This is a genomic window from Pedobacter sp. KH_004, assembly GCF_057840755.1.
Genome location: NZ_CM174519.1, coordinates 173014 through 230684, shown reverse-complemented (window position 1 = coordinate 230684; position 57671 = coordinate 173014). Strand labels below are relative to the sequence as shown.

General features: G+C 38.9%; 48 protein-coding genes and 1 tRNA gene (2 of these 49 only partly in view). 28 read left to right on the top strand and 21 right to left on the bottom strand.

Annotation, left to right across the window (positions count from 1 at the left end):
- Both AC3ITD_RS01005 and AC3ITD_RS01000 read left to right on the top strand, forming a co-directional pair.
- A protein-coding gene (locus AC3ITD_RS01005) for an AraC family transcriptional regulator (RefSeq protein WP_489363289.1) crosses the window boundary here: on the top strand, positions 1-371 show its 3' end. 493 nt of this gene lie to the left of the window's left edge; only the last 371 of its 864 coding nucleotides appear in the window; the start codon falls outside the window, past its left edge; its stop codon occupies positions 369-371.
- Positions 372-460: 89 nt separating this feature from the next.
- Positions 461-1003 (top strand): lipocalin family protein, encoded by a 543-nt coding sequence (locus tag AC3ITD_RS01000; RefSeq protein ID WP_489363287.1) that lies wholly within the window; start codon positions 461-463, stop codon positions 1001-1003.
- 23 nt (positions 1004-1026) lie between these two features.
- On the opposite strand, the gene surE is transcribed toward AC3ITD_RS01000, so the two are convergent.
- Positions 1027-1767, bottom strand: a complete 741-nt coding sequence (gene surE, locus AC3ITD_RS00995) for a 5'/3'-nucleotidase SurE (RefSeq protein ID WP_265798162.1) — start codon at positions 1765-1767, stop codon at positions 1027-1029.
- Between the two features lie 66 nt (positions 1768-1833).
- On the opposite strand from surE, the gene AC3ITD_RS00990 reads away from it, so the two are divergent.
- Genes AC3ITD_RS00990 through AC3ITD_RS00980 form a run of 3 tightly spaced genes read left to right on the top strand, consistent with a single transcriptional unit; the run spans position 1834 to position 4300 of the window.
- Entirely contained in the window at positions 1834-2754 is a 921-nt protein-coding gene (locus AC3ITD_RS00990) for a diacylglycerol/lipid kinase family protein (RefSeq protein ID WP_489363284.1), read from the top strand.
- A gap of 42 nt (positions 2755-2796) precedes the next feature.
- Positions 2797-2979, top strand: coding sequence for a hypothetical protein (locus AC3ITD_RS00985; protein WP_489363282.1), 183 nt, complete (start codon positions 2797-2799; stop codon positions 2977-2979).
- Positions 2980-3010: 31 nt separating this feature from the next.
- Positions 3011-4300, top strand: a complete 1290-nt coding sequence (locus AC3ITD_RS00980) for a GntT/GntP/DsdX family permease (protein ID WP_489363280.1) — start codon at positions 3011-3013, stop codon at positions 4298-4300.
- Here the strand turns inward: AC3ITD_RS00980 and AC3ITD_RS00975 are convergent.
- From AC3ITD_RS00975 to AC3ITD_RS00960, 4 genes are all read right to left on the bottom strand, one after another.
- A complete protein-coding gene (locus AC3ITD_RS00975; RefSeq protein WP_489363278.1) occupies positions 4297-5139 on the bottom strand; it encodes an alpha/beta hydrolase in 843 nt (280 codons plus the stop codon). The two genes, AC3ITD_RS00980 and AC3ITD_RS00975, sit on opposite strands and share 4 nt — an antisense overlap.
- Positions 5140-5216: 77 nt before the next feature.
- Positions 5217-7058: a M56 family metallopeptidase gene (locus AC3ITD_RS00970; protein WP_489363277.1), complete on the bottom strand. Its 1842-nt coding sequence runs from the start codon at positions 7056-7058 to the stop codon at positions 5217-5219.
- A 28-nt stretch (positions 7059-7086) separates the two neighbouring features.
- Entirely contained in the window at positions 7087-7476 is a 390-nt protein-coding gene (locus tag AC3ITD_RS00965) for a BlaI/MecI/CopY family transcriptional regulator (RefSeq protein WP_489363275.1), read from the bottom strand.
- A gap of 452 nt (positions 7477-7928) precedes the next feature.
- Positions 7929-8771, bottom strand: a complete 843-nt coding sequence (locus AC3ITD_RS00960) for an NAD(P)-dependent oxidoreductase (protein WP_489363274.1) — start codon at positions 8769-8771, stop codon at positions 7929-7931.
- A gap of 160 nt (positions 8772-8931) precedes the next feature.
- Between AC3ITD_RS00960 and AC3ITD_RS00955 the strand changes: the two genes are divergently transcribed.
- Positions 8932-10029 carry a DNA alkylation repair protein gene (locus AC3ITD_RS00955; RefSeq protein ID WP_489363272.1) on the top strand — a complete coding sequence of 366 codons (1098 nt, stop codon included), beginning with the start codon at positions 8932-8934 and terminating at the stop codon, positions 10027-10029.
- Here the strand turns inward: AC3ITD_RS00955 and AC3ITD_RS00950 are convergent.
- Positions 10018-10482, bottom strand: a complete 465-nt coding sequence (locus tag AC3ITD_RS00950) for an NUDIX hydrolase (RefSeq protein ID WP_489363270.1) — start codon at positions 10480-10482, stop codon at positions 10018-10020. The two genes, AC3ITD_RS00955 and AC3ITD_RS00950, sit on opposite strands and share 12 nt — an antisense overlap.
- 813 nt (positions 10483-11295) lie before the next feature.
- On the opposite strand from AC3ITD_RS00950, the gene AC3ITD_RS00945 reads away from it, so the two are divergent.
- Together AC3ITD_RS00945 and AC3ITD_RS00940 are read left to right on the top strand one after the other, a co-directional pair.
- A complete protein-coding gene (locus AC3ITD_RS00945; RefSeq protein ID WP_489363268.1) occupies positions 11296-11874 on the top strand; it encodes a hypothetical protein in 579 nt (192 codons plus the stop codon).
- Positions 11838-12089 (top strand): response regulator, encoded by a 252-nt coding sequence (locus AC3ITD_RS00940; RefSeq protein WP_489366613.1) that lies wholly within the window; start codon positions 11838-11840, stop codon positions 12087-12089. Before AC3ITD_RS00945 ends, AC3ITD_RS00940 begins: the two co-directional genes overlap by 37 nt.
- Positions 12090-12120: 31 nt before the next feature.
- On the opposite strand, the gene AC3ITD_RS00935 is transcribed toward AC3ITD_RS00940, so the two are convergent.
- Complete coding sequence (locus AC3ITD_RS00935) at positions 12121-14094, bottom strand: PAS domain-containing sensor histidine kinase (RefSeq protein ID WP_489363266.1); 1974 nt, start codon at positions 14092-14094, stop codon at positions 12121-12123.
- Between the two features lie 301 nt (positions 14095-14395).
- On the opposite strand from AC3ITD_RS00935, the gene AC3ITD_RS00930 reads away from it, so the two are divergent.
- Positions 14396-17524, top strand: a complete 3129-nt coding sequence (locus tag AC3ITD_RS00930) for a PAS domain-containing protein (RefSeq protein ID WP_489363264.1) — start codon at positions 14396-14398, stop codon at positions 17522-17524.
- Positions 17525-18072: 548 nt separating this feature from the next.
- Here AC3ITD_RS00930 and AC3ITD_RS00925 read toward each other — a convergent pair.
- The gene (locus AC3ITD_RS00925; RefSeq protein WP_265798149.1) at positions 18073-18264 is read right to left on the bottom strand and encodes a hypothetical protein; all 192 of its coding nucleotides are present in this window, start codon (positions 18262-18264) and stop codon (positions 18073-18075) included.
- Between the two features lie 83 nt (positions 18265-18347).
- Positions 18348-20429: a glycoside hydrolase domain-containing protein gene (locus AC3ITD_RS00920; RefSeq protein WP_489363261.1), complete on the bottom strand. Its 2082-nt coding sequence runs from the start codon at positions 20427-20429 to the stop codon at positions 18348-18350.
- Between the two features lie 939 nt (positions 20430-21368).
- On the opposite strand from AC3ITD_RS00920, the gene AC3ITD_RS00915 reads away from it, so the two are divergent.
- Positions 21369-22409 carry an IS110 family RNA-guided transposase gene (locus AC3ITD_RS00915; protein ID WP_489363259.1) on the top strand — a complete coding sequence of 347 codons (1041 nt, stop codon included), beginning with the start codon at positions 21369-21371 and terminating at the stop codon, positions 22407-22409.
- Positions 22410-22697: 288 nt separating this feature from the next.
- Here AC3ITD_RS00915 and AC3ITD_RS00910 read toward each other — a convergent pair whose 3' ends face one another.
- The 3 genes from AC3ITD_RS00910 to AC3ITD_RS00900 all read right to left on the bottom strand — a co-directional run bounded on the left by AC3ITD_RS00910 (position 22698) and on the right by AC3ITD_RS00900 (position 27517).
- Positions 22698-23219, bottom strand: coding sequence for a DUF2911 domain-containing protein (locus AC3ITD_RS00910; RefSeq protein WP_265798147.1), 522 nt, complete (start codon positions 23217-23219; stop codon positions 22698-22700).
- A gap of 35 nt (positions 23220-23254) precedes the next feature.
- Positions 23255-24946, bottom strand: a complete 1692-nt coding sequence (locus AC3ITD_RS00905; protein ID WP_489363256.1) for a sodium:solute symporter family protein — start codon at positions 24944-24946, stop codon at positions 23255-23257.
- Positions 24947-25048: 102 nt separating this feature from the next.
- Positions 25049-27517, bottom strand: a complete 2469-nt coding sequence (locus AC3ITD_RS00900; RefSeq protein ID WP_489363254.1) for a PIG-L family deacetylase — start codon at positions 27515-27517, stop codon at positions 25049-25051.
- 118 nt (positions 27518-27635) lie between these two features.
- On the opposite strand from AC3ITD_RS00900, the gene AC3ITD_RS00895 reads away from it, so the two are divergent.
- The 8 genes from AC3ITD_RS00895 (at position 27636) to AC3ITD_RS00860 (ending at position 38691) form a co-directional block, all read left to right on the top strand.
- Complete coding sequence (locus tag AC3ITD_RS00895; protein ID WP_489363252.1) at positions 27636-28973, top strand: sigma-54-dependent transcriptional regulator; 1338 nt, start codon at positions 27636-27638, stop codon at positions 28971-28973.
- A 334-nt stretch (positions 28974-29307) separates the two neighbouring features.
- The gene (locus AC3ITD_RS00890; protein WP_082468366.1) at positions 29308-29385 is read left to right on the top strand and encodes a potassium-transporting ATPase subunit F; all 78 of its coding nucleotides are present in this window, start codon (positions 29308-29310) and stop codon (positions 29383-29385) included.
- A 225-nt stretch (positions 29386-29610) separates the two neighbouring features.
- Positions 29611-31329, top strand: a complete 1719-nt coding sequence (gene kdpA, locus AC3ITD_RS00885; RefSeq protein WP_489363250.1) for a potassium-transporting ATPase subunit KdpA — start codon at positions 29611-29613, stop codon at positions 31327-31329.
- A gap of 124 nt (positions 31330-31453) precedes the next feature.
- Positions 31454-33481: a potassium-transporting ATPase subunit KdpB gene (gene kdpB / locus AC3ITD_RS00880; RefSeq protein WP_489363248.1), complete on the top strand. Its 2028-nt coding sequence runs from the start codon at positions 31454-31456 to the stop codon at positions 33479-33481.
- Positions 33482-33666: 185 nt separating this feature from the next.
- Positions 33667-34227, top strand: a complete 561-nt coding sequence (kdpC, locus tag AC3ITD_RS00875) for a potassium-transporting ATPase subunit KdpC (protein ID WP_489363247.1) — start codon at positions 33667-33669, stop codon at positions 34225-34227.
- 170 nt (positions 34228-34397) lie between these two features.
- Positions 34398-35468, top strand: a complete 1071-nt coding sequence (locus AC3ITD_RS00870) for a porin (RefSeq protein WP_489363245.1) — start codon at positions 34398-34400, stop codon at positions 35466-35468.
- 198 nt (positions 35469-35666) lie between these two features.
- Positions 35667-36791: a sensor protein KdpD gene (locus tag AC3ITD_RS00865; RefSeq protein WP_489363243.1), complete on the top strand. Its 1125-nt coding sequence runs from the start codon at positions 35667-35669 to the stop codon at positions 36789-36791.
- 118 nt (positions 36792-36909) lie between these two features.
- Positions 36910-38691, top strand: a complete 1782-nt coding sequence (locus AC3ITD_RS00860) for a HAMP domain-containing sensor histidine kinase (protein WP_489363241.1) — start codon at positions 36910-36912, stop codon at positions 38689-38691.
- A gap of 54 nt (positions 38692-38745) precedes the next feature.
- On the opposite strand, the gene AC3ITD_RS00855 is transcribed toward AC3ITD_RS00860, so the two are convergent.
- From AC3ITD_RS00855 to AC3ITD_RS00840, 4 genes are all read right to left on the bottom strand, one after another.
- On the bottom strand, positions 38746-39222 hold the full coding sequence (locus AC3ITD_RS00855) for an acyl-CoA thioesterase (protein ID WP_265798137.1): 477 nt from the start codon (positions 39220-39222) through the stop codon (positions 38746-38748).
- Positions 39223-39619: 397 nt separating this feature from the next.
- A complete protein-coding gene (locus tag AC3ITD_RS00850; protein ID WP_489363239.1) occupies positions 39620-41755 on the bottom strand; it encodes a glycoside hydrolase family 97 protein in 2136 nt (711 codons plus the stop codon).
- A 327-nt stretch (positions 41756-42082) separates the two neighbouring features.
- On the bottom strand, positions 42083-43333 hold the full coding sequence (locus AC3ITD_RS00845; RefSeq protein WP_265798135.1) for a DUF2130 domain-containing protein: 1251 nt from the start codon (positions 43331-43333) through the stop codon (positions 42083-42085).
- Positions 43334-43424: 91 nt separating this feature from the next.
- Positions 43425-43805 (bottom strand): OsmC family protein, encoded by a 381-nt coding sequence (locus tag AC3ITD_RS00840; protein ID WP_489363237.1) that lies wholly within the window; start codon positions 43803-43805, stop codon positions 43425-43427.
- Between the two features lie 438 nt (positions 43806-44243).
- Here AC3ITD_RS00840 and AC3ITD_RS00835 point away from each other — a divergent pair, with 438 nt between their 5' ends.
- Positions 44244-44609, top strand: a complete 366-nt coding sequence (locus AC3ITD_RS00835; protein WP_463483754.1) for a YtxH domain-containing protein — start codon at positions 44244-44246, stop codon at positions 44607-44609.
- 47 nt (positions 44610-44656) lie between these two features.
- Positions 44657-45400: a YdcF family protein gene (locus AC3ITD_RS00830; protein ID WP_489363235.1), complete on the top strand. Its 744-nt coding sequence runs from the start codon at positions 44657-44659 to the stop codon at positions 45398-45400.
- Positions 45401-45592: 192 nt separating this feature from the next.
- On the opposite strand, the gene obgE is transcribed toward AC3ITD_RS00830, so the two are convergent.
- The 5 genes from obgE to AC3ITD_RS00805 all read right to left on the bottom strand — a co-directional run bounded on the left by obgE (position 45593) and on the right by AC3ITD_RS00805 (position 49327).
- Positions 45593-46588, bottom strand: coding sequence for a GTPase ObgE (obgE, locus tag AC3ITD_RS00825; protein WP_489363233.1), 996 nt, complete (start codon positions 46586-46588; stop codon positions 45593-45595).
- Positions 46589-46756: 168 nt separating this feature from the next.
- Positions 46757-47326: an adenylate kinase gene (locus tag AC3ITD_RS00820; RefSeq protein WP_489363231.1), complete on the bottom strand. Its 570-nt coding sequence runs from the start codon at positions 47324-47326 to the stop codon at positions 46757-46759.
- Positions 47327-47641: 315 nt separating this feature from the next.
- Positions 47642-47715, bottom strand: a tRNA-Arg gene (locus AC3ITD_RS00815).
- Positions 47716-47812: 97 nt separating this feature from the next.
- Complete coding sequence (locus AC3ITD_RS00810; protein ID WP_265798129.1) at positions 47813-48277, bottom strand: redoxin domain-containing protein; 465 nt, start codon at positions 48275-48277, stop codon at positions 47813-47815.
- A 141-nt stretch (positions 48278-48418) separates the two neighbouring features.
- Positions 48419-49327 (bottom strand): SDR family oxidoreductase, encoded by a 909-nt coding sequence (locus AC3ITD_RS00805; RefSeq protein WP_489363229.1) that lies wholly within the window; start codon positions 49325-49327, stop codon positions 48419-48421.
- Between the two features lie 161 nt (positions 49328-49488).
- On the opposite strand from AC3ITD_RS00805, the gene atpD reads away from it, so the two are divergent.
- The 8 genes from atpD to ilvN all read left to right on the top strand — a co-directional run.
- Positions 49489-50991, top strand: coding sequence for a F0F1 ATP synthase subunit beta (gene atpD, locus AC3ITD_RS00800; RefSeq protein WP_489363227.1), 1503 nt, complete (start codon positions 49489-49491; stop codon positions 50989-50991).
- Between the two features lie 115 nt (positions 50992-51106).
- Positions 51107-51352 (top strand): ATP synthase F1 subunit epsilon, encoded by a 246-nt coding sequence (gene atpC / locus AC3ITD_RS00795; RefSeq protein WP_231425138.1) that lies wholly within the window; start codon positions 51107-51109, stop codon positions 51350-51352.
- Positions 51353-51916: 564 nt separating this feature from the next.
- Positions 51917-52807, top strand: coding sequence for an aminotransferase class IV (locus AC3ITD_RS00790; RefSeq protein WP_489363224.1), 891 nt, complete (start codon positions 51917-51919; stop codon positions 52805-52807).
- An 87-nt stretch (positions 52808-52894) separates the two neighbouring features.
- Positions 52895-54577: a dihydroxy-acid dehydratase gene (gene ilvD / locus AC3ITD_RS00785; protein ID WP_489363222.1), complete on the top strand. Its 1683-nt coding sequence runs from the start codon at positions 52895-52897 to the stop codon at positions 54575-54577.
- 45 nt (positions 54578-54622) lie between these two features.
- The gene (locus tag AC3ITD_RS00780; protein WP_489363220.1) at positions 54623-54862 is read left to right on the top strand and encodes an ORF6N domain-containing protein; all 240 of its coding nucleotides are present in this window, start codon (positions 54623-54625) and stop codon (positions 54860-54862) included.
- Positions 54834-55202 carry a hypothetical protein gene (locus tag AC3ITD_RS00775; RefSeq protein WP_265798124.1) on the top strand — a complete coding sequence of 123 codons (369 nt, stop codon included), beginning with the start codon at positions 54834-54836 and terminating at the stop codon, positions 55200-55202. The genes AC3ITD_RS00780 and AC3ITD_RS00775 overlap by 29 nt, the downstream gene beginning before the upstream one ends.
- Before the next feature lie 21 nt (positions 55203-55223).
- A complete protein-coding gene (gene ilvB / locus AC3ITD_RS00770; protein ID WP_265798123.1) occupies positions 55224-56975 on the top strand; it encodes a biosynthetic-type acetolactate synthase large subunit in 1752 nt (583 codons plus the stop codon).
- A gap of 108 nt (positions 56976-57083) precedes the next feature.
- Positions 57084-57671 carry the 5' portion of an acetolactate synthase small subunit gene (gene ilvN, locus AC3ITD_RS00765; RefSeq protein ID WP_056851585.1) on the top strand. 51 nt of this gene lie beyond the right edge of the window, so only the first 588 of its 639 coding nucleotides appear in the window; the start codon lies at positions 57084-57086; its stop codon lies beyond the right edge, outside the window.

The window sequence follows — 57671 nt, the reverse complement described above, 5'->3', positions numbered from 1 at the left end:
TTACCAGCCAGGATATCAACCAGAAAAGAGTTTATGAATTTTTGATGTTGCTGGAGAGCAATTATCAACAAATTAGGAACACAGATTTTTACGCTGGTAAAATTGGAATTAGTTCGAAGCGCTTAAATCAAATTTTGAAAGATAAGCTGAACAAAACAGGCATGCAAATTATTCATGACCGTATTATTTTGGAAGCGAAAAGGAAAATCATCCATAGCGAACTTACCATTAAAGAAATATCTTATGATCTTGGCTTTTCCGATCGGCCTTATTTTAGCAGATTTTTCAAAAAACAAACCAACCAAACCCCCGAAGAATTTCAAAAACAAGCTAAAAACCATATCGAATCGAAATTTAACACTTTGATTTAGTTCAGCGTTAGGTTATCATTATGTTAAATATCGGTCTATCAAAAAACCTTTTTGCTAAACAGCTGTTCAATTAATCTAAAAAGATACACATGAACACTAAGCTAAGAAATGCAATATTACTAGCCACTTTAGGCGTGATCATTATTAGTTATGCAAGTTGCAGTGTTTCTATTCCGCCAGGCGCTAAGGCCGTTAAACCTTTTCAAAAAGATAAATATTTAGGTAGGTGGTACGAAATTGCCAGAATGGATTTTAAGTTTGAAAAAGATTTAAATAATGTAACGGCAACCTATTCGCTTAATGATGATGGCACGATTAAAGTTGATAATAAAGGCTACAACTACATTAAAAAAGAGTGGAAGGAAAGTATAGGGAAAGCTAAATTTGTAAACGAAAATGATGAAGCAAGATTAAAAGTTTCCTTCTTCGGCCCATTTTATGCAGGCTACAATGTAATTGAAATCGATAAAGATTACCAATATGCTTTAGTTGTAGGAAATAACTTGGATTACCTTTGGCTTTTATCGCGAACTAAAACGATTCCCGAAAACATCAAACAAGCTTATTTGAAAAAAGCACAGGGTTTAGGTTATCAAACTGCAGATTTAGTTTGGACAAAGCATGATCAATAGTCGACTATCAATCATGCCCGTTTTTAGTGGTTTACCTCAATAACATCTAATTTACCAGATAGTTCGCCTTCGTTGGTTAAATCCAACCGTAAAGGCGTGATGGATACAAAATCATGCTCTACAGCCCAGCGATCTGTGTTTTCATCAGCTGGCTCAAGAGGCGTTACCGTAATCCAGAAATGCTTTCTACCCATCGGATCTTCACCTGGAACCACTTGTCCATCATAAAGTCTGACAGATTGCCTGGTCCATTTAATATCTACCGGTTTTGGCGGGAAATTTACATTGTAAAGCCTCAAATCATCGTTTTGCAACAGAATTTGAAGTGTTTGCTCTACAAAAGGATCAATTTCAATAAAATCAGGTTCAGTTTTACCAACTGGCGTACTTAACGCAATTCCTTTAATACCTAAAAGCACTGCTTGCTTAGCGGCGGCTAAAGTACCCGAATGCCACATGGAGTTACCCAAATTTGGGCCCATATTAATCCCCGATAGCACCACATTTGTATCAGGAAACATGTGCAGGCCCAAAGCAACACAATCGGCAGGAGTTCCATTTACACGAAAGGCATCAACGTTTTCGAATGTTATTGGTGATGATTTGATGGATAAGGGCCGCGAGTGTGTAATGGCATGCCCCATTGATGATTGTTCTACATCGGGAGCTACAATCCTTACTGTGCCGAAGCGCTGCGCAATTTTTGCTAAAGCTGCAATCCCCGGACTATAGATACCGTCGTCGTTTGTGATGAGAATATTCATGATCAATAGTTAAAATTATGTGCTATACTTTAAAACCTAATTGACAGCGATATTGTTCCAATCATTATGAAAAAGGCAGATAAATTGGTTCGTTTGGTTCATAATCCAACCGCTGGAGATGGGAAACATTCTAAAACAGAGATTGTAAAGATCATGAAATCGTATGGCTATGAGTGCTCTTATGTGGCCTCTAACAGTAAATCCTTAAAAGATATAGTACCAGAAACCGAGTTTATTGCGATAGCCGGCGGCGATGGTACGATTCGCAAAACGATTATGAATCTGTTAAGTAAAAAGTTAAAATCTAAAAGGCCCATTGCCTTGCTTCCTTTCGGTACAGCCAACAATATTGCTACATCATTGGGAATCACTGAAGATGTAAGAAAAAATATTTCTACCTGGGATTCGTATAAACTTCTGAATTTTGATGTTGGCCAGGTATTAGGTTTAGAAAAAGCAGCTTACTTTATAGAAGCTGTTGGCTTCGGACTTTTCCCTAAACTCATTGAAACTTTAGAGAAGACCAATACCGATCATATTAAATCGGCCGAGGATGAATTTGAACTTGCGCTGGATACCTTACTGAAAATATCGCAATCATACCCGGCAATTACTTGCAGGATAGAAATTGATGATCAAGTAATTGAAAAAGATTGTTTGATGGTAGAAGTGATGAATATTTCCAGATTAGGGCCAAACTTAAAACTTAGTGAAAACGCTGATCCTGGTGATGGTTTCTTTGATGTTATTATTGTTTCAGTAGAAAAGCGAAAGGTAATGGAGAAATACATTCAGGACATTATTGATGGCAAAAAAACTACCTTCCCAATCAAGCCCATTCAAACCAAAAAACTAAACATTACTTGGAAAGGATCAGACATTCATATTGATGATGAAACTAAAAATGAGGGCAAGGAAATCAACTTAAAAATTTCATTATTGCACAGTCTTTTAGAAGTAATTGTGAATAAAGAGGAGTTAAAGTAAATTTTCTATCCGTATTTATTGTTTAAATAATACATTTACTACATGATCAGATTAAACAGTGAAACGCCTGATGATGTTCTCCGGGATGTTAAAATTGGCGATATTGTAACCGATACCTTTAGTAAAACCGGCCTGGTGGAAAGCATCGGGATAGACGACGACGGTTTATATAAAATTTACGAATTTTATCTCGTCACGGGAAGAACAATCGTTGTAAAAAAGTAAGTTTCCAAGATATTCCCTTAAACCAACAACCATGTCAATACTCATTCTGCTACTCGGAATTCTGGTTCTCTTTGTATTGATCTTGAAAAAGATTAACCCGATGATTGCCTTATTGGCAGTTGCTATTTTGACTGGTTTGTTCCTGGGTATGCCTGCTGCAAAAGTAATGAGTTCGATTACCAGCGGTGTCGGCAGTACGCTGGGCAGCATGGTAATGGTACTTGCCCTTGGTGCTATGATGGGAAAATTAATTGAGGATAGCGGTTCCGCACAAAGGATTGTGTTTATTCTGATTAAGGCTTTTGGCAAAAACAATATTCAATGGGCGGTATTAGTTACCGGACTCATGGTCGGCATCCCATTGTTTTACAATGCCGGTTTTGTAGTACTTATCCCTTTGGTTTTCGCTATATCCGCTGCTACAGGTCTTTCCAAGTTATACATCGGCTTACCAATGGCTACCGCTCTTTCGGTAACACATGGCTTTCTACCACCACATCCTGGTCCGGTTGCATTAGCAGGAATTTTCCATGCCGATATAGGCAAAACCCTTATTTACGGCTTAATTTTAACCTTGCCAATTGCCGCAGTTGCGGGTGTTCTCTTTCCGCGATTAATCATCAAAAAAGATCAGCCAATCCTATCCACTTTAGTCATCGAAGAAGGGAAAAATTTACCTTCGGCTGCCAGAAGTTTTATTACTGCACTGCTCCCGGTTTTTTTAATCGTTGCCGGAACCGTTGGAAGCAGTATAAACTTTCCTTACGTTGGGAAAACCTTCTTTGTTTTCCTTGCAGATCCAACGGCGGCTTTATTAATTTCTGTATTGATTACCTTATTTCTCCAACAGAACAGTATTGAGAAAGCAATGGAATCTTGCGCCGAGGGTGTTAAAAGCATCGCGATGATCATTTTAATTATTGCTGCTGGTGGTGCCTTTAAACAAATCTTAATTGATAGTGGCATGGGCGAAACCGTTAAAAATCTAACTGCGAACCTGAGTCTTTCGCCATTAATTTTAGCCTGGCTAATTACCGCAGCACTTCGGGTTACACTGGGTTCGGCAACTGTAGCCGCACTTACCGCTTCCGGAATGGTTTTGCCGTTAATTGGCCCAAATGCGCCTCCAGAGTTAATGGTACTTTCAGTTGGCGCAGGGAGTTTAATGTTCTCTCACGTAAACGATACGGGTTTTTGGATGTTTAAGGAATATTTTAACCTCACCTTGAAAGAAACTTTCAGCACCTGGACCATGATGGAAAGTATCGTATCTATTTTAGGCCTGATTGGGGTTTTAGCTTTAAACCAGTTAAACTTTTAGTTATTTTCTTTATTAAAAAACTTACTGAAATACATCATTTGGTAAGCAACTGCATTCTCCCAATACTCAAAATTGTGAGCTCCGGGCCTTACTGTAAAATCGTGAGGAATGTTGCGGGCCGTTAGTTTATCATGCAGCGCCACATTAACATCATAGAAAAAATCGTTCCGGCCCACATCAAATATAATCGCTAGTTTATTTGGACTTAAAAGATGTGTTAAGTTAATTACGGTATTGGCTTCCCAGCGATCGGGAAACTGGTTGTAAGGGCCGAGCCTTTTTGCAATATTCCAGTTTTCAGGAAAAGCTCTAATGTCGACTCCTCCGCTCATACTTCCACAGGCAGCATAAACATCCTGGTGCCTAAAAGCAAGGTATAAACCGCCATGACCGCCCATACTTAAACCTGTTATTGCCCGCCCATTTCTATCTGCAATAGAACGATATTTCCGATCAACAAATTCGACCAATTCTTTTGAAACATAAGTTTCGTATTGATAGGAAGGGTCGACCGGACTATCGAAATACCAGCTGGTTACTCCTCCATCCGGACAAACAACCATCATTCCAAAGTTGTCTGCAAGTTTTTTAACAGCTTCTTTGTCTTTGGTGTTCAATAGCCAATCAGAATACTTACCCCCAGCACCGTGTAATAAATATAAAACCGGAAATCGTTTTGATGAAGCTTCATAATTCTGAGGTTTCACAACGATCGCCTTGATGTCCTTATTCATCACGTTACTGTGGGTAAGCACCGTATCAACAGTTGCTGCAAAACTTAACTGCGATGATAGTAAAACTATAATTGTTGCAAGGCAAGTGAATATTCCTTTTCTCATATCTGAAAGATGATTTTCGACTGAAAGTAGAACATTTTCATCATAAAGCAAAATCACTTATGCGGCAGCTAACAGATTTATTTTTTCGTAGTCTTTGTTACGTTTACCACATAACTTAACGAATGGCTATCACTTTCCAAAAATTTTGATTTGTATTGAGTGTGAAGACTTTTACTTTGTTTTACGCCGTTCACAATCAGGTTATTTTTATCCAGCGAAAATGAAAGTTTTGTGGTATTGGAAATTAATCCATCGTTCAATAACTGAGTGGTGATTCTATTGGAATTGTCTTTTCCATTCTCAACATGCACACTCACAGTATTCCCTTCATTAACTGTTAAGCTGCCACTCACTTTTGTTGGAGTTGGCGGTGTAGGGGGGGCTGGAGGAGCAGCATTTAATCGAGGCAAAGGCGGTGCTGGTGGCGCTGATGGAACAGGTGCATTATTTATTCTCGGTGTTTTAGGCGGCTTCGGAGCTCTCTGCACACTACCCATCTTTGCTGGTTTTTGAAAGTTTCTAGAATCTTTTGCTACTTGTCTGGCATCAATGATGGCTTGTTTAGAATCTTCGTCAGCAACCCTGGCATCGATTACCGCTTGAGCTGCATCTTTCTTTGCTACCTCAGCATCAATTACCGCCTGTTTGGCATCGCGATTTGCTTGTCTAGCAATCTCTTCATAATCAGCCTGATCCTGTTTACCAGATGATTTTTTTGCCGGCTTATTTTTTTCTGTTGCCTTCTTTTCTGCAGCTTTTATTTTCTGCTCAATTTCCTTTTCCAACCGCTCGGCAGACTTATTTTTCTTCGCAGTATCCTGCACCGCTAGAATTGAGTTATAAATAGTTGTGCTACTTATTGATGCTGCTTTGCCTACATTTTTAAAGGCTGCAGTAAAAATCACAGTGGAAACCAATGCGATGGTTAATATTGTCTTTTCCATTTTGTTTAAAGTTGAATTGGTGTTAAATAACATCCTGCTTGCCCTATGCAGCAGGCTACCGTTTTTACCATTTATGCCCATTGCATAAGCAGGTGCACGCTGCTTAAACTCCTGACAAAAAATTAAGGCCTTAACATAGTTTTTCCTGTCGTTTACACATGCAATGGCCAAATCATCGCAACAATGTTCGCGTTCGGTTTTAATCAGTTGCGATACCCACAATACCGCTGGATTGAAGAAGAATACAATTTCGATAGCACTCTGTAACAAGTTCACCAGATAATCCCTACGCTTTACGTGTGCCAGTTCATGTGCCAAAATGGCCTCAACCTCCACAGTGCTCAACCCATTTAATAACCCTAAGGGAATTAAAATGAGTGGTTTCAAATGACCGACTACCAAGGGCACTTTCACAATTCCCGATTGCAACATTTTTACCTCTTGATTTAAACCAAGTTTACGGGATAGCAAGTTCAAATGTTCTTCCCAGGTTTTGCCAGCCGCATAAGTTTGGTTGTTTCTTAAGCGATAAATGCTGCTTAAACCCACAACTAACTGCACGCTTTTACCACAAATAATTAAGAACCAAAGCAATACAATTTGATAAGCATACGAATTCCAGATGCTCAAAACCTTATTTAGGTTGGCAAATAAATCAAACTGAATAGCAGCTATAAACTGGCTTTGGCTCGACTGGACTAAATGAATGGCCAATCCAGTGGTTTGTTTAGCATTCGGATTAGCCGGTTGATGGCTTAGTTCCAGAGAAAAAGTAACGCAAATGGCGAGAACAAATAGTAATAAGCAGCCAATAAGCAAATTGTAACGAAGCTTTGCACTTGCCTTTCGGGCGACAAACATAATTCCCCCTGCAATTATGGCCAGCATTACGCCCATCCATAAAGAGTGGAATAACATGGTGCCCAATGCGTTTAACCAATTTTCGGGCAAAAAATCAAAATGTTTAAAATTCATAATTGTGGTTCTTTAGAATTTTTAATATTTATTCCATACCCTCCAATAGCCGCTTAATCTCTTCAATTTCTTCTTTTGAAGTTTTTTCATTGCCTAAAAGCTGCATCATTAATTGCGATGCAGAGCCTTTGTACAAAGTGTTTACAAAACGATCGAGCAGTTGAACTTTAGTTTTTTCTTCGGCCTCCACAGGAATATAAATGTGCTTCATTTGGCTTTCATCACGTTTTAAAATTCCCTTTTCGGTTAAAATTTGCATCTGTTTCAACGTTGACGTATAGTTTACCTCCCTATTCTCGTTCAGTTTTTCGTTTACAACGCGAACGGTAGAGGGACCGAACTCCCAAAGCACCTGCAGAATTTCTAGTTCAGCTTTGGTTGGTTCTGGCAAATTATGATCAGCTTGATTATTCTTCATGAATCAAAGGTACGATATTTTTCGTACGATTCAAATATTACCTTATTTTTTAATTCTTTTGTTAAACGAGGGTTAATTAATTCATAAAAATCAATATTAATGACGTTAAGAACGGTTATTATTGAGAGGTACTAAGCGATCTCATTAATAAAACAATACCACAAATGAGATTGCTTCAATCGATGGAAAAATCTATTTCTCAAAAACAAAAAGTTAAAAACGTCAATGGTAGGCCAACGAACTTTCATATTTGGTGTAAATGTAAAAGCACATTAAACGCCGCTACTAGTCTTAATACTCTTGCCGTCATTCCCGCGAAGGCAGGAATCCTAAAGCGATAACAAGTGTAAAATCCCCATTCAGGCGCAATATTGTTCTTCAGATTAAGCGAACAATGTATCATGAAATGCATGATTAAGGAATAACTTGCTGATGATTCTGAAGCGGAATTTCTATTTTAAAGCTTTGATTACGGCAATTAAATCCTCCTGTCCATATTCAGCCTCTGCGCTCTCAAAAGTTTTTAAGGCAGCTTGCGCCAACGGCGAAGAGATACCTTCGGCTTTTGCCAATCTTAAATCCTTAACAATGTGTTTCAAAGCAAATGCTGGTTTATAATTTTCAGCAAGAATGGCATCGCCCTTTATTTTAGTAAAAATATTACCGATGGCGGCGTTGTTAATGAGATGTAAAAGATCATCGGTTTTAATTCCATTTTGATTGGCAAATAAAACGGTTTCGGCTAAACCTTGTGTATATAACGCAAGCAAAGAATTAATTGCCAGTTTAGCCTGATTTCCCGCTCCTACTTCTCCAACACGCAAGGTCAATTTACCTAATTTTTCAAATACAGGCTTGGCCTTTTCGAAAACCTCTTCTTCGCCGCCCGCCATAATAACCAGCTGCCCGGTTTCTGCCTGCTTAACGCTACCCGAAACTGGAGCATCGAGATAATCACTACCTTTTAATTTGCATTTATAACTCATCTGTTTAGAAATACCAGGAGAAACAGTACTCATATTGATGATGATTTTACCTTTTGCATCTGATGAAAGTAAACCATTTTCACCTTCAAAAATTTGTTCAATCGCCTGATCATCAGAAACCATTACGATTAAAACATCTGCTTTTTCTAAAAGTGCTTGTGGCGTATCAGCAATAGTTGCACCCATTTTTTGCAATTCACTTTCTTTTCCCTTACTCCGATTATAAACTGCAACCTGATAAGCTGCATCAATGAGTTGTGTTGCCATCGGAATTCCCATATTACCCAAACCTATCCATCCTATCTTCATATTATTTTATTTTTAAGTGATTATCAAATTTGCCAAATAAATGGCTCAATAATTAATTTTATAAAAATGATTTGATTTATGGATGAAATAGAAGCCGATTGTTTAAAACATTTCAATAATCCGTATTACCCAAAGCTTAAATTTGCTTAACCAAAATGATATGTTACTCAAAGATTTATACTCTCCAGCCTTTTACGATAGATTAGGCAACGCTTTAACCGTTTCCATTCCTAATTTCGACAAAGCTCAATTTATCAAAAACATTTACGTTTCAGATTTTGAATCTAAAGAACTGAAAGAGCGAATGAAACATACTACAAGGGTATTAAAACAGTTCATGCCTGATGATTATCTCGCAACTATTTTGCTATTAAAAAAAACAATTGAGCAATTGCGAATTGCCGGAATTGGGGAAGATGGATTGGCTTTTATGTTTTTGCCCGATTATTTAGAAACCTATGGAATTGATTATTTTGAAGAATCGATGGAGGCACTTGAATTTGTTACTCAATTTGTAAGTTGCGAATTTGCTGTTCGCCCATTTATTTTAAGGTACGAACAACGAATGATAGAAAAGATGCTGAAATGGTCATCACACTCAAGCTTTAAAGTACGTCGATTGGCCAGCGAGGGTAGCCGACCAAGACTCCCTTGGGCAATGGCGATTCCTTTTCTAAAAAAAGATCCAACTTCAATTTTACCAATTTTGAATAACCTAAAACAGGATTCATCAGAGTATGTAAGGAGAAGCGTGGCAAATAGCTTAAATGATATTGCCAAAGATCATCCTGATGTGGTCATAAAGGTTGCGCAAAGCTGGGCAGGGTTAAGCCCAGAAACAGACGCCATTATTAAACACGGTAGCCGAACCCTCTTAAAACAAGGACATGCAGAAATTTTGCAACATTATGGCTTAGACGATAAGGGGATTATTATACAAGATTTTCGACTCATCAGTCCTGAAGTTAAAATTGGCGAAAGCCTCTCTTTCGCTTTTACCATTAAAAATGTGAATAAAATGGAAAAGAAAGTGAGGTTGGAATATGCCATTTACTATAAAAAACAAAATGGACAGAACACAAAAAAAGTATTCAAAATTTCGGAACGCATGTATTCTGCCGGCGCTAAAATAAGCGTTCATCGCAACCAAAAGTTTATGTTAATTACCACTAGAAAATTTCATTTAGGAGAGCATCAAATTGCAATGATCATCAATGGCGCTGAAAAGGAAATACTCCCTTTCGAGTTACTCGCTTAATTTTAATAGGTCTCGCAATTCGTCAAGTAACGGAATCTGCCGATCTTTAATGGCTACGCAGGCCTTTTGATAGTTAAACCAATCGCCACGATCTACTTCAACAAAATCCTGCATTTTGCCAGATTTTGGCGGCCATTTCATCTCGAAGGTATTACTCACTAGCGTGGAGGGATCAAAATCACCTTCTACTGCCCAGCAAAGCACCTTTTTCCCTCCTTTTTGGATAATAGGGTTTAGAGGGATAAAGTTACCGGTTACGCTCTTTCCAGTCTCCTCTTGAAATTCTCTTACAGCAGCTTTTAATGGCTCTTCATCACCATCCAGTTCTCCTTTTGGCACAGACCAAACACCTTCATTCTTTTTGGTATAAAATGGGCCACCTGGGTGAACTAGAAAAAATTCCAATTCGTTATTATTTTTTCTAAAAAGTAGTAATCCAGCGCTAATTCTCATCCTAAACTTGGTTTTAATCACATTCAAAGTAACTATAAATATTGTTCACAATAAGCAACAAAATTGCTGAAATTCTACAATTTCAAACTTGATGAATTGGATGACCCGCAATTTCTTATTGCAATAGGCTATAGAAGCAATTTGATTTCGTACCATAGCACAAATAAAGGATGCCTAGGAATTACTATTGAAAAAGCCAAAGTTAAGTTATGCTTTATCGTACTTGCTTAATGCTACAGATTATCTAAAACGAGGAAAAAGAAGTTAATGAAATTAGAAAACACCTACTCAATAAATTTGGTTGGAGCTATTTCTATATCTAATGCGTTAAAAAAAGAAAAGAATTGCTATTTGCCCACACCCGACAAAAAAGGGGACATTTCATTTGCTCAAAAAAAAGCCATACTAAAGCCTTCCAACTCCAAGTGATTTTCCTATATGGAAGTTACTTATTTAATTCGGTCTGACTTAATGATCTAACAACAATTTGTGGCTTAATTTCGTACCGGATAACCTTGCCGCTAACACAAATCTTTTTTCCACCGAACATTTTTTCGGGCTTAATTTTTAAGAGATACAAATCTTTCTTATAAAATACAAGCGAGAGTTTTTGATCAGGGTAGTCTCACCAACATTCACGAAGGTTAGGTGTGGCAATACCTTAGTGCTATACCCGCTATCCCAAGTGGTAATCTTTTGACCAATATAATGTAAAGCACTATCAATTTCTCCCTGAATACCGAGTAACTATTTGTGGAGAAGTCGATTTAATTTTAATAACCATTTTATTGCGTGATTATTTTGTTAATTTTAATGAAAATTAATCCGAATGCGCTCCCTCTATTACTCGCATATTGTGCTAGCTTTACTTTTTTGTTTTTTAACAGGTGCAAAAAAAATCCGATTCCCGACCCAATCATAAGCGTATCTATCAATGATACCAATAAAGGCTTCCAATTTAATGCATCTATTTCAGATCTTGCAAACAGTGACTTATTAGAAACCGGTTTTGTATGGGGTGACACTGAAAATCCTGTTAAAATATCTGCCTTTAGCTATGTTACGGCTAAACCGCAAACTGCCTTATCCTATACCGTAATAGCTGGCTTTTCTAAGGGAAAGCGTTACTTTCTGAGAGCGTACTATGTAGACCAACAAGATCAAATACATTATAGTGATGTAGTAGCATTTGATGGAAAGAATACTATAGGAGTGGACATTACTATTGCGCAAAAGAACTACACATGGGGAGATGAAAGTGAAATAAAGATATTAGATACAAATTTACCAGATTTAAATGCCTCAAATATTATCCTTGATGGGTCGATCCGCATTAAACCCTCCCGCATCAATCAATTGATAAGCTTAATGAGGAGTTTCGCCCTGATTTAATTATTCTGGATATCGCCCTTGGAGATGGCGACGGAAGAACCATTTGCGATGAGCTTAAAAACAACGATGCAACTGCCCACATCCCTATACTGTTATTAACAGGGTTGAGTTACCAGGATATTTCCGAAATCGAATGTCTGGCAGATGGTATTATTGGAAAGCCATTTGAAAGCAGCCACCTTTTGCTCAATATCAAGGAACTCATTTTAAATTAAAAAGAGCTAAGTCCTATCTTGATACCAAAAACTAGGCTGGAAGCTCAACTATAAATGTCGCTCCTGCTCCTTCCCTACTTTCGAGTTTTATCTCTCCTTTATGAAGCTCGATAATTTCCTTGCAGAGATAAAGGCCGATTCCAAAACCTGCAATTGATCCCATGTTTGGACTTTTTATCCGGTAATAGCGTTCAAAAATTTGTTGCTGGTCTTGCTCATCAATCCCCATCCCATCGTCCTTCACCACAATCGCGACATTTCCGTTCTCAGGTTTAGAGTAGGAAATATTGATTTCGCTACCAATTGGTGAATATTTCACGGCATTGCCGATGAGGTTATGAATAACCTGTGAAATCTTGTCTCTGTCGGCATAAAGGTCAACGCTTTCGTTCTTTTCAAAAACAATTCTGTGGGTATGTACAGTGGAATGAACTTCGTCTTCGAGTTCATAAAACAATGCTTTAAGATCAAAATAAGATTGTGCCAACAGCATTTTGCCAGAATCCAGTCGAGAAATATTGAGAAAGCCATTGATCATGGACGTCATGTTGCGAACCTGGCGGAGTGACTTTTCGAGTATGCCTTCCAGCTTCTGATCTCCGGAAAGCATGGCATTACGCTGCATGAGCTGCTGATAAGCATTAAGAGAGGTAAGCGGCGTTTTCAGTTCATGACTGACCATGGCCATGAAGTCATCTTTCCTTTGCTCATCCTTTTTTTGTTCGGTAATATCACGCAAGGTTCCGTTTAAACTAATCACATTTCCATTATTATCGTAAAACACTTTACCACGGGCCTGTACAAGTCTTCCGTTTGGATCCTCGAGATTATAGATGCGGTATTCAATAAAATAATTCCCGTTTGAGGTAGCGCTCAACGATTCCATGATGGCCTCTTCAACCCTGGCCCTATCTTCATCCAAAATACTGGAAAATGCGACGCTCAGATCGATGGTTTGGGCTTCAGGAAGTCCAAACCACGACTTTAATAAGGCATTGCCAGAAAAAAGATTTGTTTTCGGCTCATAAAAAAATGTGGCAAGATCTCCTGCCTCTACGGCCAGCAAAAGCATCTGTTGATCTTTCTCACTGGCACGGCGATCAAGCACCAGTTGTGTAATTTCTTCCAGAATCACCAATACGCCACTCACTAATCCATCAGAGGAGAATACGGGTTGATAAATTGAATTAACGATAGCTTCACGCAAGCCGTCATGGTCTCTTAATCTGACGGTAAATTCATTGTTTATTCGTCGCTGCCCTGTCGTAAATACCTCGTTAAGCCACCTGTTAACCGGCTGGCCGATAAGTTCTGGTCGGGCCTTTTCATGCGGAAGCCCCTCAACTTCTGGAAGTGAACGTCCCCAGATTTTTAAAATGGCTGGGTTGGCAATCTCTATGATATGTTCCGGCCCCTGCAGCATCGCGATTCCTACTGGTGCCTGTTCAATGATTGTTCTGATATGTTCACGACTCTCTCCAAGCAGCTTCAGCGAGGTGTTCAGGTCTTCGTTGGTGGAACTCAGCTCTTCCATGGTAGCCGCCATCTCCTCCATTAGTGATTGTTCTTTTTCTTCCTTTCTCTGAATCCGCTCCAGATATTCCCGTCTCGAACTCACTTTCCGGGCAGTATTTAGGATACACCAGGTTCTGCCCTCCTTGTTTAAAAGTGCTTTATACTCATAATCATAATAATCAGTCGTAGAAATTCCGTTTTTGATCACATTAACTGGTGCATCGCTTACGGAATAAGTTTGACCAGAGCGCCACACCTGTTGAAGCAGACCGAGGAAAGGTTGACCTTCCAGCTCAGGAAGCGCTTTCATCAGCGGCTTTCCGATTACTGAAGCATTCTTTCCCCAAACCTCCAGCATTCCTTCATTTGCAAAACGGATGATCATATCCTCATCGGTATATATGGCTGTTGCCTCTGGCGAGCATCCAAGTGCCTGGATGATTAGCTCTCCACTAAAATCCTCCCGGGATGATTGTTCTTCGATATTCATGGAATACCAAAGATAGAAAAATTGCCCTATGTAAAGGATATGCAGAGCTAACAGCTTTGTAGTTTTTTTTTGCACAGCCCTGTTTCACAATCAATCTCATAATGGATAAAAAAATGATGTACCTATCTGTCTGAATCGTTCATCTACCGAAATGATTGACAATAAGGCTATTCATTTTTTGATGAACCCAAAACCGATCAGCATATCACCTGAAAAAACTCAAATTTTACCAAACCAAATTCAAGCTATTCCGTTAATAATAGGCTATAGAACCTTTAATCCGACATAAATAGAAACTTAGATGAATCCTTCGCCGACCCGGTTTACCGATACAAAGTTATTAGAGATCCTATCGAAAGTGCCTAATGCTACGGCCATTTATTCAACTGAAGATATTTATATTCATTTTGCTAACGATGCAATGATATCCCTATGGGGAAAAGATCGCTCTGTTATCGGAAAAACAATTGCAGAAGCATTGCCTGAAATTGTTGGGCAACCGTTTATTAGCATCCTGAAAGAAGTTTGGAAAAGCGGCCAGACCTACCAAAGCAAAAATACCCCTGCAGAACTTTTAGTAAATGGACAGCTACAGCTATTCTACTTCGATTTCAGCTATCAGGCAGTTAAAAATCAAGTTGGTGAAACAGAATATATCCTACATACCACAACCGATGTGACGGAAATAAACAGGGTTAGAAATATTGCGGCTGAGAGCGAAGCAAAAGAGAAAGCCCTGGCTCACGAACAAGAATTGAACATTGAGCTGGCTTCGACAAATGAGGCGCTCGCCGCTTCCATGGAAGAGTTAAGTACAACTAATGAAGAACTTCAGCAGAGCAAGGAAAATTTCAGGTTATTGAGTGAGGCACTGGAGCGCAAAGTAACCGAGAGGATTACTACAATTGCCTATCTAAACCAGGAACTTGAGGCTTCAAACGAAGAAATCCGGGCATCAAATGAGGAGTTAGCGGCAACAAATGAAGAGCTTATTCAAAGCAATCAACTGTTATTCGATAGTTCATCAAAACTCGAACAAACCCTGGCCAATTTAGCAGAAAGTGAGTTTCGTACCAGAAGCATTATAGAAAATGCTCCTTTCCCTATCGGTGTTTACACTGGTAAAGAAATGACAATCACTTTTGCCAATGCATCCATTATTGGGGTTTGGGGAAAAGGCAGCAATGTAATTGGAAAACGTTATGCCGATATTTTACCTGAACTAGATAATCAGGCGGTTTTCGGACAGCTGGACCAAGTATTTACGACAGGGAAATTTTTCGAAGCGAGAAACCAACGTTTGGTGTTAATTGTAAATGGGGTAGCTCAGGTTTTTTACTTCAATTATATTTTTACAGCACTACGTAATGAGGCGGGGGAAATTTATGGCGTAATGAATACGGCGGCTGATGTTACCGATGTGGTTTTGGCCAAGCAAGCACTGGAAGCTGCGGCTCAGGAAAAACAAGAACTCAATGAAGAACTGGCGGCTATAAACGAAGAGATGGTGGCCATTAATGAGGAGCTCACCGCATCAAATGAAGAACAGGCACGATTTAATGATCAACTCTCATCCATTTATGAAAAACTTAAAGTTAGTCAGGATGAGTTGGAACTCGCTATTGATGCAGCTGGTTTAGGAACATTTGATTTAAATCCTTCAACCGGTGGTTTTACGGGTAATGCACTTACAAAAACATGGTTTGGCTTACAGCCGGAAGATGAAATCGAATTGAATAAAGCTACTGACGTTATTCACATAACCGACAGACAAAGGGTTATTGACGCCATCCAAACTGCATTAAAATTTGATTCAGGAGGCTACTATGACACTACTTACACCATTCAAACTACCGAGCAAGCACGGGGGCGAATTGTGAGGGCAAAAGGTAAGGTACTTTTTAATGAACAGCAAGAAGCCATCAGGCTGAGCGGTGTTTTACTTGATGTTACAGAGCAAGTAAATTCTACCGAGAAGATGGCCGCCCTACTCGATAATCTTGCCAGAAGTGAACAGAAATTCCGCTCCCTTATCCAGCAGGCTCCGGTAGCTATCAATCTGTTTAAAACCAACGAATTTATAATCGATAGCGCAAATGAGAAGATGCTGGAAATTTGGGGGAAAACAGAATCTGTTGATGGAAAGCGCTTGGTGGAAATATTGCCGGAACGAGCTAACGAACCGCTAATCAGAATTTTAAATGATGTTTTAGTAACCAACAAACCGTATTTCGGCGTGGAGAATAAGATGTATATTCTAAAAAATGGGGTGCCTGAAGAAAGGTATTTCAATAGTATTTATCAGCCCATTAAAGGAGACGAGGATAAAATTGACGGGATTTTACAAATTGTAACCGAAGTAACTGAGCAGGTTAATGCTAAGAAGGAAGTGATTGAGGTTAACAACCGTTTAAATATTGCCATCGAGGCTGGTGCACTGGGTTCTACTGAGATAGATTTAGCAACAGGTGATATGGTTTGTAATGATCGGTTTAAGATATGTTATGGCTGGCCTTTAGACCAGAAATTTACTTATTCTGATTTACTTCAAGCCATGCTTCCAGCTTATCGGGACCGCATTCCTCAGCTCATTAATGAGGCAGTTAAACATCAACAGGTTTATCAGGCCGAATATGAAGTAGGTTGGCCGGATGGATCTGTACATTGGGTTAGTGCACACGGAAAGGGAAGATACGATAACGACGGTAAAGCCACCAAATTGGTTGGTATTGTATCTGATATCACAGAAGTGAAGGCTGATGAGCAACGAAAAAACGATTTCATCGGCATGGTTAGTCACGAATTAAAAACGCCGCTTACTTCACTTACGGCATACATTCAATTGTTGCAAAGTAAGGCTGATCAAAGTGGCGATGCCTTTGCGCTTAATGTATTGGAAAAAGCGAACAATCAGTCGAAAAAAATGGTCAATATGATCAATAGCTTTTTAAATGTTTCTAGACTGGAATCAGGAAAAATCCATATTGAAGCAGAATATTTTGATCTTTCCATTTTACTGCAAGAAATTGAAGAAGAATTTAATGTGGTGATCAACAGCCATCAGTTTACTTTTACAACCGAACAGATATGGATTACGGCAGATCGCGAAAAAATCGGGCAAGTCATCAATAATTTCATCTCCAATGCTTTAAAATACTCGCCAACGGCAAGCAATATTACTGTATCGTGTGAGGTTAAAAATGGCTCAGCTGTGGTTGCTGTGAGCGATGAAGGGATTGGAATTTTGCCTGAAGATCAGGGCAATCTTTTTGAAAGATATTACCGGGTTACCAACCAGCCACAAACGGTATCTGGTTTTGGAATCGGACTTTACCTTTGTGCCGAAATTATTAAACGGCATCATGGTAAAATTTGGCTGGAGAGTGAAGTAGGCAAAGGATCTATATTCTATTTTAGTTTACCATTATAGTACGATTCTGTTAAGATTTTAAACTAGGAAGCGGTCGATTATCTCAACAGCATTAAGCGCACCCATTCCCTAAATTATTTTATTTCGTATTGTAATTGGCATGAAAACCTATTGAAGCATCGATCACATTTATATCGTTTCACAAGGATAAATTTTAAAATATTTTAAACAGATAGGTTCAAGGGGTGCGGTAGGTTTCATGATTCCTACGCCTTGGTTAGGTTGGACAGTTGCAACCTTAATCGCACGCATATTTTCAATCATAATAGGGATAGTCTCTTAGGAGATAATAGAACTAACAAATATCGACTAGTATTCTGGAGATGGTATGAATTTTATCTACCAAATGGGATGAATTTCTCAATTGTTTTGACGCTCTTAACAATTTTAATTACCTCTACCACACAGATTTGTATTAATGATTGAAATACCATCATTGATGGAGACAGAAAGTAACTTTATATATTTAACTCTAGGTACTATTTTAAATATCTTCCAAAACAAATGCCCTTATCTTGTGAATAAGGGCATTTAAATTTTTGCATTTGTTATAACAACCCATAAAGGCCGTTTGCGTATGTCCTAAGTGAAGCTGATACCGTACTCATTTTTTCAGGAGATGGCCCCTTCACTTTGTATGCCTCTGGATGAAGTTCTAATGGTTGATCGCTTGTATTTTCTGTTAGGGCTTTGTTGCCTAAAGTAGCATTTTGTTCTTCGCTTAATTTTAAAGGTGCCATGTCGTATCTAGTTATACTATTAAAACAGGCCTGAGAATGATTTGTTTTTCGAATTCATTTAAAATTGAAAATTTTCGATCATTTTATTCCATGCTTGAAATCCAGTTTTCAGTGCTCGAAACTTTAACAGGATCAGCAGAAGAAACAATCCTTAATACGCCACCTTGTTTAATATCTTCCTGCGTAATATAATTTCTATTAAAGGGCTTGCCATTAAGAAACACCTGTCTAATATATTTATTGTTCGGGCTGAAATTCGCTACCTCTACCCTAAATGTTTTTGCCTTCGGCAAGTGGAAGGTAACTGATGGAAATAGCGGTACGTTGAGATAGTAAACCGGCCAGCCTACGCAAGCAGGAGAGAATCCGCTTGCTGTAAAAATATACCATGCGCTCATCGCCCCTGCATCATCATCCATAGTCCGTAAATAAGCTTCAGGTTGATTCTTATAGATTTTACCAATATAACTTCCAATCCCCCTACTATTATCATTGAAATAATTTTGAATGACGGTATCGGCGGCAAGTCGGTGCATCCAATATTGCGATTTATATCCTTGCCTGGTTACGTTATACATCAGCGGTACCTGTAAATCGGGCTCATTAGCGTGGTTATACAAATCTCTAGCAAAAAATTCATCCAGCTTGGCAATGTAGGCTTCCTCTCCCCCATCAAGTGACATCAACCCTTTAAAATCGTAAGGAACAAACCATCTGTATTGCCAAATGGTACCTTGATACAAACCTCTTGCCTGCATTTGGTCAACATCCCGTTTACTCATATCTTTAAAATCCTTGTTCCAATAGGTTCTATATTCGAGTGCTTTATTTTTATAAATCGCTGCCTTTTGGGGCTGCTTTAAAATCGTAAAAATTTCTGCCAAAGCCCAATTGTCATAGCTCGATTCCAGTGCCTTATCAGGCGATTTGTAATCTAATCCCTTAACCTCTTTCTCCAGCGAATCAGCAATACCGGCGAAATCCACAAGATAGCCTTTGCGATAGGCATCAAGTAAAACCACAATTGCATGTTCACTGCGAACAGTATTTGATGGTTCGGTTTGACCTGCGTAATCTTTCTTTCCTGAGTCGTACAGATCAGCGATTGAAGTAACCATTCCGGCATAGCGATCCGGAGTAATGATGGAAAGCAGCGGCAATTGTGTGCGGTAATTATCCCAAATAGCCCAGCCGTTGTATCTTATCTCTTTGTCTTTTCGAAGTTCAGCCTTGGTATTTCGGTATCGTCCATCCTGATCAGAAATAACATAGGGAGATTGCATAGTACGGTAAAGAAGCGAATAAAAAAGCTTCGCATTTTCCAGATCGCCACTCACCTCAATTTTAGCCAGATTTTTGTTCCATTCCGCAGTACTTTTATTTTTAATGGCTTCCAGAGTTTGATCTAAAATGGCCGATTTTGCCGATTCGACACTAACAGAAGAAAGTGCCACATTAATTTCTGCTGAAGTAGCTGCAACATCTAGTCTGGCAACTAATTTATGTTCTGATAGTTTTTCCCAGTTCACCTTGCTCGTAATTTCCAGATAATAGTAAATCCGGTATTTACCTACGCCACATGTCGTTTTTGATTCTATCCAGCCCGAAACAGCATTCCCATCTACAACATGTTCTTCCGTTACAAAAGCACCATTAAAAGCATAGCCCAAATCGAGATAAATTCCTTTTTCTCCTTTCGGATAATGATAAACATGCTTGCCTGCATTACCTGCAACAGCGAAGCTGGCATCGATTTTATTTTCAAAACCTACCCGATAATATCCCGGACTAGCGTTTTCAGTTGATTTGATAAGCGTAGATTGCATCGGCTCTTTTCCTAAAAATGGCTTGATAAAAATATTTCCACCCGAGCCCTGGCAGCCTACTCCTTCAAAACGATTGTGTGTAAATCCTTCAAACTTTTTAGCCAGGTACTCGTAACCGGTATGGGTTTTCGGATAGGTTTGAGGGCCAATGCTCAACATGCTAAACGGATAAGATGCCGCTGGCGACATTTGCCCATGATCTCCTGAAGAGCCCAAAAAAACGTTCACTAAATCAACCGGCCGTTGCGTTTTGATGGAAAAAGGAACGGCTTTCTTTTGTGCCAGAACATTCAAATGGAAAAGAAAAACAGTAGCGATAATATTAAGTGCAAGTTTCATATGGGGGATGTAAAATCGGCCTAAAATAGCATTTTAGCATGAAGTACAGGTTATGTTATACTTTCTTTACAAAGGCTATTTCTTGAATCGAGCGGGAAGATAGGGATTAGTTCCCTATCTGTCCTCTCACACCTGTACGTACCGTTCGGTATACATCGGTTTGTTGAAACAGTATCTCTTGACAAGCGATGATATTCACCTATTGCCAGGCATTGTGCCCATTGGTTGCACGGCTCGGCTCAGCTCCTCTTATATTTTACTCTCGGATTCCGTCCTACCCTCATATAAGCAGTTCGCTAATGTGGTTCTGCTGTGAACGCTCTACCATAAACTTCCTGTTTCCTTTGCCATTTCAACATTTGGTCCTTCCTGCACCCTAAAACGCAGTACTATTACCGCTGCTAACTTCTGAGTGAGTCATTGAACGTTCCCGCTAAATGTTTCCTCTCCTGTAATCGCGCTTACACTCAACAGAACTCATTCAGATCTCCCTGGGTAAGACAATCTACTTCCTATGGATGTGGCCTCTGTATTTACGTAATAGTCCCCGTGGAGTATTGGGCTTCTGTTTGTTGGGCAACATCACCCGGACTAAATCCGCCTCGTATACAGTTTCTGTTCGTAAGCCCCCATATTTGCCGCGGACTTCCTTCAGATTCGCAGTCACCCACGACACCCTTGTCTCTAGCTAACACTCATATCTTTGAACAATAATATATTTGAAGAACAAAACAGAACCAAAGCAGCAACTCGAGCTAACACCAGACACGAATATATTTCGATGTTGATAGGAAGATAGGTCTGCTTTGATTTCTTTCCGATTTAGCCGGAATAGTACTTAGGGATATCCGCTGAAGTTGGATAATCCTGTATAAAATCATGAGAGATGGCTATACGGAGAATTCTGTTTTTGGATTCAATAACGATTAAAGGAAAATTATGTTAAAGTATTCATTAGGTATGGACATATCAGCAAAGGATATCCACTGCTGTATTTCAATTATAGATGCCATTCAAAAAGTAACAGTTAAGTGTATCCGTAAAGTAAGTAATAGCCAAAAGGGATTCCAGGACTTAGAGGGTTGGATAGAACGCCAATGGAAACATAGAGATATTCCGTTGGTTGTATGCATGGAGGCCACCGGAGTATATTACGAGAACTGTGCCCTATACCTTTACAAGGCTGGTTATACCATATCCATTATCCTTCCTAACAAGGCCAAAAAATATCTACAGGCTTCAGGGGCAAAGTCTAAGAATGACAGGATTGATTCAAAAGGTCTTGCTCAGATGGGGGCTGAGAAATCACTTGAAGTTTGGCAGCCATTGGGTGAATATTTCTATCAGTTGAGGGAACTTACCAGGCATGACCAAAGCTTACAAGAGCTAAAAACAGTCATCAATAATCGTCTACACGCCAGTGAGCAAGGCATGTACCTGAACGAGGGTGTGATTAATCAGTTAAAATCGCAACTAAGGCTATTGGAAAAGCAGATGGATGATTGTCAGAAAATGCTGGCACAACACATACTGACTGAACCCGATGTTTCAAACAAGGTCGAACAAATCTGCCAAATTAAAGGCGTTGGCGTCAAAACCGTAGCAACCCTTTTAGCTGAGACCAACGGCTTCCTGCTGTTCAGCAATGCGCGACAACTGATCAGTTTCGCCGGATATGATGTGGTAGAGAATCAGTCTGGGAATCATATCGGAAAAACAAGGATGTCAAAAAAGGGCAATGGTCGGATACGCAGAATACTGCATATGCCAGCGTTTTGCGTAGTAAGAAACAACGTTCGGCCCTTTACAGACCTGTACGAACGAACAGTAGCGAAACAAGGTATTAAAATGAAAAGTTACGTCGCGGTACAGAAAAAGCTTCTAACGACAATTTACACATTATGGAAAAATGACCAAGCTTTTAATGAAAATTATAGCCAACAAAAACATGAGCAAACAATGATATTTGAGCCAATCTAATGATCAAAACTAACCATCAAAGCGATAGAAAAATAGATAGTTCCAATCTAGTCAGAAACCCGATCCGAACTACGCAAGGTAGGCATACCAATGAATGATCACCCTATGTCTCCTCTATTGAAAACAAAGTTAAAAAATATTGGGAATAACTTGTATTTATAGATAGTACCTTCCTACTGCTAAGCGTGTTCGGGACTCTAACCCTATAGTCGATTGCCATGCCCGGCGCACACAAAAAAAAGCCATTCCGGTGTTTCCGAAATGGCTTATAAAAAATTGTTTAGCTGCTTACTTGATCGTTACCGGAACAGATATTTTATCCCAATCTAAAGAAAAACCAGTTTTAGTGATTTTATAAATTAAACGCTCTTGAGTAGCTTTTAAAGGTTTGGTTTTCACCTCAACACGTAAAGCATCTTTTGCCTCTTCGTATTTATATGCACCCCATTGCTTTGGTTCTTTATTAAAAATTGCTGTCCAGGTACCGCTTTCTTTTGGAATTAAAAAGAAGCTATATTTTCCAGCAGCAAGTGTTTTACCTTCAACCATAATATCTTTATCAGTGGTAAAAGTGGTCGCCTCATTGGCACCTGCACGCCATACTTTATCGTAAGCTTCTAAACCTCCCCAAATTTTACGTCCTTTAACAGCAGGGCTGCTATAAGCGATAGTGATGGTAGCACCTTTAACTTTTCCTGTTGCAGTAGCCGCAGGACTTGGTTTTGGCTGAGCGGCATCTTGCGCCATTGCACTTACTGAAATCGTTATTGCGGTAAAAAGCAATGCAACAGATTTAATCATCGTTTTCATAGTAATATTATTTATTTGTTTTTGTTGTTTTGAGTTTACGAATCTAATGCTTTGCGACGATAAAATAATAATCCTAAAGTCGAAAAAATTATTACTGCAGCGGCACCGACTACGTTTAACCAAAGGAATGATACCACATCAAATTCATAAACGCCGACAACCACAATTTCAGCCAGGATAGCTGAGATAAAAACAATTGATCCGTTAATTTTCTTGAAATAAAAAGCAACCAGGAAAATACCGAGAATAGGACCATAGAAAAGAGAACCAAGAACGTTTACCGCCTCAATAAGTGAACCCATTTGTGTGGCAAACATGGCTACAGCAATAGAAAATATCCCCCAACCCAAAGTATGTAACCTACTGTACTTTAGCTCCGTGGCATCGTCCATGGCTCGCTTACTGAACATTAGATGCACATCTTTTAATGAACAGGCGGCCAATGAATTTAAGGCCGCTGAAATAGAGCCCCAGCTGGCTAAAAAGATAACGGCAAACAACAACCCAATCATACCCACTGGCAAAGTATTTTTAACGAAATACAGAAAAATATAATTGGTATCCGTTTTCTCGGCATTAAAATTTGCTTTATTAATGGCCACCTCTACCCTACTGTGCAAATCTTTAACATCTTTTTGGGTTTCTTTAAAATTCGCAATCGAAGCATTTAATTCTGGAGAGTTTTTTTCTCGCTGAGCTAAAATAGCCTTCGACTGGGCATTAAACTTTTCTTCAAGCAGCTGATGTTCGCCCTCGAAAACGGCAGCCTGCTGTGGTTGTGTTTCTTTTAAATATTGATACGAGCGTTCATTGAAATAAATCGGCGCTGGTTTTAGTGAGAAGAAAGCAAACAGTAATGCACCGATTAAAAGAATGGCAAACTGCATGGGAATTTTAACTAAACCATTTAACAGCAAACCCATTTTGGCATTGGTATTATCTTTGGCAGTAATGTAGCGGCCCACCTGACTTTGATCGGTACCGAAATAAGAAAGTGCAAGAAAAAATCCACCGATCAAACCGCTCCAGATGTTGTATTTATCTTTCCAGTCGAAATCGGTAGTGATCACATTCAGCTTTCCGGATTTACCAGCAAGATAAAGCGCATCGCCGAAACCAACGCCATTAGGCATGTTTTGAACCAATAAATACCCGGCAAATGCCATCGTACCCAGAATGATCAGGAACTGAAGCTTTTGGGTATGGGCGATTGCTTTTGCACCACCAACGTAGGTGTAAATTAATAGGATTCCACCGGTTAAAACATTGGTTAAATAAATATTCCAGTTTAAAACACTTGATAGAATGATACTCGGCGCATAGATGCTGATTCCGGTTGATAATCCCCTGGAAAACAAAAATAACAGCGAGGTTAAAACCCTCGTTTTTTTATCGAAACGTTGCTCCAGATATTCATATGCGGTATAAACATTTAGTCGCTGAAATATCGGAATGAAGGTAATGCAGATGACGATCATCGCCAATGGCAAACCAAAATAATACTGAACGAAACGCATGCCATCCGTATAGGCTTGCCCGGGTGCAGAAAGAAAGGTAATGGCACTGGCTTGGGTAGCCATAATGCCTATAAGCACAATGTACCAAGGCATTTGGTTGTCGGCTTTTAAGTATGAGGCATTACTTTTTTGCCCCCTGCCGATAAAAACACCGTAAGCAACAACAGCCAGCAGAGTAAAGATGAGTACTAACCAATCGATATTACTCATGCCCAAAATCTAGTAAACAGGTAATAAAATACAATTTGGAAAACCAGCGCTATTGCAAGCAAAACGTACCATGTATTCCAATTCTTGAGCTGGTTTTTCATCCTACTTCCCTGCTGATATAAAGTTGAAAAACAACCTTGCGGCACCTATATTTCCTGCAGGCAATTGCCTGAAAAATGCAAGTGGTGTGTAAATAAACTGGCCTTTACCGTATTTTGCATACAATGTAGATCCTTTTAACGGCTCTTCTCCAGTATCATTCATTTCGAAAAGTGTCTCGTATTTATCATCCCATTTATCTGGGAAATAAGCGCCTCGTTCCTGTACCCAACCATTAAAATCTTCTGCGGTAATTTTATTTGGATAACTTAACAGTTTATGATTTGGATTAAAAAATTTAACAGCAGCATTTTCGTCTGTAACCCTTTTACTGCTAATGCTCAATGGATATATGCCAAAATCTTGCAAAGCCATATCTTGAGTGGTGTTGTATTGCATCACGATTGTTCCACCATTTTCTACATAGCTTTTAAGCGCCACCTGCCAATTTTTAATCCGTTTATCTGTGTTGATTACCCTTACACCTGTTACTACGGCATCATAAGACGCCAACTTGCTTGGATTTAAAATATCGGCTTCGGTTAAAACATCAACCTGCAAACCAGCCTGGCGCAAAAACTCAGGAATTAAATCTCCTGCACCTTGGATATAGCCCACCTTTTTTGCCAACACTTTTACGTCGCCTTTTAATAACCAGGTTGTGGCTGGAACAAAGTATTGCAATGATGGCAAATGTGGATACTGAATCAGCACCTGGCCTCTTGTAAACTCACTATTTTCTGAAGAAAAAACTACTTCAAGCTTATTTTGAGTAGTTTTTATTCTCGCCAGATCGCCAGCAGGCAGTATAAAATCTTTAATGGTAATGGTATTCTCTGGTAAATTGATACCCGTAAAAGTGGCTATAGTTGCATTTTCTACTCTAAAAATCACTTTACCGTAATTGATGTATTTGTTGGCCTTTAAGCGAAGGGTTACTTTCAAATCTTCCTTCTCTTTTGCGAAATAAACCGGTTCGGCAAAACTTAAATCCATTGCCGGAATAATCCTCAACTGCTCTACCACATCACCCTTTACCGGGTCGAGTTTTTTATATGACAGTGGAAGTTTAACCGTAAACTTTTCGCTTCCGATTTTTAAAACAACCGAAACATTTAATGGCGATGCAAGCTCTGGCAAACCGATCAAGGTATCATTGGGCACGCTAAATGTTGCTGCATTTTTCGCCGGCTTTTCTAACCAGTAAGGTTCTGTAAGCGCAGCATTTAAAGGGATTTGAATTTTACGCTGGATGTTGATCAGCGAATCTCCAGAAATCCTTTTATTTAATACATCAGTTTGAGTGATCCAATTAACTTGTTCAAGAATTACTGGTGGAGCCCCTCTCGAAATTACATTTAAGCTGAAATTGTAGCTGTTGCCTGCAATAGCCTCTGCCTGGTTAGTTACCACTTCGCCCATAAAACCAGTACAGCTTAAAATAATGTGGTCTATGGCATTCAGTTTATCCTTCTTCAAGCTCGCATCCTGAATTTCAGAAATTCTCTGACGTAACATTAACAAGCCATGTAGACTTTTATCTGGATGATTATAATCGAAAGATAACAGGATAATATCAATCAACTCATCAATGTTATCAATTCCTTTTTCAGACCAATTAAGCGGAATTTTATCAAAAAGACTTTCTCTTGCCTGGACGCCCATAACATGGGTAAAATATTCTGTCCTGACGCCGGCTACAGATTGCGTTCCCGCTCCCTGGCTTTTATGTAAACTTCGGCTTAAACCAGCAAGTTCGCCATAACCCATTCCGAGTTGTGGATCGAATTGCCCTACCGTAACTTTCAATTGATTTTCGGAGGTTGTATTTACCAAACCAAAACGAAAAGTGTTCCAAAGCAATCTTTTCGGTTGCCAAACATCAACATACTTCAACTGGTTTGGAAACATGGTTTTATCTGCAGCTGCTTTAAATGCCTTTTCGGCAACCACCGCAGATGCCGCATGTTGCCCATGTCCTGCAGCCGCAGTTGGTGGAAAACGACAAATAATTACATCGGGTCTGAATTTTCTGATTACCCAAACTACATCTGCGGTAATGCTATCCGCATCCCACTGTTTAAAAGTATCATCGGTATTTTTAGAGAAGCCAAAATCAATTGCCCGGGTAAAAAACTGTTGTGCCCCGTCCAGTTTCCTGGCCTCCAACAACTCATGCGTTCTGATTAATCCCAAAGCAGCACCCTGTTCGGTTCCTAATAAATTCTGCCCTCCATCACCTCTGGTTAATGACAAATACGCAGTTTCTACATTTTGTTCATTTATTAGCCATGATAACAAACCGGTATTTTCATCATCGGGATGTGCCGCGAGGTAAAGAACCTTTGGAATATGCCGAAGTGTTTTAATTTCACGAAAAATTTCAGATGACTTTGCTGGCCTAATTTGTTGAGCGAAAGAGAAAAAAAAGATGAAACAGGAAATGAATACCAGGGTTAGCTTTTTAAACATAGAATTTGCTTTGTGAGACAAAGATGCTTAAAATGGTTTTATTTAGCGTAGTAGAAATGAAAAAGGTACAAATAAAGAATAATTATTAATCCTTAATATTGCACCATAAATTACACCTATGAACGGCATCGTCCTCATCATTGATGATGAAAAGAAAATCTGCAGCCTGCTTTCAAGAATTATTGAGCTGGAAGGCTTTAAAACCCTTCAGGCGAATACCGGTAAAGAAGGCTTAAATCTTTTAAAAAACAATGATGTAAGCATAGTTATCAGTGATGTGAAGTTGCCGGATGTAAATGGCGTAGCGTTGGTAAAAGATATAAAATCGCTGAAGCCTTATACCGAAGTGATTAATCTTACAGCATATGGCACCATTGCTGATGGTGTTTTAGCCATAAAAAACGGCGCTTTCGATTATCTTGTAAAGGGAGATGACAACGAAAAAATCATTCCGTTGCTTTATAGGGCAATGGAAAAGGCTAACCTTCAGCAACGTATTTTTGAACTTGATAAGAAGGTAAATTCGAAGCATAGTTTCGCAACAATTATCGGCCAATCAAAAGCATTAAAAGAGGCCATTGATCTAGCAAAGCGGGTAAGTAAAACAGATACTACCGTTTTACTTTTGGGCGAAACAGGAACAGGAAAAGAAGTTTTTGCCCAGTCTATTCATCAGGAAAGTCCAAGAGCTGCCAAGCCTTTTATTGCGTTGAATTGTAGTGGTTTTTCTCCAGAATTGCTGGAAAGTGAACTTTTCGGGTATAAGGCTGGTGCATTTACAGGAGCAAATAAAGATAAAAAGGGCTTATTGGAAGAAGCGAATGGCGGTACTTTGTTTCTCGATGAAATTGGCGAAATGAATCTCGATTTACAGGCCAAACTTCTTCGGGTGCTGGAAAACCAAAGTTTTATTAAAGTGGGCGATACTTTAACGCAGCAGGTGAATGTGCGTGTGCTTGCGGCAACAAATAAAGATTTAAAAGTTGAGGCAGCAGAAGGTAAATTCAGAGCTGACCTTTATTACCGACTTTCTGTTTTTACAATAACGCTACCACCACTAAGAGAAAGAAAAGCCGACATAACTGCTTTGGCAGCACATTACCTGAGCGAATTTTCGATCAAAGTTAACCGGCCAGAATTGAAAATGACCGACAATATATTAAATGCTTTTCAGCAGTATAGTTGGAAAGGAAATATTCGCGAACTAAAAAATGTAATTGAAAGAATGGTCATTCTTTCTGATGGAACACAACTAAACATTGCAGCACTTCCACCTGATTTTTTTGAATTTACCGCTCAGGAAAATAAATTTAACTTAAATCAAATAGAAAAACAGCACATCCAAAAGGTATTGATCCACACCAAAGGGAACAAAACAGAAACCTCGAGATTGTTGGGGATTGGCTTAACCACACTGTACCGAAAAATTGAAGAATATGGCATTGGAGAATTGTAAGATCATTGCTTCATCTTAAGCGGCAATTTGATTTTTTTTGAGTTGAAAGCAACAAGTTACTTTTAAATTTTGCTTCAGCAGTTTTTGAGAGATCACTCCGAAACGAAAAAAACCCTTCCAAAATGGAAGGGTTTTTTTATGCTTAAAACTCCACTAAAACACATAAACAACTAACAATCAGCAAACTAAAATTTTTTCATACTCATCGGCATAAGAGTTGGCAATAGGCATTTCATAAAACAATAAGTTATGACAATTATCCTATTACTCGTAATCCTTCTGCTCTGTTGGGCAACTTACAAATCAATTGATTGGTTCGAAAAAATTTAAAGCCATGTTAGCACTATTCATCATCGCAATCGCCGTATTTATCTATATGATTTACGTTTTGATTAAACCCGAAAAATTTTAAAAACAGAGAATATGGATAGCGGGGAATGGAGAATCGGAAATAAAAAATAGCCTATTTACAGATATTCTAGGCAATGGGAAATAGAAAAAATAGAATGATAGTCTACTTTCAAATACCCCAGGCAAGGGAGAATACGAAATAGGAAATGATTGCCTATTTCCAAATACCTATTTCCTATTGCCCACATCGCCATTCCTAATTTCCTATTCTCCAAAAACAAAAAAAATGAACACTGAATTAATTGGCATCATCGCCACATTCCTCTTAACCTTAATTATCGCCATCCCTTTGGGGAAATATTTGGCGAAGGTTTTTGCAGGAGAAAAAGTTTGGACAGACTTTTTAAAGCCGCTCGAAAATGGAATCTACAAATTATCCGGCATCAATATTAAAGAGCAAATGAACTGGAAACAACAGCTAAAAGCTTTACTAACCATAAATATCTTGTGGTTGGTTTACGGTTTTTTAATGCTGATATTTCAAAATAAGCTACCATTTAATCCTGATGGTAACCCTGGTATGACGCCAGATTTAGCTTTCAATACAATTATTAGCTTCGTAGCTAACTGTAACCTTCAACATTACTCAGGCGAAAGTGGCGTCAGCTATCTCACTCAACAATTTGTACTGATGTTTCTTCAGTTTGTAAGTGCCGCTACCGGTATTGCCGCGGCTGTTGTATTATTTAAAGCTTTTAGAGATAAAACAACCACCTTACTTGGTAATTTTTGGGAGTTTTTTGTAAAGGCAATTACCAGATTACTGATGCCTTTATCCATTGCTATTGCGCTAATTTTAACCTTTAACGGAACCCCGGCCAGTTACGATGCTAAAGATCAATTCCTTTCTGTACAAGGTGATACTATAAATGCTTCTCGTGGACCAGCGGCGCAAATGATTGCCATAAAACATTTGGGAACGAATGGCGGTGGGTATTTCGGTGCAAATTCTGCCCACCCATTCGAAAACCCAAGTTATTTAACCAATATGGTCGAAATGATTGCCCAGGTAATTATTCCAATTGCCATGGTTATCGCTTTCGGCTATTTCATCAGAAGAAAAAAACTAGGCTGGACAATTTTCGGCGTGATGACCATCGGTTTATTTATGCTGATGATTCCAACCCTGAACTCGGAACTTGGTGGAAACCCAGCGCTAACCAAAATGGGAATTGCACAAACTACAGGTGCAATGGAGGGCAAAGAGGTTCGTTTCGGACCTGCCGCAACTGCATATTGGAGCACATTAACTACCGTAATTTCTACAGGTTCGGTTAATGGCATGCATGATAGCACGATGCCGCTAACAGGTTTATGGCAATTGCTGGCCATGATGATTAACGGCTTGTATGGTGGTTGTGGCGTTGGCTTGCTAAACTATTTTATCTATTTAATAATCGCAGTTTTTATTTCAGGATTAATGGTGGGCAGAACGCCAGAATTTTTAGGTCACAAGGTGGAAGCCAGAGAAATCAAAATTGCGGCGATCATCACTTTATTAAGTCCGTTTTTGATCCTCGCTGGCACGGCGATTTCGAGTTACGTGTTTGCCAATTATGCCGATGCAGGTTGGGCAACACAGCCGAATAACTGGTTAAATAATCCAGGCTTCCATGGTTTCTCCGAAATGTTGTACGAGGTTACTTCCGCTAACGCCAACAATGGCTCTGGCTTTGAAGGTTTAGGCGATAATAATGTATTCTGGAACCTACTTACCGGAGTTATTATTTTTCTGGGTCGTTTCTTACCCATTATTGGTCCGGTTGCAATTGCAGGTTTGCTTGGCGCTAAAAAGTTCATTCCTGAATCTGCCGGAACATTAAAAACCGATACAAAAACCTTTGCCTTAATGACTTTTGCCGTGATTTTAGTGCTCAATGCATTGTCTTACTTTCCAGCACTGGCCCTAGGACCGTTAGCAGAATATTTTTCAATGCTCAAATAGATATAGTTGTCACATTTAGCCTGTCGAAATGATTCGGTGCTTCGACAAGCTCAGCATGACAAATTACATGATAAGAATCTGTGAAATCATTTTAATCTGTGAAATCACTTAATTAAAACTCAAAATGAAACCCAATAATAAATTGTTCGAACCTGCTTTAGTGCAAACTGCATTGAAACAATCTTTCATCAAACTAGATCCCAGATTAATGGTTCGCAACCCGGTGATGTTTACCGTGGAGGTAGGCACACTCGTGATGGCCTACGTTACGGTCTATTCTTTTAACCACAGCGGACAAGGCTCCTTTCTATATAATTTTTTCATCTTCCTGGTACTTCTGTTAACCGTTTTGTTTGCCAATTTCGCAGAGGCGATTGCCGAAGCAAGAGGAAAAGCCCAGGCCGATAGCTTACGTAAAACACGCGAAGAAACGCCAGCAAAAGTACTTTTAGCTAACGGAACGATTGAAATTCGTTCGTCAAATCAATTAAAAAAAGGCGATGTTTTTGTTTGCGAAACGGGTGACACGATTCCAACCGATGGCGAAATTATCGAAGGCATTGCTATCATTGATGAGTCGGCCATTACCGGAGAATCTGCCCCGGTAATTCGTGAATCAGGTGGCGATAAATCTTCAGTGACCGGCGGAACCAAAGTGTTATCTGATGAAATAAAAGTTCAGGTGAGTACAGCTCCAGGCGAAAGTTTTTTAGATAAAATGATTGCCTTGGTAGAAGGTGCGTCCCGCCAGAAAACTCCAAATGAAATCGCGTTAACAATTTTACTGGCCAGTTTTACCTTAGTGTTTATCATCGTTTGTGTAACGTTAAAACCATTTGCCGATTACGCAAATACACCGATTACCATTGCAGCTTTAATTTCACTTTTCGTTTGCTTAATCCCCACTACTATTGGCGGCTTATTATCAGCCATCGGCATTGCCGGAATGGACAGAGCTTTAAGAGCAAACGTGATTACCAAATCAGGTAAAGCGGTGGAAACCGCTGGCGATATTGATGTTCTATTATTGGATAAAACCGGAACGATCACCATCGGAAATCGCAAAGCAACCAACTTCTACCCAACTGCCGGCGTAGTGATTAAAGATTTTACCGATGCATGTGTTTTAAGTTCTTTGGCTGATGAAACACCAGAAGGAAAATCAATTATTGAGTTGGCAAACGAGCAGGGCTTTAAAAATTCAGGCACACCAGCAGGTTCAACATTTATTAAGTTTACAGCCGAAACACGCTCCAGCGGATTAGATACTGCCGACGGAAGAAGGATTAGAAAAGGTGCGTTCGATTCTATTAGAAATATTGTTGAAAAAGCAGGAAATATTTTTCCTTCGGATATTGCAGACCATGTAAAAAGCATTGCAACCAACGGCGGAACGCCACTAGTGGTTTCTGAAAATGAAAAAGCTTTAGGCGTAATCGAATTGCAGGATATCATTAAACCAGGCATTAGCGAACGGTTTGAGCGTTTACGCAAAATGGGTGTTAAAACAGTAATGGTAACGGGCGATAATCCATTAACTGCTAAATACATCGCCGAAAAAGCAGGTGTAGACGATTTTATCGCAGAAGCAAAACCAGAGGATAAAATGAACTACATTAAAGACGAGCAGGCCTTAGGCAAACTTGTTGCAATGATGGGCGACGGTACCAATGATGCGCCTGCACTTGCGCAGGCAGATGTTGGTGTGGCCATGAATAGCGGAACACAAGCTGCTAAAGAAGCTGGTAACATGGTAGATTTGGACAATGATCCAACCAAATTAATTGAAATTGTAGAAATTGGAAAACAGCTGTTAATTACCCGTGGCACGCTAACTACTTTCTCTATCGCAAACGATGTGGCTAAGTATTTCGCTATTGTTCCTGCCTTATTTATTGCATCCATTCCTGCCTTGCAAAGTTTAAACATTATGGGCTTGCACACACCCGAAAGTGCGATTATGTCGGCAGTGATTTTCAATGCGATTATCATTCCTATACTAATTCCACTGGCGCTTAAAGGCGTGGCTTACAAGCCAATTGGCGCTACGGCTTTGCTCCGCAGAAACTTATTTATCTATGGCATCGGAGGTATTGTCGCTCCGTTTATCGGCATCAAATTAATTGATTTAGTAATTGGCTTATTTGTTTAAAAATGAGGAATAGAGAATTGTAAATAGAGAATAGATTCAATAAATAATGGCAATTAGCCCGTTTACCAATACCTATTTCCTAATTCCAAAATCCATTTCATTAAAAAATTAAAATCTGTTCTCTATTCACTACTACCCATTTCTCAATATCAACAACTACTTATTTCTCTTAAAATTTAAATAAAATGAAAAAATACATCATACAATCGCTACGCTTAACCTTAGTTTTAATCGTATTATTATGCATCATCTACCCCATCAGTATTGCTATAGCTGGAAAACTTGCCCGAGGAAATGGCGGGGGCGAGAAAATTGTAAAAAATGGCAAAACAATCGGCTACGAATTATTGGGCCAATCTTTTACCAAACCCGAATACTTCTGGGGCAGACCATCGGCTGTTAATTACAATGCTGCAGGCTCGGCCGGCTCAAACAAAGGACCATCCAATCCTGATTATTTAAAAGAAGTTCAATCCAGAGTTGATACCCTTTTGAAATATAATCCTGGCTTACAAAAATCAAATATTCCTGCTGATATGGTTACGGCATCGGGCAGTGGTTTAGACCCAAATATCTCCGAGCAAGGTGCAGAAATTCAGATAGCAAGAGTAGCCAAAGCTAGAAATATCAGTCAACAAAAAGTGAAGGAATTAGTGGCTATGAACACCCTACAACCTTTATTTGGATTATTCGGTCCATCATCAGTAAATGTTTTGAAACTGAATTTGGCATTAGATAACTTGTAACAAAAAATGCCGTCATTGCAAGGCACGAAGCAATCTTAATGCACTCGCTGCTTTATAACTTTCGTTGTAGGATTGCTTCGTGCCTCGCAATGACGACCGTGTAAAAAATCTGTGTAATCCTTAGATCCGTGTAATCATCCCGAAGGAAAATCAGCAATCACTTAATCGAAATGAAAAAATTAATCACCCTTATCGCAACATTAACAGCATCTCTAACTACTTTAGCACAAGATGAACCCAAAGTAAAGTTCTCTGGTTACCTAGAAACTTACTATGGTTACGATTTTAACAAACCAGCCGACCATAACAGACCCGCTTTCATTTACTCGCACAACCGGGCGAATGAAGTGAATTTAAACCTGGGTTTTATCAAAGCAGCTTACGAAAGCAGTTCAATCAGGGCGAATTTAGCGCTGATGGCCGGTACCTACACTAATGCGAATTTAGCCGCAGAGCCTGGCGTACTTAAAAATATTTTTGAAGCTAACGCTGGCGTAAAACTTTCAAAAACAGAAAATCTATGGATTGACGCAGGGATATTTTCCTCACACATCGGATTCGAAAGCGCCGTTTCGAAAGACTGCTGGGTTTTAACCAGAAATATTTCTTCGGAAAACACACCTTATTATGAATCTGGAGCTAAAATCACCTATGAAACAAAAGATGGAAAATTGACGGCCACACTACTCTACCTGAATGGATGGCAAAGAATCACCCGCCAAAATGGAAACAATAAACCTGCGGGTGGCTTGCAGTTAACCTGGAAACCAACGACAAAAATTACGGTAAACTATAGCAATTACCGGGGAACAGAGGGCGCAGATTCCGTTCGCGTAAACCGTTTCTACCACAACATTTATGGTATCTTCCAGCTCAGCGATAAATTCGGACTAACACTGGGTTTGGATTATGGTACTCAACAGCAATCAAAAGACAATCACAGCAAAAATGAGGTATTTTCTCCGGTAGTTATTGCGCAATACAAATTTGCAGAAAAATGGGCAGTAGCCGGTCGGTTTGAATATTACGAAGACAAAAATGGCATTTTCATATCTACAGGAACAACAAATGGATTTAAAACGAAAGGTTATTCTTTAAACGTAGATTATTCGCCAATTCCAAATGCGGTAGTCAGATTGGAAGGTAAAACCTATGACAGCAAGGACAAAATTTTTGCAAGAGAAAACAATTCCGTTAATGTCAATACAACATTAACAGCAAGTATTGCTGTTTCATTTTAAAAATACTGCCACGGGAGCACTAAAATTACAGAATATTTCGGCGCCAATCTAACGCCTCAGTCTCTGTCCTCACAGACCGAAACGCTAACAAACAAGTAATGGTGTGTGGGGACACAAACCATGGGAAAGAGAAAGTTAGAGTAGTGCTCATTAGTTGCAGATTCTTCGTTCCTCAGAATGACAAAAAGTAAAATATCAATGCAAGAAAAAGACGATTCGGTTAAACATTTTCTCGAACTCATACAAAAATCGAGAAGGGGCAAACTCAAGATTTATATTGGGATGAGTGCCGGTGTAGGCAAAACCTATCGAATGCTGCAGGAAAGCCATGCGCTTTTACGCAACGGCATCGATGTTTGCATTGGCTACGTGGAAACGCACCGGCGGGCAGAAACGGAAGCCTTGGTAAATGATTTGCCCCTAATTGCCAGGAAGAAAATTTTTTACCGGGGAAAAGAAATTGAGGAGATGGATTTGCAGGGAATTTTGAATCGGCACCCTGAAATTGTTGTGGTTGATGAACTGGCACACACCAACGCCGGGGGAAGTAAAAACGGCAAACGTTGGCAAGACGTTTTCGATTTGCTGGAAGCTGGCATCAGTGTTATTTCGGCGGTTAATATTCAGCATCTCGAGAGTATCAATGAAGAAATCGAACGCATCACGGGCATCGGCGTAACGGAACGTATTCCCGATAAAATTTTGGAAATTGCTGATGAGATTGTGAATATTGATTTAACGGCTGATGAATTGGTTACGCGTTTAAAAGAAGGCAAAATTTACGACAAAAGTAAACTCGAACAGGCTTTGTCGAATTTTTTTCAGTCAGATAAAATTTTGCAGTTGAGAGAGCTGGCCTTAAAGGAAGTAGTTCATCAGGTGGAGCGGAAAATTAAAACCGAAATACCAAAATCAGTTAAATTGAGGTCGGAAAAGTTTTTAGCCTGCATCTCTTCTAATTCGGAAACTGCTGGTGTGGTTATTCGAAAAACAGCAAGGCTTGCTTCCTACTACCACTCTCCTTGGATGGTACTCTACGTACAAAGTGATGCAGAAAGCTTTGATAAAATCAAGCTTGATAAACAACGCCATCTCATTAACCATTTTAAACTCGCTACAGAACTAGGTGCCGAAGTGGTGAAAACAAAAAGCAATCAAATTACCCAAACCATTATTAACATGGCCACAAAAAAAGAAATCACCACCATTTGTATTGGAAAGCCACATTTAAATATTTTCCAGGTAATCATGCGAACGGCAATTTTTAATCAGCTGTTGCGTAATTTAGCCGCCAAAGAAATTGATTTGGTTATACTTTCTTAAAAATCTAACCGCAAAGCACACAAAGAAAAGGCGCAAAGAACACAAAGACTAGGACACTTAACTTTGCGCTTCTTTGCGGAAAACTTGGCGAGCTTTGCGGTTAACAAATTAAACCACCATGAAAATTAAAACCAAGCTTCGTCTCGGATTTGGGTTCCTCTTTATAATTGTTTTATCCTTCGGATTAATTGCATTGTTTTTTCTAAACGAGCTTTCAGATAAATCAAAAGTAATCCTGAAAGACAATTACAAATCCTTAAAATATGTTGCTGCAATGCGAACTATTTTGGATGAAGGAGTATTTCCTTTATCGAAAAGACAAGCGCAAATATTTGAAGATAACTTAAAAAACGAGGGCCAAAATATCACCGAGAATGGTGAAAAAGTCGCTTATCAAAACCTGGCTTTAGCTTACAAGAAATTGCAGCAACCTACCGGAAAAATCGATTTGAAAACCTTACGATCTGCACTGCAAAGTATCGAAGAAATAAATATGAAAGCCATCTACGACAAAAATGAACTGGCAAACAAAACGTCGGCAAATGCAAATATGTATATTTCCATTGCAGCGGGCTTAAGTTTTTTAATTCTATTTACTTTCATTGTTAATTTCCCTGGCTTTGTGGCTAATCCGTTGGCAGAATTTAGCGATGCCATTAAACAAATCAGCAGGAAAAACTACAAGCAACGTTTGCATTTCAATAATCAAGACGAATTTACAGAACTTGCAGATGCGTTTAACGTCATGGTAAAGAAATTGAACGAGTGGGAAAATAGTAATCTCTCCAAAATAAAGTCGGAAAAATCCAGAATTGAAGCCATTATTGCTCAAATGCAAGATGCCATTATTGGCTTAAATGAAAAAGGCGAAGTGTTATTTTTAAATCATTTGGCAGCAAAGCTGATGAGTGTTGATGAGGAGAAAGTTATCGGGCAGAACATCACCGAACTGGTTAAAAAGAATGAATTGTTCAAAAGAATTACCCAACCCGAAACGGAGGATAAAACCCTTAAAATATATGCCGATGAAAAGGAATCTTACTTCCTTTTGGAAAACCGCGAAATCGTGATCCCAAATTATGATGAGCAGGATGAAAAGGCACTCACCGCATCGTCAAAATCTGCAGGGAGTGTTTATGTGTTAAAAAATATTACTCAATTTAAGGAACTTGATGAAGCCAAAACAAATTTCATTGCTACGGTTTCGCATGAGTTGAAAACTCCGTTATCTTCCATTAAAATGAGTTTGAAACTGCTTAACGATCATCGGGTAGGTTCGGTAAATGAGGAACAGAATCAGCTACTCAACCATATTAAGGAAGATAGTGACAGGCTTCTAAAAATCACCGGTGAATTACTGGATTTATCGCAGGTAGAAACCGGAAATTTGAAGTTAACATTTGCCCTAACCGAGCCAAAGGAAATTGTAAACTATGCATTAGATGCCGTAAAGTTTCAGGCTGAACAGAAACTAATTCAACTCGAACTCAACTGTGCTGAAAATCTACCAAAGGTGAATGCCGATATTCAAAAAACGGCTTGGGTTTTAGTAAACTTTTTATCAAATGCCTTGCGTTATAGTTCAGAAAAATCGAAGGTTGTGATAGATGTTTTTCAAAAAGGCAAATTTGTTCAATTCTCGGTAAAAGACTATGGAAAAGGAATTGAAGAGAAATATCAAAAACGATTATTCGACCGCTATTTCCAAGTACCTACTGATGGGCAAAACAAATCTGGTTCTGGATTGGGTTTAGCCATATCAAAAGATTTTATCGAAGCAGAAGACGGAAAAATATGGATAGAAAGTGCGCTTGGCGAAGGCAGTAAGTTTAGTTTTGTGTTGCCAAGTGTAGCTTCTATCGCTACAAGTAACTTAGAAATAAAGAAATGTAATCAATAAATGGAGCCGAAGGGATTCGAACAGTTGTCCATTGTTATTTGAACACTAAATTGGCTAAACAATATAAGGTTCCATTTCTTTATCAATGCTTTTTCTTAACTCCATTAATTTTATAGCATAGCCATGCATAGCAATTTCCTTTTCAGTTTTTGGTTTAAATGCTGGGATTGGTTGCGGTTGGCCCTCATCATTTACCGCCACAAAAACAATGATACAGTGTGTGTTTTTGACAAAATCGGCTTTACCCACAGGTTTTGAATAAGCATCTACAGCGATGTGCATACTGGTTTTACCGGTGTAAATAATTCTCGCTTCCATTTTTACCAGATGCCCGATATGTACGGGATGGAAAAATCGGATGCCGCCTACATAAACCGTTACGCAGTAAGATTCGCTCCATTGCAAAGCACAGGCAAATGCCGCCTGGTCAATCCATTTCATCATCATACCGCCATGAACTTTGCCACCATAATTTACATCAGATGGTTCGCTTAAAAACTGTAGTTCGATGTGATTTTTGGTTCTGGCCATAATTGTGAGTTTGCGTAGATTAAGTTTTCAACCGCAAAGTACAAAAAGTGAAAACGCAAAGAAAGAAATTTGGATTTTTTAGATGAAAACTTAACTATTATTGCTCCGATGCATGTTTCGGTGAGGATTAATCTACTTCATAAAAATCAATATAATGGCTTTAAGAACGGTCGTCATTGCTGAGGCACGAAGCAATCCTGGTATGGAAGCTATTAAACTTTTCGCTTTAAGATTGCTTCGTACCTAGCAAGGACGAAAAACCTATCATAAATCACAGAGGAGATCATTTTAATCTGCGGGCGTATTTTTCAAAAAACACCATTAAAAAAGTCGTTCCACTTGGAACGACTTGAACTGAATAAATCACTGAAAGACCTAACGTTCTTCGCAGTCAAACTTACTTCGCCATGATGCTGATTGCATAACCACCACCCGGCGCACAATTCAGCGTTAATTTTGTTTTATTGGTCACCTCCATTTTACGAATGGTGTAAGCTTTAGGATTAGTTTCGTAATGCGCACCTTTCGCATCAGCATAAATGGTTGCGATATATTTTTTACCGGCATCTAAAAAGCTGAAATCTATTCTCGACGTACGGGCAATTTCATCATTGGTGCGACCCACAAACCAATTGTTTTTGCCTTTGGCTTTACGGGCGAAGGTAATATAATCTCCTGGTTCGGCTTCCAAAACTTTGCTATCATCCCAATCAACCGCCACATCTTTAATAAACTGGAAAGCATCCATGTATTTGTTATAAGTTTCAGGCAAGTCGGCCGCCATTTGCAGCGGACTATACATGGTAACATAAAGTGCAAGCTGACGGGCAAGTGTGCTGTGAACAAATGAATTATTTTCTGGATTATAAGCACTCACCTTCGTTTCGAAAATGCCAGGTGTGTAATCCATCGGACCGCCGATTAAACGAGTAAATGGCAAAATTGTAGTGTGATCTGCATTGTTACCACCAAATGCCTCATATTCTGTTCCTCTGGCAGATTCATTACCAATTAAATTTGGGTAAGTACGGGCCAAACCAGTCGGCCGAACGGCCTCATGTGCATTTACCATAATTTTATATTCAGCTGCCTTTTGGATGGCATACAAATAATGATTGTTTAACCACTGCCCGTAATGATGTTCGCCACGAGGAATCATATTGCCTACATAACCACTCTTTACTGCATCGTACCCATTGGCTTTCATAAACTTATAAGCAGTATCAATGTGTCTTTCATAGTTACGAACAGAAGAAGAAGTTTCGTGGTGCATTATCATTTTGATGCCTTTGCTTGCTGCATAGCGATGCAATTCTTTCACATCAAAATCAGGGTAAGGCGTTACGAAATCGAAAACATAATCTTTTGTTTTCCCAAACCAATCTTCCCATCCTTCGTTCCAGCCTTCAACCAATACCGCATCCAAGCCATTTTTCGCAGCGAAATCGATGTATTCTTTTACATGAGCGGTGTTTGCAGCATGTTTACCATTTGGTTTTGTTTTAGCATAATCGGTTACGCCAAGTTGTACACTGGTTAAATTATTATAAGCCCAGGTACTTTTTCCGGTGATCATTTCCCACCAAACGCCAACATATTTTGTGGGCTTAATCCATGAAACTTCTTTAAATTTTGTTGGTTCGTTAAGGTTGTAGGTTAATTTAGATGTCAAGATATCACCTGCTTTATCGCCTACGATGATGGTTCTCCATGGTGATAAACACGGCGCTTGCAGATAACCCTTATCCCCTACCGCATCTGGCGTTAACCATGATTCCAAAACCATATTTTTATCGTCGAGATTCAACGACATTAATGAATAGTTGATTAACGCTGCCTCATGAATATTGATGTACAAACCGTCTTTGCTCTTCATCATCAAAGGCGTTTGTAAGCCCGTTGGTGAAAAAGTAGTTTGAGATGCATTTGGTGTTACCGCAGCCTTCATTTTGCTGCGAACTTCTGATAAGTTTGAAGTTACCGTACTGTATTCTTGCGTATCATAATCGCCAGGCAACCAAAATGCTTTGTGATCTCCTGCTAAGGCGAATTGCGTTCTTTCTTCTTTGATTACGAAATAATCAAGATTTTTTTGCTCCGGAAACTCATATCTAAATCCTAAACCATCATTAAATAAGCGCAACCGGATGATGATGAAACGGTTCGTTTCTTTCTGTGTTAATGTTATAGCCAGTTCGTTGTAATGATTTACAATTTCTTTCACTTCTCCCCAAACAGGTTTCCAGGTTTCGTTGAAGGTACTGGCTTTAGAATCGGTAATGGTAAAACCATTTAAAAATGATTTACCGTCTTTTAGTTCTAAACCTAGTTTACTGGTTTTGATTACTTCTTTACCTTTATACTTTAGGCTGTAGGTTGGTACGCCGCTGTCAGTCAATAAAAAACTGGCTACTAAGTTTGCATCCGGCGATTTTAATTCCTGTCCGGAAACGTTCCCGGAAAAAAGAAAAATGCAAATGAATACCAGAAGTTTATAAGGGCTAAGGGATTTGTGGGTTAGGTTTTTATTCACTTTATATAATTTAATGTTTGTAATTCTTTTATTTGGTTTCGTCATTTCTACCTTTCGGAGAAATTTTTAAAGGTCTCTTCATTCCGCTGCGCTTCAATCGGGATGACGTGACGACCGACTTAAAGCAGTTCGCTTAGCCATCTCGTTTGGCTGAATCTACGTTAGCAGTTTTTGTATTTATTTTACTGTCATTCTGAACGCAGTGAAGAATCCGTAACGAACAGCACTATATAAAATTAACCCACTAATTTCTGTAACTAAATTTTTCGGGACCAGCATTCCAGACCATGAGATTCTTCACTGTATTCAGCATGACAAGCTCTTATTTTAATCCAACAGCAATGTTTCATCATCATCGGTTAAACTTAACTGAATACTATCGCTACCGGCGATTCCTTCAATTGAACCACGAATGTGCGTTGCATTTAACAATACTTTTTCGAGTTGCTTTTCGCGGGCTTTCCACAAACGTTCCATGGCATCGCGTTCGCGTTGGATAGACAACTTCATACTCATAAAACCTTCGCGAATGGCTTTCCATTGCTCTGAAAATTCAGCTCCGGTGAGGTAATCGTAAAGCATGTGCATTTTGTCACCGCGATTTTCCTGCGATTTCATAGCGCTCGACAAACGTAAAATTCCATCACGCAGCACATAAGCCACTGCATTTACTTCTTCAAAAGAGCAAATCCAAACCCCGTCTTTTTGTCCAAAGCAATCCATACCTTTTGGGTAACACTGACTTACAATCACCGCCACATCAACGCCCATGCTTCGCATATCTTTCTTCAGCTTTTCAATCCAGTCGCCACCAAAATCTTTTGTACGCTTGCTTTCATAAATAATTTTCCCGCATTCCTGTCCGAAATTGTTGCGCACCACCTGCACACAATCGGCACCACGAACGCCCTTCCCAACTTCTTCAATCAAATCAAAAGGAAAATTACTGCGCAACAATTCTTCTAAAATCAACTCTTGCACTTCGCCTTGCAGCTGCATGCTGCCCTGCTCGGCCTTACGTTTCATTTCTTCGGCCAGCTTTTTCTGATCATCAAGTTGTTTCTCCAACTCTTTTAAGCGAAGCTGATGTTCGGTATCTTTGATGCTGTTTTTTTCGGCTTCCTGCTTGCGAATTTGCTCTACCAACTCATTGCGTTGCTCCTGCATTTTGCGTTGGAAAGCCAATTCCATCTCCTCTTCCTTAATTTTTAAGCTTTCCTCACGTTTCAGAAACTGAAGTTCCTTTTCCCGTGCCAGTCTTAATTTTTCGGCATTGTCCTTTGCAGAACCTTCCAACATCTGAAGTTTAGTCTCATAATCCGAAGCAATACTTTTACGTAAATTCTCTTCTAAATCGCCCTTGAGTTTGTTTTTCTCTTCAACCAGTTTTGCATCAAAAGCCTTTTGCTGCAGTTGCTTTTCATTTTCTATTGTGGCAAGCTTACGCTGAAATTCTTCATCTTTTTGTTTGGTAAAAGTGACCATTTTCTCACGCAGCTCTTTCTTATAATCTTCGGCCATTGCTTCTTCCATCGGAAAAACATGGGCACAGTTCGGACATTTAATTTCGGTGGCCATATATAATTTTTTTACTTCAGAAAAAACTGAAGTGTTACAAAGATATTAAGACTTTTTAGCATTGTGGGAAACGAGTTTTGCACCGTTACCGTTAAAGCACTTTAGAGCGTACCTCATGCCCAACAGTCAATATTTTGCTTACCGGGCACTTGGAAGCAATAACTTCAAGCCTTTGTTTCTGATCTTCCGATAAATTGCCAGTACACGTTATTTCCTCCAGAAAAACATCTTCTGCATTTTCAATGCCCATATTAACTTCAACCTCAATTTTATCTACAGCCCAACCCTTTCTATCTACATACATGCGCAAAGTAATGGCCACGCAAGAAGCAAGCGACGCCATTAGCAAACCTTTAGGAGCAAATCCTTTGTGTGTTCCGCCTAGCTCTATCGGCTCATCTACAATCACTTCGTGAGATCCGTTTGTTACCGAACAGGCATAATGCGCTTTGTTTATTGTGGCTTTTACCATTTAAAATGTATTTGATTTCAAATATTACGTTTTATTTTAAACATAGCGCTATAATTATTAGAAAATGAAGGGTAATCAACTTCTGGCGGTCTGTAGTCCTGCCATTTGCTTTACTTCGTTGTTAACCCCGAAGGTTAACACTGCGTGCTCGCTCTGCCCGTTAGGTTTATAAACGCTAGCCGGTCCCATAAAAATAACCCTGTTCCTGCAATTTTATTACTCTTTCTCTAATATGTAATTTAACAAACGATAGGTTTTTACCTAGCTGCACAGCTGTTGCCACTTAAACCCGATCTTAGCGAAATGCTCCCGATTTTTTATCGGAGCAGAAGCGAGAGCGGGATCGATTTAAACCAAATGCTGGTGTAATTGCTTTCCAAAACAAAAAATATGAAACATTATTAACTTAGCGTTTGTTGAATTTAAAAGCTCATAATTATGAAATACAGAAAGTTAATCGGAAAATATGTTGCCCACAAATCGACCAATAACGCTCAGGTTGCGTTGGCATTGGTGGCTGGCTTAGCTGCAGGGGCAATAGTAAGTATTTTATTTGCACCAGATAGTGGTTCAGGAACAAGAGGTAAAATTGCCAGTGGCGCAAAAAATTTACGCTACGGATTTCAGGATAAATATAACTTGTTAAAGGAAAAGGTTTTTGGTGTAGAAGCAATAGAAAACGATATTGTAGAACATGAAGTGCCACATTATAAACATACGGTAACCAAAAAACCCAAATCAGATATCAAGGAAATTCTAGAACATGCTCATGATAATGGGCAAGTTCAGGATGGCCAGGGATAACGTACAATTGGCAAAATAACCTTAGTTTTGAAAGGTTATTTTGCTTTATGATTTTTATTTTTTCAAAATTATTACTTTTTCTTCTGCAACCCATCATTTGGGTTTTCGCAGTATTATTATTTGCAATTTTTACGCGAAAAGAGCGGCGGAGGAAGATACTTTTTATACTGGCGGCCTCACTGCTCGTTGTTTTTTCGAACAGTTTTTTAATCGGAAAAATATACAATATTTATGAACCCACTTATCCTAAATATCAAAAGTATGATATCGGAATACTACTAGGTGGTTTCTCTAAATCTACCCAACGTGGAAAGCTTGCCGCAAATGAGCGTGGAGATCGGCTTATTCAAACTATTTATTTATTTAAAACGGGTGTAATAAAAAAAATCCTGATTAGTGGTGGTTCCGGAAAACTGATTGGCAAAGAATCTATTGAAGCCGATTATGTAGCGAAATATTTAAAGCAAATTGGGATACCAGACTCATGCGTTTTAATAGAGAATAGAAGCAAGAATACGATTGAAAATGCAAAATATAGTGTAGAACTGATCAACAAAAATAAACGGGACGCAACCGTTTTGGTAATCACCAGTGCATGGCATCTTCCGCGTTCAAAAATGATTTTTGATAAAGCTTTCGATAAGCAATTGGCTTATTACCCAACAGATTACATCGGTAAGGAAAAATATGATATATCAGACTATTACATGCCCAACGCAGATGCGCTAAGCTACTGGCAATTCATTTTGAAAGAATGGGTTGGATGTTTAGTAGACCGGCTTAGAATTTAGGCTTGATATTAATATGATATTGAAACTTATCGTTTTAAAATACTGAAGTACCCAAAAAATAATTTAAATGGACAGGTTGCGAACTAAACAATGTAACTTGTATGCCCCAAATTCCTTCAACTCTCAACTCTCAACTCTCAACTCTCAACTCTCAACTCTCAACTCTCAACTCTCACCTCTCAACTCTCAACCTTAGCTTTCAATCGCTTTTACAAGCATATCTTTTAGCTCCAATAAGTTTTTTTGTGCCACTGAAGAGATAAAAATCGACGGTATATCTGGCAAATCCTGTTTCATTTCTGTCATCAGTTCTTCATCCAACATATCGGATTTCGTTATGGCCAAAACATGCGGTTTTTGCATAAGTTCAGGATTATAAGATTGAAGCTCACTTTTTAAAATCTCATATTCTTCTTTGATGGTTCTGCTGGTATCTGCAGGAATCATAAATAACAACACCGAATTACGTTCAATGTGACGTAAGAAACGGTAGCCTAAACCCTTACCTTTTGAAGCGCCTTCGATAATTCCCGGAATATCGGCCATGACGAAAGATTTGCCTCCGCGGTAACTTACAATACCCAAATTAGGAACAATTGTGGTAAACGGATAATCTGCAATTTCTGGTTTAGCAGCCGAAACCACGGATAACAAGGTAGATTTTCCAGCGTTTGGAAACCCAACTAATCCTACATCTGCTAAAACTTTCAGTTCAAGGATATTCCAAACCTCTTTTCCCGGCTCACCTGGTTGTGCAAAACGTGGGGTTTGCTGTACTGCGTTTTTGAAATGTGCATTTCCTAAACCGCCACGACCGCCAGCAGTTAAAATTTTAGTTTCACCATCCTTAGTAATTTCAAAAAGAACCTCTCCGGTTTCAGCATCTTTAGCAATTGTTCCCAAAGGAACTTCGAGGATTTCATCTTGGCCTTGCTTGCCGAATTTGTGTGAACTTCCGCCTGCACCACCATCCTGGGCAATGATATGCTTACGATATTTGAGGTGTAATAATGTCCAGATATGAACGCTGCCTTTTACAATGATGTGCCCGCCACGACCACCATCACCTCCATCAGGCCCGCCCATAGAAGTCAAAATATCACGATGTAAATGTGCTGAACCAGCTCCTCCTTTACCAGAACGGCAGCAAATTTTTACATAATCTACGAAATTCGAACCCTGTGACATATTGATTTTAGATTTTAGATTGACGATTTTAGATTAAAAAAATCGATGAACTCTTGTTGTATTTTTTTGTATTAACGAATCTGATTTACAAAAATCGCTAAAAAACAAACATCCGCAAAAAACAACAACTGTTATTTTTGCGGATGTTAAAATTTATATTTTTATCCTTTAAAATTGATCAATTACTGCACAGAGATCATTGTATACATTTCCAATTTCTCCAATGCCGTTTACTTTTTTCAACTTTCCTTGCTCTTCATAATAAGGCAAAACATGGATTGTTTTTTCAAAGTATTCTGAGATCCGCTTTTTTAACTTTTCCGCGTCATCATCCGGTCGGCCACTTGTTTTATGACGTTCAGCTATGCGTTTGGTAAGTTCCGCCTGATCAACATCTAAAGCAATAACTCCAGCAATCTTGCTTCCTTTACGTTCTAAAAACAAATCGAGTTCTCTTGCTTGAGGAACAGTACGAGGAAAACCATCAAATACGAAACCTTTTGCATCAGGATTTTTGTCTACTTCTTCTTCAAGCATGGCAATTGTAATTGCATCAGGAACTAACTCTCCATCTGCTAATAATTGACTAACTTTTCTTCCTAATTCTGTTTCACCTTTAACGTGTGCTCTAAAAAGATCGCCTGTTGAAACATGTACCAACTGATATTTTGCAATCAGCTTTTCAGATTGGGTGCCTTTACCCGCCCCTGGAGGGCCAAAGAGAACTAAATTAAGCATTAACGTGGTTTAGGTTGTCTTTAAAATAAACAGTCTTGACAACAAGACATCAACTAATCATGAAAATCGCACAAAGCGCTGCCTTTCAAGGCTGCAAATATATAATTATTAATTTGGATGAGTTTTATAATTAAGAATTTATTTGAAAAACGAGGCAATTTGAAACCTATCTAAATTATTTTGCAAAGAATCTTATGATTTAGGGAATCTTTGCAGAATTTCTAGCAGAATTTTATGCAATTCTCAAAACAAGACTGGTTCTTGATAAAAATTGAACATAAAAAAAGAGGATCTCATTTCGAGATCCTCTTTAAGTGCACTTGTAGGGATTCGAACCCCAAACCTTCTCATCCGTAGTGAGATGCTCTATCCAATTGAGCTACAAATGCATTTTCGTTTGTTAACGGACTGCAAAGGTAAGATTTGAGATTTAAATTCAAAATAATTTTGAAAAAAAATCTCAAATAAACTTAGCGTTACGGAATATTAAGCTTTCAAAGCATCATCAATTGCCTTAAAATCAGGCAAATCTTTTGCATCTTCTAAAACTTCAGCGTAAACTATTTTTCCTTCCTCATCTATTACAAAAGCTGCTCTTTTAGAAACGCCCTTTAAACCGAACACAAATTCTGGGTAGATAGCGCCAAACGATTCAGATACTTCCTTATTAAAGTCAGATAATAACGGGAACTGATAATTTTGAACTTCCTTGAATTTGGCCAAAGAAAACGGAGAATCTACAGAAATTCCTAATACTTGGGCATCGATACCTTCGTAAAAGCTGAAATTGTCTCTCATTGTACAAAGTTGTTCGGTACACGTACCCGTAAAAGCCATCGGGAAGAAGTGTATGATTACTTTTTTTCCTTTGAATGCAGATAAAGAAACTTCTGCTAAATCTGAGCTGTATAATTTAAAATCTGGGGCCTGATCGCCTACGTGTAATGACATATATTTATTATTGTTTAATTGTTTAACTGTTTGAATTGCTGGAATAAATTGGCTAACTGATAAATTGCGGTACAAAGTTCGAAAAGAAAGAGCTTACGGATTTGTCTATTTCCTAATTTCCATTTCCCCGTTTTCCATTTCCTATTTCCTACTTGTCATCTGCTCAACCACGATCTTCAAACCTTCCTCAAAACTATGCGGCCGGTAATCCAAATCGTTTATCGCTTTATCTAATACAAAACCGGTTTTCATCGGTCTCCTCGCCGTTTGGTTTAAACCGACAGAACTTACCTCTGAAATAATCGATTGATCCAATGCCCAATAATCGGCAACTTTTCGCACTAAATCTGCAATGCTCATGTAATCTTTGCCAGATACATGATATATTCCCTTTGCATTTTTTTCAACGGCTAACAAACAAGCTTCGGCCAAATCTTCAGCTAATGTTGGCATTCGCCATTGATCATTTACAACTTTTATTGGCAAACCTTTCTCCAAAGCCCCTTTTGCCCACAAGACAATATTACTTCTGCTCATATCGTTGGTAATGCCATAAACCAAAATCGTTCTCATAACTACCCAATCTGCTGTCGATTTCCTAATTATTTCTTCAGCCAAAACTTTCGATTCGCCATAATAACTCACGGGGTTAACCGGATCATCTTCTTTATATGGTCCTTCTTCCCCGTCAAAAACAAAATCTGTACTTAAATGAATCAATTGGATATTTTTTTCTTCGCATAGCGATAAAAGATTTTGAACCGCTACTACATTTAATTGATAACACATCCCTTTATCCGCTTCAGCGGTATCTACATTGGTCATTGCTGCAGTATGAATGATGGCGTCTGGTTGATATTTATCTATAACTTCTCTGACCTGTTGTAGATTGAGAATATCCATTTCTGCATATCCATAGCCGGCTTTAACTGGATAACGGTTTATACCTTTTGATGTGGCCACCAACTTTACCCTACCCTCTGCCAAAATTTTTTCTGTTAATTTCTGACCTAAGAGTCCGTTGCTGCCAGTAGTTAAAATTGTTTTCATCGATTGATTTTATACCGCTAAACTACCCATTAAAATCGCCTAAGAAAAATTTGTAATATATATTTAAAATTTACTAATAATAACTTAACTTTGCCAACCGAATTGGAGCCCTTACAAACAGCTTTAATTCATTGACTGTAATAAATTTACTCACAACAGATATGCCTAACTTAGGAAAAATAGCACAAATTATCGGCCCAGTGGTTGACGTTAGCTTTGCTGATGATGCCCATCTACCTAAAATTTTCGATGCGTTAGAGATAACAAAAGAAAATGGACAAAAAATTGTTTTAGAAGTTCAACAGCATTTAGGCGAAGATCGCGTACGTGCAATCTCTATGGATTCTACTGATGGTTTAGTCCGTGGAATGAAGGTACTTGATACTGGTTCAGCGATTAAAATGCCAGTGGGCGATCAAATTAAAGGTCGTTTATTTAACGTAGTAGGTGATGCGATTGACGGTATTACTGCTGTAGATAAAACTGACGGTCGTCCGATCCATGCTACTCCTCCTAAGTTCGAAGATTTATCAACTGAAACTGAGGTACTTTTCACAGGTATCAAAGTAATCGATTTATTAGAGCCTTATGCAAAAGGTGGTAAAATTGGTTTGTTCGGTGGTGCTGGTGTAGGTAAAACGGTATTAATTATGGAGTTGGTAAACAACATCGCTAAAGCTTATGCTGGTTTATCAGTATTCGCAGGTGTTGGTGAGCGTACTCGTGAGGGTAACGATTTATTACGTGAATTTATCGAATCAGGCGTAATCAACTACGGTGACGATTTCTTACACTCCATGGAAAAAGGTGGATGGGATTTGAAAGCGGTTGATACTGAAAAATTAAAAGAATCTAAAGCAACATTAGTTTTCGGTCAAATGAACGAGCCTCCTGGTGCACGTGCTCGTGTAGCATTATCAGGATTAACAGTTGCAGAATATTTCCGCGATGGTGATGGTGAAGGCGCAGGAAAAGACATCCTTTTCTTCGTTGATAACATCTTCCGTTTCACTCAGGCAGGTTCTGAGGTATCGGCTTTATTAGGCCGTATGCCATCTGCAGTAGGTTACCAACCAACATTGGCAACTGAAATGGGTTTAATGCAAGAGCGTATTACTTCAACTAAACGTGGTTCAATTACATCAGTACAAGCGGTATATGTACCTGCGGATGATTTAACTGACCCTGCACCGGCGACAACATTTGCCCACTTAGATGCAACTACAGTACTTTCTCGTAAAATTGCTGAGCTTGGTATTTATCCAGCAGTAGATCCATTAGATTCTACTTCACGTATCCTTTCTCCTGCTGTTTTAGGTGATGAGCACTACAACACTGCACAACGTGTGAAAGAAACTTTACAACGTTATAAAGAATTACAAGATATCATTGCGATTTTAGGTATGGACGAATTATCTGAAGAAGATAAATTAGTGGTATCAAGAGCTCGTCGTGTGCAACGTTTCTTATCTCAACCTTTCCACGTAGCGGAACAATTTACCGGCTTAAAAGGTGTGTTGGTTGATATTAAAGATACCATCAAAGGTTTCAACATGATTATGGATGGTGAAGTTGATGAATATCCAGAAGCTGCATTTAACTTAGTTGGTAGCATTGAAGATGCTGTTGAAAAAGGTAAGAAGTTATTGGCAGAAGCTAATTAGTATATAGTAGTTAGTACTTAGTATAAAGATACGGTCTCTAGCCTAAGTACTACCTCAATAATTTATTTAGCGAACTAGTTTAATTACTAGTTACTAAATACTAACTACTAAAGAAATGAATTTAGAAATATTAACTCCAGATAAAAAAGTTTTCGAAGGTGAGGTAACAGCAGTTACCGTTCCGGGTACTTTAGGTTCTTTTCAAATTTTGAAAGACCATGCGGCGATCATCTCAACTTTAGAAGATGGAGAAGTTATTATCAAAGCTGGCAAAGCCGATGAGCAACGTTTTTTCATCAAAGGCGGTGTTGTTGAAGCTATCCACAACAAAATTGTTGTTTTGGCTGAAGGTATTGCTTAAATAAAATTAGTGCTGAATTTATTTTAGCATCATTATAGAAAGCCTTTCCGATTAATTTCGGGAAGGCTTTTTTGTTATAGTTAACCCTTAGAATTTGAACATTTCTCCAACCAGAAGTCACATTTAGGAAGAAAATAGTAAATTTTACAATGCAAGCATAACAAACATACCGTATACCGTTTTGATATTCGGTATACCACCAACGACATTAAATCACTATTTCCGTTTCTATAAAGAATAACATTCTGTTTAAACAGAAAATTTAAAAATATTATTCTTATTTAACTTTTTTCTTATTTCTCTTGCATATTAGTGAACCAAAAACTAAATTGGTATTTATAAAGCATCAGAAAATAATGACAATTCAAAACAATAATCTTTCCAAAATCAGTACCGCAAATGCGGGCGGAAATATTGTGTTGTTATTTGTCATTATTCTAAACCTCCTACTCCTAATTTTAGGAAAGAAGACGGGCAGCTTTTAAATAGATTTAAAAAACTAAATATACCTAAAGCGTCCTGATACAAACAGGACGCTTTTTTTAAATAACAAAACGCAGTATTATGAAGTACTACAATTCTAATACGATTATTTATCTTGATGGAAGGTTCGAAAAAGCTGTAGATAGTGGCACCGACCTTTATGGCCAGTCGTTACACTACGGTTATGCCGCGTTTGAAGGTATCAGAGCATATAAAACACACAATGGAAATCGGATTTTCAAAGCCGCTGCCCATTTTGACCGTTTAGAGCGCTCTTGCCAGTTGGCCAATATTCCCTTCCCATGGGATAAACAAGAATTAATTAAAGAAACCTACAAGCTTCTTACTTTAAATAAGTTAAAGGATGCCTATATCCGGCCGTTGGTTTTTTGCCATCCAAACATGAAATTGAATGGACCAAGTGGTGTTTCGATACTGATCTGCGCCTGGGATTGGGAGGCTTACTCAGGGAATAAACTTTTAAAACTCACCATCTCCGATTACGAAAGACCAAACCCGAAATCGACTCCGATGGAGGCTAAGTTAAGTGGAAACTATGTAAACTCGATTTTGGCAACTACTGCGGCCAACATAAAGGGCTATGATGATGCGCTACTTTTAGATATGCATGGATTTGTTGCTGAATCTTCGGGTGCGAACATTTTCTTAGAGAAAGATGGAAAATTGTACACTCCATCATTGGGTAATATTTTACCAGGAATTACCCGGGCAACGGTTAAAGAACTTTGTAGTGTATTAGATATCGAATGCATCGAGAAAAAATTAACCGTCGAAGGTTTGAAAAATGCTGATAGTGCATTCCTATGTGGTACTGCTACCGAAATTGCAGGTATTGCCTCTATTGACGATATTGTCTTCCGCACGCTTTGGAGAGAATCTATCGGTTATACCATACAAAGAGCTTATAAAAACCTTGTACTGGAAAAAGTAAACTACGAAGTGATCATTTAGTATCAAGTAGTTATTATCGAGTATCTAGACGGATTCCAAAACATTACAACCTTAAAACATTACAACATTACCACCAATTACTAAACAATGAGCGAATTAAACAAGTACAGTAAAACATTTACACAAGACCCAACGCAACCTGCTGCACAAGCTATGTTATATGGAATCGGATTAACCGATGCAGATATGGCAAAGGCACAAGTCGGAATTGCAAGTATGGGTTACGATGGCAACACCTGCAACATGCACCTGAACGATCTTGCAAAAGACGTTAAAACTGGGGTCTGGAAAAATGATTTAGTGGGCTTGGTTTTTAATACCATTGGCGTAAGCGATGGAATGAGTAACGGAACAGATGGGATGCGTTACTCATTGGTGAGCCGCGATGTAATTGCTGACAGTATCGAAACCATTTGTGGTGGACAATATTATGATGGAATTATCTCCATTCCAGGCTGTGACAAAAACATGCCGGGAGCAATCATGGCTATGGCTCGTTTAGATCGTCCATCAATTATGGTTTACGGAGGAACGATTGCTCCAGGCCATTATAAAGGCGAAGAATTAAATATAGTTTCAGCATTTGAAGCATTAGGACAAAAAATCTGTGGTAATTTATCTGAAGAAGATTATCAGGGAATTATAAAACATACTTGCCCGGGTGCGGGTGCATGTGGAGGAATGTACACCGCAAACACCATGGCATCAGCTATCGAAGCTTTAGGTATGAGTTTGCCTTACTCCTCTTCAAACCCGGCAATTAGTCCGGAGAAAAAACAAGAATGTTTAGATGCTGGAAAATACATCAAGATATTATTAGAAAAAGATATCAAACCATCTGATATTATGACGAGGAAAGCATTTGAAAATGCCATCCGTTCGATCATTATTTTAGGAGGAAGCACCAATGCAGTACTACATTTTATTGCAATGGGTAAAGCTATCGGAGTTGAAATTACACAGGATGATTTCCAGAGAATGAGCGATGTAACTCCGGTTTTAGCTGATTTTAAACCAAGTGGAAAATTCCTGATGCAAGATTTACATCAGTACGGTGGTATTCCTGCAGTGTTGAAATTCTTATTGAATGAAGGCTTATTGCATGGCGATTGCCTAACCGTAACTGGAAAAACAATGGCTGAAAACCTGGGTGATGTGAAATCAATTATGGATTACGATCAAAAAATCATTCAGAAATTAAGCGAACCAATCAAACCAACAGGTCATCTACAGATTCTTTATGGAAATTTAGCGGAGAAAGGTTCAGTGGCAAAAATCTCTGGTAAGGAGGGAGAAAAATTTGAAGGTCCGGCACGTGTTTTTGATGGCGAGCATGATTTAATTGCTGGTATTTCTAGCGGTCGTGTTCAACCGGGTGATGTAATTGTAATTAAAAACTCTGGCCCAGTTGGTGCTCCAGGTATGCCTGAAATGTTAAAGCCAACATCGGCCATTATCGGTGCAGGTTTAGGTAAGTCGGTCGCTTTAATTACCGATGGTCGCTTTTCTGGTGGAACACACGGCTTTGTAGTGGGGCATATCACGCCAGAATCTTATAAAGGAGGTTTAATTGGTCTGGTTGAGGATAATGATCCAATCTTAATCGACGCCGTTAATAATATAATTAGTTTGCAGGTAAGTGACGAGGTGATCGCCGAGAGAAGAAACAGATACGTTCAACCAGCGTTGAAAGTGACAAAAGGTGTTTTATATAAATATGCTAAAACAGTATCAGATGCAGCAAGCGGTTGTGTAACTGATGAATATTAAATTTTGATGTCATCCCGACTAGAAAATAATATTAAACTTAAAGATATGCAGATTATTAAAAGCATTCAAAGTAGAATTTATACGATTCGGGGTGAAAGAGTAATGCCAGATTTCGATTTGACTTTGCTTTATGAAGTTGAAACAAAGGTTTTGAATCAAGCGGTTAAGCGTAACAAACAACGCTTCCCGGAAGATTTTATGTTCCAATTAACAATAGAAGAGTGGGAAAATTTGAGGTTTCAAATTGAAACCGCAAATGAATTACTCCGTCCTCACAGATTGTGATACTGAACTGGTCACAAATTGTGACCGGTTCCCAAAAACACCGGGGGAACTTACCATACGCTTTACAGAGCAAGGTGTAGCCATGCTTAGTGGCGTTTTGAGAAGCGAAAGGGCGATTAATATGAACATTGCCATTATGAGAGCATTTGTAGATGTTCGCAAAATTTTGCTAAAACAAAGCAATATTAATGAACAGCTACTTAAAATTAAAGAGCGACTTGGAGAGCATGATGTTCAATTAAACGAACTCTACGATGCAATGGTTAACATGCTCGACGAAAAAATTGCTCAATTAAAATGGAAAGATAGGGAGCGGATTGGGTTTAAAATTAAAAAATAATAGAACCGTAAAAACATAATTATGGAAACTGCACAAGATACGATACAACAAACCGAGGCGAAAGCAGAAGCTTCAAAAACTTTATTCAAAGGAACAGGCTCACAGGTTTTGTTGAATGGATTAATTGAGGAGGGCGTAACCACCATTTTCGGCTATCCAGGTGGGGCTATCATGCCAATTTACGATGCACTTTACGATTACGCCGACAAACTAGAGCATATTTTAGTTCGCCATGAGCAAGGTGGTATTCATGCTGCACAAGGTTTTGCCAGAACAAGTGGAAAAGTTGGGGTTTGTTTTGCAACAAGTGGTCCAGGCGCAACTAATTTAGTTACTGGTTTGGCCGATGCTCAAATTGATAGTACTCCTTTGGTTTGTATCACAGGGCAGGTTTTTGCACATTTATTGGGAACCGATGCTTTTCAGGAAACGGATGTGATTAACATTACAACCCCCGTTACTAAATGGAATTATCAGGTTACCGATGCTAAAGAGATCCCGGAGGTTTTGGCTAAAGCATTTTATATCGCAAAAAGCGGCAGACCAGGACCAGTTTTAATTGACATTACTAAGAACGCACAATTACAGGTTGAGGAATTTCCTGAATATGTAAAATGTAATCATATCCGCTCTTATCGCCCAAAACCAAAAGTTAGGGTTGAATATATTGAGCAAGCGGCAGCATTAATCAATGCAGCAAAAAAACCATTTGTATTATTCGGACAGGGCGTTATTTTAGGCAAAGCGGAAGCAGAGTTCAAAGCGTTTATTGAGAAATCTGGCATCCCAGCTGCCTGGACAATCATGGGTGATGGCGCAATTCCAACTTCACACCCATTAAATGTTGGGATGCTAGGGATGCATGGCAATTACGGTCCGAATGTTTTGACTAATGAATGTGATGTATTAATTGCGATTGGAATGCGTTTCGATGACCGCGTAACTGGTCGTTTAGATAAATATGCCAAACAGGCAAAGGTAATTCATTTCGATATCGACCCTGCTGAAATTGATAAAAATGTAAAGGCAGAAGTAGGCGTTTGGGGCGATTGTAAAGAAACCCTACCCCTATTAACCAATCTGGTTAATGAAAGCAAACACGAAGAATGGTTGGCGAAATTCAAAGATTATAATCAGCAAGAAATAGACCAGGTAATCACGCCAGAGCTTCATCCAACAAGTGATGAAATGACGATGGGCGAAGTATTGCGCAACATCAATGAAATCTGCGGCGGCGATGCTATAATCGTAACCGATGTTGGTCAACACCAAATGGTTGCCTGCCGTTATGCCAAATTTAATAATACCCGTAGCAATATCACTTCTGGTGGTTTGGGCACCATGGGCTTCGGCTTGCCGGCAGCAATTGGTGCAAAATATGGTGCGCCAGATAAAACGGTAATCGCAATTATCGGTGATGGAGGTTTCCAAATGACGCCCCAGGAACTGGGAACCATTATGCAGTTCGGTGCGGCAGTAAAAATTTTGATTTTGAATAATCGCTTCTTAGGGATGGTTCGCCAATGGCAACAATTATTCCACGATAAACGATACTCTTTTGTAAACATTACGAGTCCTGATTTTGTGGCCCTGGCTAAAGCATATTATATCGAAGCCGATAAAGTTGATGAACGTGCCACCTTAAGAAAAGCTTTGGAAACGATGATCAATCACGAAGGATCTTACCTTTTAGAAGTGATGGTTGGAAGAGAAAATAATGTTTTCCCAATGGTTCCACAAGGAATGAGCGTAAGTGAAATTAGGTTGAAATAAGATTAAATCTGATCGTCATCTCGACTGGAGCGCAGCGAAATGGAGAGAACTTTGAACAAAGATTTCTCCGCAAGGTCGAAATGACGACAAGGTAAAAAAGAAATTATCATGAGTACTGAAAATACAATACAACATACAATAGATAAAGCCGATATCGACGGGAAGCAAGAATACACCATTACCGTGTATGCTGAAAATCGCATTGGTTTATTAAACAGGATTGCGATTATCTTCTCGAAAAGAAAAATCAATATCGAAAGTTTAAATAGTTCTGCTTCCGAAATCGATGGCATCCACCGTTTCAACATCGTCATTACAGAAAGTTATGAAGTGGTTCGGAAACTTGCCCGTCAAATTGAAAAGCAAATTGAAGTTCTGAAAGTCTACTTCAATACCAATGAAGAAATTATCTGGCAGGAACTGGCGCTGTACAAAGTATCTACAGATGAAATTGCGGAGAAAGTAACCGTAGAACGTTTGCTTAGACAATATGGAGCAAGCGCCGTGGTAATCCGTAAAGATTATACCGTTTTTGCCGTAACTGGCCACAGAGAAGAAACCGATGCGCTAGTGAAAGCACTTGAGCCTTACGAACTGATTGAGTTTGTACGTTCTGCAAGGGTTGCGATTATTAAAGATAGCGCTGGTTTCCACGAGAAACTGAAAGAATTTGAGGCCTTTGAACCCGGGGAAGAA

Coding starts and splice junctions, on each gene's coding strand:
- AC3ITD_RS01000 (WP_489363287.1), top strand. CDS start 461: ATGAACACTAAGCTAAGAAATGCAATATTACTAGCCACTTTAGGCGTG.
- surE (WP_265798162.1), bottom strand. CDS start 1,767: ATGAATATTCTCATCACAAACGACGACGGTATCTATAGTCCGGGGATT.
- AC3ITD_RS00990 (WP_489363284.1), top strand. CDS start 1,834: ATGAAAAAGGCAGATAAATTGGTTCGTTTGGTTCATAATCCAACCGCT.
- AC3ITD_RS00985 (WP_489363282.1), top strand. CDS start 2,797: ATGATCAGATTAAACAGTGAAACGCCTGATGATGTTCTCCGGGATGTT.
- AC3ITD_RS00980 (WP_489363280.1), top strand. CDS start 3,011: ATGTCAATACTCATTCTGCTACTCGGAATTCTGGTTCTCTTTGTATTG.
- AC3ITD_RS00975 (WP_489363278.1), bottom strand. CDS start 5,139: ATGAGAAAAGGAATATTCACTTGCCTTGCAACAATTATAGTTTTACTA.
- AC3ITD_RS00970 (WP_489363277.1), bottom strand. CDS start 7,058: ATGAATTTTAAACATTTTGATTTTTTGCCCGAAAATTGGTTAAACGCA.
- AC3ITD_RS00965 (WP_489363275.1), bottom strand. CDS start 7,476: ATGAAGAATAATCAAGCTGATCATAATTTGCCAGAACCAACCAAAGCT.
- AC3ITD_RS00960 (WP_489363274.1), bottom strand. CDS start 8,771: ATGAAGATAGGATGGATAGGTTTGGGTAATATGGGAATTCCGATGGCA.
- AC3ITD_RS00955 (WP_489363272.1), top strand. CDS start 8,932: ATGTTACTCAAAGATTTATACTCTCCAGCCTTTTACGATAGATTAGGC.
- AC3ITD_RS00950 (WP_489363270.1), bottom strand. CDS start 10,482: ATGAGAATTAGCGCTGGATTACTACTTTTTAGAAAAAATAATAACGAA.
- AC3ITD_RS00945 (WP_489363268.1), top strand. CDS start 11,296: ATGAAAATTAATCCGAATGCGCTCCCTCTATTACTCGCATATTGTGCT.
- AC3ITD_RS00935 (WP_489363266.1), bottom strand. CDS start 14,094: ATGAATATCGAAGAACAATCATCCCGGGAGGATTTTAGTGGAGAGCTA.
- AC3ITD_RS00930 (WP_489363264.1), top strand. CDS start 14,396: ATGAATCCTTCGCCGACCCGGTTTACCGATACAAAGTTATTAGAGATC.
- AC3ITD_RS00925 (WP_265798149.1), bottom strand. CDS start 18,264: ATGGCACCTTTAAAATTAAGCGAAGAACAAAATGCTACTTTAGGCAAC.
- AC3ITD_RS00920 (WP_489363261.1), bottom strand. CDS start 20,429: ATGAAACTTGCACTTAATATTATCGCTACTGTTTTTCTTTTCCATTTG.
- AC3ITD_RS00915 (WP_489363259.1), top strand. CDS start 21,369: ATGTTAAAGTATTCATTAGGTATGGACATATCAGCAAAGGATATCCAC.
- AC3ITD_RS00910 (WP_265798147.1), bottom strand. CDS start 23,219: ATGAAAACGATGATTAAATCTGTTGCATTGCTTTTTACCGCAATAACG.
- AC3ITD_RS00905 (WP_489363256.1), bottom strand. CDS start 24,946: ATGAGTAATATCGATTGGTTAGTACTCATCTTTACTCTGCTGGCTGTT.
- AC3ITD_RS00900 (WP_489363254.1), bottom strand. CDS start 27,517: ATGTTTAAAAAGCTAACCCTGGTATTCATTTCCTGTTTCATCTTTTTT.
- AC3ITD_RS00895 (WP_489363252.1), top strand. CDS start 27,636: ATGAACGGCATCGTCCTCATCATTGATGATGAAAAGAAAATCTGCAGC.
- AC3ITD_RS00890 (WP_082468366.1), top strand. CDS start 29,308: ATGTTAGCACTATTCATCATCGCAATCGCCGTATTTATCTATATGATT.
- kdpA (WP_489363250.1), top strand. CDS start 29,611: ATGAACACTGAATTAATTGGCATCATCGCCACATTCCTCTTAACCTTA.
- kdpB (WP_489363248.1), top strand. CDS start 31,454: ATGAAACCCAATAATAAATTGTTCGAACCTGCTTTAGTGCAAACTGCA.
- kdpC (WP_489363247.1), top strand. CDS start 33,667: ATGAAAAAATACATCATACAATCGCTACGCTTAACCTTAGTTTTAATC.
- AC3ITD_RS00870 (WP_489363245.1), top strand. CDS start 34,398: ATGAAAAAATTAATCACCCTTATCGCAACATTAACAGCATCTCTAACT.
- AC3ITD_RS00865 (WP_489363243.1), top strand. CDS start 35,667: ATGCAAGAAAAAGACGATTCGGTTAAACATTTTCTCGAACTCATACAA.
- AC3ITD_RS00860 (WP_489363241.1), top strand. CDS start 36,910: ATGAAAATTAAAACCAAGCTTCGTCTCGGATTTGGGTTCCTCTTTATA.
- AC3ITD_RS00855 (WP_265798137.1), bottom strand. CDS start 39,222: ATGGCCAGAACCAAAAATCACATCGAACTACAGTTTTTAAGCGAACCA.
- AC3ITD_RS00845 (WP_265798135.1), bottom strand. CDS start 43,333: ATGGCCACCGAAATTAAATGTCCGAACTGTGCCCATGTTTTTCCGATG.
- AC3ITD_RS00840 (WP_489363237.1), bottom strand. CDS start 43,805: ATGGTAAAAGCCACAATAAACAAAGCGCATTATGCCTGTTCGGTAACA.
- AC3ITD_RS00835 (WP_463483754.1), top strand. CDS start 44,244: ATGAAATACAGAAAGTTAATCGGAAAATATGTTGCCCACAAATCGACC.
- AC3ITD_RS00830 (WP_489363235.1), top strand. CDS start 44,657: ATGATTTTTATTTTTTCAAAATTATTACTTTTTCTTCTGCAACCCATC.
- obgE (WP_489363233.1), bottom strand. CDS start 46,588: ATGTCACAGGGTTCGAATTTCGTAGATTATGTAAAAATTTGCTGCCGT.
- AC3ITD_RS00820 (WP_489363231.1), bottom strand. CDS start 47,326: ATGCTTAATTTAGTTCTCTTTGGCCCTCCAGGGGCGGGTAAAGGCACC.
- AC3ITD_RS00810 (WP_265798129.1), bottom strand. CDS start 48,277: ATGTCATTACACGTAGGCGATCAGGCCCCAGATTTTAAATTATACAGC.
- AC3ITD_RS00805 (WP_489363229.1), bottom strand. CDS start 49,327: ATGAAAACAATTTTAACTACTGGCAGCAACGGACTCTTAGGTCAGAAA.
- atpD (WP_489363227.1), top strand. CDS start 49,489: ATGCCTAACTTAGGAAAAATAGCACAAATTATCGGCCCAGTGGTTGAC.
- atpC (WP_231425138.1), top strand. CDS start 51,107: ATGAATTTAGAAATATTAACTCCAGATAAAAAAGTTTTCGAAGGTGAG.
- AC3ITD_RS00790 (WP_489363224.1), top strand. CDS start 51,917: ATGAAGTACTACAATTCTAATACGATTATTTATCTTGATGGAAGGTTC.
- ilvD (WP_489363222.1), top strand. CDS start 52,895: ATGAGCGAATTAAACAAGTACAGTAAAACATTTACACAAGACCCAACG.
- AC3ITD_RS00780 (WP_489363220.1), top strand. CDS start 54,623: ATGCAGATTATTAAAAGCATTCAAAGTAGAATTTATACGATTCGGGGT.
- AC3ITD_RS00775 (WP_265798124.1), top strand. CDS start 54,834: ATGAATTACTCCGTCCTCACAGATTGTGATACTGAACTGGTCACAAAT.
- ilvB (WP_265798123.1), top strand. CDS start 55,224: ATGGAAACTGCACAAGATACGATACAACAAACCGAGGCGAAAGCAGAA.